The sequence below is a fragment of the Hungatella effluvii genome (assembly GCF_003201875.1).
Taxonomy (GTDB): domain Bacteria; phylum Bacillota; class Clostridia; order Lachnospirales; family Lachnospiraceae; genus Hungatella; species Hungatella effluvii.
In genome coordinates this window covers 57,672-115,342 of record NZ_QJKD01000015.1, presented here as the reverse complement: position 1 = coordinate 115,342, position 57,671 = coordinate 57,672, and the positions used below count along the sequence as shown (strand labels likewise).

47 protein-coding genes and 1 riboswitch (1 of these 48 only partly in view) are annotated in these 57,671 nt (G+C 47.6%); of the genes, 35 read left to right on the top strand and 12 right to left on the bottom strand.

Translation table 11 applies throughout. The features are described from left to right. Positions 1–108: 108 nt before the first annotated feature. The 3 genes from DFR60_RS23595 to DFR60_RS23585 are packed head-to-tail and all read right to left on the bottom strand — an operon-like array spanning position 109 to position 3,534. Entirely contained in the window at positions 109–816 is a 708-nt protein-coding gene (locus tag DFR60_RS23595) for a hypothetical protein (protein WP_110325078.1), read from the bottom strand. Positions 817–826: 10 nt separating this feature from the next. Then, positions 827–1,825 (bottom strand): class I SAM-dependent methyltransferase, encoded by a 999-nt coding sequence (locus DFR60_RS23590; RefSeq protein WP_110325077.1) that lies wholly within the window; start codon positions 1,823–1,825, stop codon positions 827–829. After that, positions 1,822–3,534 (bottom strand): glycosyltransferase, encoded by a 1,713-nt coding sequence (locus DFR60_RS23585; protein WP_167437704.1) that lies wholly within the window; start codon positions 3,532–3,534, stop codon positions 1,822–1,824. Before DFR60_RS23585 ends, DFR60_RS23590 begins: the two co-directional genes overlap by 4 nt. A gap of 102 nt (positions 3,535–3,636) precedes the next feature. Between DFR60_RS23585 and DFR60_RS23580 the strand changes: the two genes are divergently transcribed. The 15 genes from DFR60_RS23580 (at position 3,637) to DFR60_RS23510 (ending at position 21,209) form a co-directional block, all read left to right on the top strand. After that, the gene (locus tag DFR60_RS23580) at positions 3,637–4,218 is read left to right on the top strand and encodes a tyrosine-type recombinase/integrase (protein ID WP_110325075.1); all 582 of its coding nucleotides are present in this window, start codon (positions 3,637–3,639) and stop codon (positions 4,216–4,218) included. Positions 4,219–4,386: 168 nt separating this feature from the next. Beyond that, entirely contained in the window at positions 4,387–5,865 is a 1,479-nt protein-coding gene (locus tag DFR60_RS23575) for a helix-turn-helix domain-containing protein (RefSeq protein WP_110325074.1), read from the top strand. A 113-nt stretch (positions 5,866–5,978) separates the two neighbouring features. After that, a riboswitch (cyclic di-GMP riboswitch) is annotated at positions 5,979–6,054 on the top strand. A gap of 72 nt (positions 6,055–6,126) precedes the next feature. Then, positions 6,127–6,741, top strand: a complete 615-nt coding sequence (locus tag DFR60_RS23570) for an FHA domain-containing protein (RefSeq protein WP_110325073.1) — start codon at positions 6,127–6,129, stop codon at positions 6,739–6,741. A 17-nt stretch (positions 6,742–6,758) separates the two neighbouring features. Next, positions 6,759–7,658 carry an FHA domain-containing protein gene (locus DFR60_RS23565; protein WP_110325072.1) on the top strand — a complete coding sequence of 300 codons (900 nt, stop codon included), beginning with the start codon at positions 6,759–6,761 and terminating at the stop codon, positions 7,656–7,658. 42 nt (positions 7,659–7,700) lie between these two features. Further along, positions 7,701–8,438: a PP2C family protein-serine/threonine phosphatase gene (locus DFR60_RS23560; RefSeq protein WP_110325071.1), complete on the top strand. Its 738-nt coding sequence runs from the start codon at positions 7,701–7,703 to the stop codon at positions 8,436–8,438. Positions 8,439–8,440: 2 nt separating this feature from the next. Further along, entirely contained in the window at positions 8,441–9,034 is a 594-nt protein-coding gene (locus tag DFR60_RS23555; protein ID WP_110325070.1) for an FHA domain-containing protein, read from the top strand. Between the two features lie 5 nt (positions 9,035–9,039). Next, positions 9,040–10,797 carry an FHA domain-containing protein gene (locus tag DFR60_RS23550; protein WP_243005166.1) on the top strand — a complete coding sequence of 586 codons (1,758 nt, stop codon included), beginning with the start codon at positions 9,040–9,042 and terminating at the stop codon, positions 10,795–10,797. An 18-nt stretch (positions 10,798–10,815) separates the two neighbouring features. Beyond that, positions 10,816–12,159 (top strand): FHA domain-containing serine/threonine-protein kinase, encoded by a 1,344-nt coding sequence (locus tag DFR60_RS23545; protein WP_110325068.1) that lies wholly within the window; start codon positions 10,816–10,818, stop codon positions 12,157–12,159. Next, positions 12,146–12,949 (top strand): PP2C family protein-serine/threonine phosphatase, encoded by an 804-nt coding sequence (locus tag DFR60_RS23540; protein ID WP_110325067.1) that lies wholly within the window; start codon positions 12,146–12,148, stop codon positions 12,947–12,949. The genes DFR60_RS23545 and DFR60_RS23540 overlap by 14 nt, the downstream gene beginning before the upstream one ends. 51 nt (positions 12,950–13,000) lie before the next feature. Then, positions 13,001–15,010: a protein kinase domain-containing protein gene (locus tag DFR60_RS23535; protein ID WP_110325066.1), complete on the top strand. Its 2,010-nt coding sequence runs from the start codon at positions 13,001–13,003 to the stop codon at positions 15,008–15,010. Between the two features lie 12 nt (positions 15,011–15,022). After that, positions 15,023–17,242, top strand: coding sequence for a PASTA domain-containing protein (locus DFR60_RS23530; RefSeq protein WP_110325065.1), 2,220 nt, complete (start codon positions 15,023–15,025; stop codon positions 17,240–17,242). Positions 17,243–17,283: 41 nt separating this feature from the next. Beyond that, a complete protein-coding gene (locus DFR60_RS23525) occupies positions 17,284–17,928 on the top strand; it encodes an FHA domain-containing protein (protein ID WP_110325064.1) in 645 nt (214 codons plus the stop codon). Between the two features lie 40 nt (positions 17,929–17,968). Beyond that, entirely contained in the window at positions 17,969–20,185 is a 2,217-nt protein-coding gene (locus tag DFR60_RS23520) for a Stk1 family PASTA domain-containing Ser/Thr kinase (protein ID WP_167437701.1), read from the top strand. Positions 20,186–20,196: 11 nt separating this feature from the next. Then, on the top strand, positions 20,197–20,937 hold the full coding sequence (locus DFR60_RS23515; RefSeq protein ID WP_110325062.1) for a hypothetical protein: 741 nt from the start codon (positions 20,197–20,199) through the stop codon (positions 20,935–20,937). A gap of 20 nt (positions 20,938–20,957) precedes the next feature. Further along, a complete protein-coding gene (locus DFR60_RS23510; protein WP_110325061.1) occupies positions 20,958–21,209 on the top strand; it encodes a helix-turn-helix domain-containing protein in 252 nt (83 codons plus the stop codon). Between the two features lie 147 nt (positions 21,210–21,356). Here the strand turns inward: DFR60_RS23510 and DFR60_RS23505 are convergent, their stop codons facing one another. Beyond that, the gene (locus tag DFR60_RS23505) at positions 21,357–21,881 is read right to left on the bottom strand and encodes a sigma-70 RNA polymerase sigma factor region 4 domain-containing protein (protein ID WP_110325060.1); all 525 of its coding nucleotides are present in this window, start codon (positions 21,879–21,881) and stop codon (positions 21,357–21,359) included. A 7-nt stretch (positions 21,882–21,888) separates the two neighbouring features. Then, entirely contained in the window at positions 21,889–22,053 is a 165-nt protein-coding gene (locus tag DFR60_RS30530; protein ID WP_167437700.1) for a hypothetical protein, read from the bottom strand. Between the two features lie 301 nt (positions 22,054–22,354). Between DFR60_RS30530 and DFR60_RS23500 the strand changes: the two genes are divergently transcribed. Beyond that, positions 22,355–24,085: a phage tail sheath family protein gene (locus DFR60_RS23500; protein WP_110325059.1), complete on the top strand. Its 1,731-nt coding sequence runs from the start codon at positions 22,355–22,357 to the stop codon at positions 24,083–24,085. A 1,142-nt stretch (positions 24,086–25,227) separates the two neighbouring features. On the opposite strand, the gene DFR60_RS23495 is transcribed toward DFR60_RS23500, so the two are convergent. Then, positions 25,228–25,497 carry a hypothetical protein gene (locus DFR60_RS23495; protein ID WP_110325058.1) on the bottom strand — a complete coding sequence of 90 codons (270 nt, stop codon included), beginning with the start codon at positions 25,495–25,497 and terminating at the stop codon, positions 25,228–25,230. A 190-nt stretch (positions 25,498–25,687) separates the two neighbouring features. Between DFR60_RS23495 and DFR60_RS30525 the strand changes: the two genes are divergently transcribed. After that, entirely contained in the window at positions 25,688–25,837 is a 150-nt protein-coding gene (locus DFR60_RS30525; protein WP_002601597.1) for a hypothetical protein, read from the top strand. Between the two features lie 51 nt (positions 25,838–25,888). Here the strand turns inward: DFR60_RS30525 and DFR60_RS23490 are convergent, their stop codons facing one another. Beyond that, the gene (locus tag DFR60_RS23490; protein WP_110325057.1) at positions 25,889–26,332 is read right to left on the bottom strand and encodes a hypothetical protein; all 444 of its coding nucleotides are present in this window, start codon (positions 26,330–26,332) and stop codon (positions 25,889–25,891) included. A gap of 303 nt (positions 26,333–26,635) precedes the next feature. Beyond that, complete coding sequence (locus tag DFR60_RS23485; protein WP_110325056.1) at positions 26,636–27,994, bottom strand: N-acetylmuramoyl-L-alanine amidase family protein; 1,359 nt, start codon at positions 27,992–27,994, stop codon at positions 26,636–26,638. A gap of 139 nt (positions 27,995–28,133) precedes the next feature. On the opposite strand from DFR60_RS23485, the gene DFR60_RS23480 reads away from it, so the two are divergent. The 12 genes from DFR60_RS23480 (at position 28,134) to clpX (ending at position 46,765) form a co-directional block, all read left to right on the top strand. Beyond that, a complete protein-coding gene (locus tag DFR60_RS23480) occupies positions 28,134–28,943 on the top strand; it encodes a tyrosine-type recombinase/integrase (protein WP_002601594.1) in 810 nt (269 codons plus the stop codon). A gap of 224 nt (positions 28,944–29,167) precedes the next feature. Next, positions 29,168–31,201 (top strand): thiamine pyrophosphate-binding protein, encoded by a 2,034-nt coding sequence (locus DFR60_RS23475; RefSeq protein WP_110325055.1) that lies wholly within the window; start codon positions 29,168–29,170, stop codon positions 31,199–31,201. Positions 31,202–31,256: 55 nt separating this feature from the next. Then, positions 31,257–32,225, top strand: coding sequence for an NAD-dependent epimerase/dehydratase family protein (locus tag DFR60_RS23470; protein ID WP_110325054.1), 969 nt, complete (start codon positions 31,257–31,259; stop codon positions 32,223–32,225). Positions 32,226–32,245: 20 nt separating this feature from the next. Beyond that, a complete protein-coding gene (locus tag DFR60_RS23465) occupies positions 32,246–33,496 on the top strand; it encodes a class I SAM-dependent methyltransferase (protein ID WP_110325053.1) in 1,251 nt (416 codons plus the stop codon). A 25-nt stretch (positions 33,497–33,521) separates the two neighbouring features. Then, on the top strand, positions 33,522–34,475 hold the full coding sequence (locus DFR60_RS23460; protein WP_110325052.1) for an NAD-dependent epimerase/dehydratase family protein: 954 nt from the start codon (positions 33,522–33,524) through the stop codon (positions 34,473–34,475). Then, positions 34,462–35,478 carry a glycosyltransferase family 2 protein gene (locus tag DFR60_RS23455; RefSeq protein WP_110325051.1) on the top strand — a complete coding sequence of 339 codons (1,017 nt, stop codon included), beginning with the start codon at positions 34,462–34,464 and terminating at the stop codon, positions 35,476–35,478. Before DFR60_RS23460 ends, DFR60_RS23455 begins: the two co-directional genes overlap by 14 nt. Then, positions 35,475–37,667 (top strand): glycosyltransferase family 2 protein, encoded by a 2,193-nt coding sequence (locus tag DFR60_RS23450; protein ID WP_110325050.1) that lies wholly within the window; start codon positions 35,475–35,477, stop codon positions 37,665–37,667. Before DFR60_RS23455 ends, DFR60_RS23450 begins: the two co-directional genes overlap by 4 nt. Before the next feature lies 1 nt (position 37,668). Beyond that, positions 37,669–38,658: a glycosyltransferase family 2 protein gene (locus DFR60_RS23445; RefSeq protein ID WP_110325049.1), complete on the top strand. Its 990-nt coding sequence runs from the start codon at positions 37,669–37,671 to the stop codon at positions 38,656–38,658. 210 nt (positions 38,659–38,868) lie between these two features. Beyond that, positions 38,869–40,287 carry an undecaprenyl-phosphate glucose phosphotransferase gene (locus DFR60_RS23440; protein WP_110325048.1) on the top strand — a complete coding sequence of 473 codons (1,419 nt, stop codon included), beginning with the start codon at positions 38,869–38,871 and terminating at the stop codon, positions 40,285–40,287. Positions 40,288–40,343: 56 nt separating this feature from the next. After that, on the top strand, positions 40,344–42,989 hold the full coding sequence (locus tag DFR60_RS23435) for an LCP family glycopolymer transferase (protein WP_167437699.1): 2,646 nt from the start codon (positions 40,344–40,346) through the stop codon (positions 42,987–42,989). A gap of 174 nt (positions 42,990–43,163) precedes the next feature. After that, entirely contained in the window at positions 43,164–45,023 is a 1,860-nt protein-coding gene (locus DFR60_RS23430; RefSeq protein ID WP_110325046.1) for a S1C family serine protease, read from the top strand. A gap of 377 nt (positions 45,024–45,400) precedes the next feature. Continuing rightward, complete coding sequence (clpX, locus tag DFR60_RS23425) at positions 45,401–46,765, top strand: ATP-dependent Clp protease ATP-binding subunit ClpX (RefSeq protein ID WP_243005165.1); 1,365 nt, start codon at positions 45,401–45,403, stop codon at positions 46,763–46,765. A 1-nt stretch (position 46,766) separates the two neighbouring features. Here the strand turns inward: clpX and DFR60_RS23420 are convergent, their stop codons facing one another. Next, the gene (locus DFR60_RS23420) at positions 46,767–48,524 is read right to left on the bottom strand and encodes a S8 family peptidase (protein ID WP_110325044.1); all 1,758 of its coding nucleotides are present in this window, start codon (positions 48,522–48,524) and stop codon (positions 46,767–46,769) included. Between the two features lie 116 nt (positions 48,525–48,640). On the opposite strand from DFR60_RS23420, the gene DFR60_RS23415 reads away from it, so the two are divergent. From DFR60_RS23415 to DFR60_RS23405, 3 genes are all read left to right on the top strand, one after another. Next, complete coding sequence (locus DFR60_RS23415; protein ID WP_002601580.1) at positions 48,641–49,108, top strand: signal peptidase II; 468 nt, start codon at positions 48,641–48,643, stop codon at positions 49,106–49,108. 90 nt (positions 49,109–49,198) lie between these two features. Then, the gene (locus tag DFR60_RS23410; protein WP_110325042.1) at positions 49,199–50,467 is read left to right on the top strand and encodes an HlyC/CorC family transporter; all 1,269 of its coding nucleotides are present in this window, start codon (positions 49,199–49,201) and stop codon (positions 50,465–50,467) included. Positions 50,468–50,479: 12 nt separating this feature from the next. Beyond that, entirely contained in the window at positions 50,480–50,821 is a 342-nt protein-coding gene (locus tag DFR60_RS23405) for a DsrE family protein (protein ID WP_110325041.1), read from the top strand. Between the two features lie 139 nt (positions 50,822–50,960). On the opposite strand, the gene DFR60_RS23400 is transcribed toward DFR60_RS23405, so the two are convergent. The 3 genes from DFR60_RS23400 to DFR60_RS23390 all read right to left on the bottom strand — a co-directional run bounded on the left by DFR60_RS23400 (position 50,961) and on the right by DFR60_RS23390 (position 54,747). Continuing rightward, a complete protein-coding gene (locus tag DFR60_RS23400) occupies positions 50,961–51,320 on the bottom strand; it encodes a TIGR04086 family membrane protein (protein WP_002601577.1) in 360 nt (119 codons plus the stop codon). Positions 51,321–51,388: 68 nt separating this feature from the next. After that, complete coding sequence (locus DFR60_RS23395; protein ID WP_110325040.1) at positions 51,389–52,972, bottom strand: response regulator transcription factor; 1,584 nt, start codon at positions 52,970–52,972, stop codon at positions 51,389–51,391. Between the two features lie 14 nt (positions 52,973–52,986). Beyond that, entirely contained in the window at positions 52,987–54,747 is a 1,761-nt protein-coding gene (locus tag DFR60_RS23390; RefSeq protein WP_243005164.1) for a cache domain-containing sensor histidine kinase, read from the bottom strand. A gap of 288 nt (positions 54,748–55,035) precedes the next feature. Here DFR60_RS23390 and DFR60_RS23385 point away from each other — a divergent pair, with 288 nt between their 5' ends. The 3 genes in view from DFR60_RS23385 to DFR60_RS23375 are tightly spaced (at most 18 nt apart) and all read left to right on the top strand, a layout consistent with a single transcriptional unit that may run on beyond the window. Next, positions 55,036–56,439 (top strand): ABC transporter substrate-binding protein, encoded by a 1,404-nt coding sequence (locus tag DFR60_RS23385; RefSeq protein WP_110325039.1) that lies wholly within the window; start codon positions 55,036–55,038, stop codon positions 56,437–56,439. An 18-nt stretch (positions 56,440–56,457) separates the two neighbouring features. Further along, on the top strand, positions 56,458–57,348 hold the full coding sequence (locus DFR60_RS23380; protein WP_243005163.1) for a carbohydrate ABC transporter permease: 891 nt from the start codon (positions 56,458–56,460) through the stop codon (positions 57,346–57,348). A 10-nt stretch (positions 57,349–57,358) separates the two neighbouring features. Next, positions 57,359–57,671 carry the 5' end (the start) of a carbohydrate ABC transporter permease gene (locus DFR60_RS23375; protein WP_110325038.1) on the top strand. The gene runs 521 nt beyond the window's last position, so only the first 313 of its 834 coding nucleotides appear in the window; it begins with the start codon at positions 57,359–57,361; its stop codon lies off the right edge, out of view.

Sequence of the window (57,671 nt, the reverse complement as noted above, 5' to 3'; positions counted from 1 at the left end):
CATAAAATAATTTTAAGAAGCATTATATTCTAAAAAATTATCCATTAAAAAAAGTGTTACTGCTTTTTAACATTAATGCACAGTAAAAACATAAATATATTTAAAATATCACTTCCTTGACAATTTTAACAACTTTAACAAAATAGTATAAGCAAGACTGAGCAGTAAAATATATTTGCCTATCATCATTATAAAAGGACGAGTATACTGATTACTTTGTATCTGATAAATATAGCCCTCTTTACCATCAGAAAACACCTGTGGTGAAGAAATTTTTTGATTTCCATCAATAAAATATGATGTCTTTAGGAATTCATTGTAATATGCAAATCGAATTTGTAATACCTTGCCCCTTGGAAGTGATAAAGTAAGTGGTGCATGAATTCTAGGTTCTGAAATAATATCATCCCATTCTGAAATATAACTCCACCCCTCAGGTAGCATGAATTCAGATAAATTAATACTTTTCCCATCAACAAAAATATCTGATATCCAAATACTATTGTATTCATTAAACTGTGAATCACGAGTGTCAATTAGTGTAAATGATGTTTTTTGATATGATAACCCTTTACCTTTAAAAATGGTCAAACCTATAAACAAAAAAACAATAATTAGTAATAGATACGATACTTTTGTTGATATTGTTCGTTTACTAATTATCCAATCAAGGAAATTAAATGCCACAAAAAAGTAGCAAATGACAAATACATATTGTAATTTAGTCGTCAGAGTATACTCATTGATACAACCGCTTAAATAGATACATACTAAAAAAATCAAGATTTCTTTAACTAATATTTTAAATAATTTCATAAAAGCCTTTCTAATACCCAAAATACTCGAATGTGTTGTTATTTGGGTTTTCGCCTACTTTCTCAAAGATATAAAAATCAGATTCAGTAGTAGTCTCTTCTTCACCTATTATATGTGGATACTTATTAGGAACAAACCCAATCAAGGAAAATCCAATTATATTATCCTGAATATATTTCATAAACTTTCGATGTCTATATTCTGGCCAACGCGTATATTCTTCGTGATTACTAGAGTATATAATTACATATTGGTCTGAACTTTCAAACAAATCCCTCATATATTCTTCAAAAAGGGAGTCTTCTAACAAGTGAAAAATAACATCTAGTGATAATGATAGTTGATATTTTCGTGTCATATAATTGTATTTAGGATATCGATCATAAAATTTTTTACTTTTATCTTCTTTAAATTTCTCTTTGTTTCTTTCTATAACTATCGGTGCAACATCTATTCCCGTATAATTCTTGTAATTAATAAGACTTAGTTGGTTTCCATCACCGCAGCCAAATTCTATAACTGATTCAACCGAATGAATATTTAACCAATGATTTATAAAATCAGCTTTAAATTGAGCCAATGCATTATACGAACCAGTGCCTGAATTTCCATTATTTTCATAGTGTTTTTCCCAAAACTCTGCAGAGTTAGTATAGCTACTATTAATTAATTTTATCGCTAATTGGTTATTTAATTGATCAATATTTTTTTTAATATTACAATTTTCTATTTGCAAATTTTCTATTTCAACAATTTTGCTCTCCAATTCACTTCTAATAAAATTCAATTCATTAAATAGCATTTTTCTTTTTTCTGCATAACTCTCCTCTTGATTACGCAAACTAGTAAGTACATCATTATATTGCTCAGTTTTTGTTTTCAATTGTATAGCCAACTTGCTGTTTATAATCTGTTCATTTTCCAATTCGCAAGATACTTTATCTAGCTCTGTGAGTAAGGTACTAAATGGCCAGATTTTACTTAGAATAGCCTTAGATTTTGTATTCACTTTTTATAACTCCTTAAAAAATCTACTAACTTACGCAGTGGTTTAGTCAATTTCCAACATGTTGAATTTTCATATGCCCAAATCTGTGCTTGTAATGAATTAATATATTCATCCTTATTTACATTGGTAAAATTATGAGGCAGCAATGTAAAATAGTCTTTTAAAACCTCATACTTATAAGAAGTAACTCCGGCCTTCGCGTCCCACCAAGATGCATCATAGTGGTGTTGAGCAATATTTTTTCCGTCATACATATTTAAAGTCAAAATATTAGGCGCATAAATTTTCACTTGATTTCCCAATAGTTGCGTTTTTCCATTTAGTTCATACTTATATTTTTTTGTTAACAATTTGGTTAGACGAACAACAATAGTATTTGAAGTATTATATGTACCATCTGCATTTACCAAATGATCATTTTTATATGTCTCCAACCAATCTTTTAATAGCGGATATTTTGCAACAGAACCAAAAGTTGCTGCATTAATGGCTCCCCTGGTTTCAAAGGCAAAAAAGATTTCATTTAATCGAAGTGGCGCGATATCATTTGTAAGTTCTACGTCTGTGTCCATATAAATTCCACCCTCTTCATAAACCTTTTTAATCCTAAAATAATCAGCTACAAATGCCCATTTTTTATGTTCGTATGCTTCCTTTACATATGCACATTCATTTATATTACAATTATTTTCATTCCATTCGATAATCTCATAGTCAGGTGCATATTTTTTCCAAGAAGCCATACACTTTTTTATTAATTCACTTTTTTCACCACCACCAAACCAAAAATAGTGTATTTTTTTAGGAATTAATCTTTTTACACACACATCCTCGATAACTCTATTTTTTATATCATTTTTAACATAATTGTTATTATAAAATAGCTCTTTATTTTCTCGGGCGTATTGAATATATTCGTCTGCATATTCAGGTTTAAAGTTAATGAAGGAACAAACACTTTTATAAATTGAATACACTATTTCGTTTCTATATTCTTCTTTACAATTGTTTAGTGCTCTGTCCCAAGCATTAATAATATCCAAAGAATGAGGATTTCTTACACTATGCGTTATAGAATTATCTTGTTGTCTATAATAATAAAGTGCTATGGGTAGATAACCTATTTTATTTGCATAAGAAAATAGAATAGGAGTAGTTGCAACATCTTCATACCATATTTCTGCAAATTTTGTAATATAGAACATTTCTGCTCGAAAAAGTTTATTGCACGCAGTCGCAGGATTCATGCAATGTCTCATAAAATCGCAATGTGTAGGGGTACTTTCCTCCCCCCTATATCCACGCGAAACCCACCCAGTTTTCCAGCCGTCGTAGATACTTGTAAAATCACACACAACACAATCCAAATTTTCTTTATTAGCCATTTCGTACATGGTTGCATACATTTTGGGATCAATCCAGTCATCAGAATCTACAAAACCTATATATTCACCGCTGGCATATTGAAGTCCTAAATTCCGAGCGCTTCCCAATCCACCATTTTCTTTTTCATAAAACTTGATTAGTTGTGGATATTCATCTACGTATTTTTTTATAATAGAAGCCGAACCATCTGTAGACCCATCATCTACTATAATAACTTCGTAGCTATCAATGGTCTGTACTATGAGAGACGATAAACAAACAGCGATATATTTTTCTACATTATACACTGGAACGATAATTGAAACCTTACATATTTTTTCCATAGTTTCCTTTCTCCGAATATCTAATTTCCTTTTTTTATGCATATCAAAACACAACAAAATATACTATAATGTTGTATTGTCGCCTGCTATAAGGAGGTTTTTATGGGGGTCACGGAACCTATTAGAAATTTAGAGGATATTGAAAAAATTAAACAATTTTATTATTTAAAAGGGAGATGGAGAGATTATGCGTTATTTGTTGTAGGGCTTAATACAGCTTTAAGAATAAGTGATTTATTACTTTTAAGATGGGAGCAGGTTTATAATTTTGAATTCGGACATTACCATAAATATTTATATATACAGGAGAAAAAAACTCATAAAAATAATCAAATTGTACTGAATGAAAACGTTATAAAAGCGTTTCAGGTATTATGGAGCAATACAGAACAACAGGTCATGCCATATAATTTTATATTTAAAAGTCAAAAAGGAGAAAATCGACCAATACATCGCAGCAGGGCATTTATTATCATAAAAGAAGCTGTTGCAAAATTGGATATTGAAGGAAATATATCCTGCCATTCTCTGAGGAAGACATTTGGCTACCAGGCATGGAAAAAAGGGGTTCCACCAGCAATTATAATGGAAATTTATAATCATTCGTCTTTGAAAATTACAAAGAGATATTTGGCAATAAACCAAGATGATAAAGATCAGGTATTTACTGGTTTACTAATTTAATATGATAAAGAGCAGGCGATTTTAAAGTAAAAGAATTATGCAAAATAAATCTTGTCCCTCACAAGCCGCCAAATTTTTCGATATAAATAGTATAATTAGTACAAAATGGGATTTTATGGCCATTTTATGCCATAAAAGAAAAAGCGGCATGGGAGGAAGAAAAAGTTTATGTTGATGTTACCACCATTTTCTGAACTGTTGAAGCAATATATCCAGGCCAGCGGTGTTACCGTGTATCAGCTGGCTAAAATTTCAGGGGTTAATCGGACTTCAATACAGAAGGCGATTAAGGGGGAACGGCTGCCGCAGATAGAATCAGTGAAGGTTTTGGCATCCAAACTTAATTTAACGGCGGCAGAGTGTGAGATGCTTATGGAAGCGTATGAAATGGAGTGCTGTGGAAGAAATCTGTATATTCAGAGGAAGTATGTGAAATATCTGATTGAATCCATGGCACTTTTTTATGAAAGGGCCAAAATGGCGGTATGCGTTAGACAGTCGGTGGAAGTGCAGTTGATCAGACCAAAGCGGAAGGTTTTTACTGGGGAATATACGATAGGCTGTCTGCTGGAAACTTTTTTAAAGCGGGAGGCTTACGGCAGGGAACATAGAGGGATCTGTCTGTCAATAACATTTGCGCATGGATTTTATGACCGGTTTATGAGCCTGATTGGGGAAATGGATTTTAGGGAACTGGAGATTCGGCAGATCATTGATTTTGTGAAAACTCCGGTCAGTATGGAACGGGATAATCAGAATCTCAGAGTTCTGACAAAGATCGTTCCGTATCTTCTAATTCGGGGAGAGGGCTATCGTGTTTATCAGCGTTACGTAAATATATTAGAGGATGATGGCTGTAGAATTGGATTTCCCAATTCTATTTTATTTTCTGATTACGTTTTTTTGCTTTCGGCAGATTTTAAGACGGTTTATTTGGAAGAGGATATGGAGGTTGTAAAGTTTTACAGGGACAGCTTTGAACATCAGGCAGAGCAGGCTGTGAATCTTTTTAAGCATTCGGTGGATGTGATTGCTATGGGAGAGCATTTTATGAGGTGTGATGAGGCTGGAAACTCGCTTTTTTGGATTGAAGAACAGCCATGCTTTATTCCCATGTGCAGAGAGAAACTGGTTAGAAAGGTGCTGATGGAAGGGCTTCCTTATAGAGAACAGGCGGTGGAATTAGTCGATAAGCGGTCACGTCAGTTCTATGATATTAAGAATAAGATCGGTCTTTTTACTGAAGAGGGACTTGCGGAATTTGCCTCAACCGGGGTTTTGAAGGATATACCAGTTGGATATGCCAGGCCGTTTACGAGTGAAGAACGTTTATGTTTACTTGAAAATCTTTATGAGGAGGTGGCCGGAGGAGAAGGAGAGGTTCTGCGCATGATTAATACGAGGCTGTTTCCGATATCCAGGCATATTTCTGTGTCGGTACATAGTATGAAGGAGTTATCGCTCTATTTATTTGATGAAGACGAAGCGCGGTATCACTGTATTGAAATCGAAGAATATACATTGGTTCATGCATTTTATGATTTTATTAAATACGCAGCACAATCGAAATATGTCTGCTCTAAAACGGACACCCTGTCTGCAATCCAGTTCTATATCGAGAAATTAAAAATAGAAGTGCAAAAATAATGTCGAATCGTGCAAGATCATGGAGAACATTATCGAGCACATATTGTTTTTAGTGCATATTCTACTATAATTATTATACAATACTTAAAACAATTGTAAATTATTCTAAAATTCATGTAATATGGCAAATTCGGCGAAAGCCGTTGACGCAAAACTAAAGGGCCTGTAAAATGGCAGCCAGTTACAAACGAGAGCTAGAATGGGCTGACCGGAAGGTTGGCCCTTTAATTTTATAAAAATACAGGATAAGGAGACAAGAGTATGAATCTGCAGAAATGTAAAAACGGCCACTTCTACGATGGGGATATGTATTCCTCCTGCCCCCATTGTGCCGGCCAGGGCGCAGAACCCAACAAAACAGTCGCGTTGGTGATGACGGAGGATGATTCGGAGGGGGCTACGATTGCGATTGGAGCAGATGGAAAGCCGGTTAATGAAAGCCCGGGCGGTCATATGATCGTGGAGGACGATAATCAGACCATGGGTATCTTTATGGATCAAAGAGTGGAAAACGAGAGCAAAGAGCCTGTTGTAGGCTGGCTCGTGTGTACCGGCGGAAGATTTTTTGGCCAGGACTTCAAAATCAAGAGTGGGAGAAACTTTATCGGCCGGGGAAGAAACATGGATATCTGCCTGGAAGGGGAGTTATCGGTTTCGAGAGAACGCCATGCCGCCGTAATCTATGAGCCAAGGCAGAATATTTTCCTGGTTCAGCCCGGGGAGTCAAAGGAATTGTTCTATTTAGACGATGAGGTGGTGCTCTCAGCTAAGGAAATAAGAAAGAACAGTGTTCTGCAGGTGGGGGATGTAACGCTGATGTTTGTTCCCTGCTGTGACGATGTATTTCAGTGGGAAGGCAGTAAAAATAATAAATAACAGGGAGGATATGAAACATGGATATTTTTAATAATGCAAATGATTTATACAGCTTATACCGGGATTTTATGGCAATTATGAATGGGTTGGGGGTATTTTATATTATTATCCTGATTGCGGGAATTCTGATACCGTATTTTGCCAGAGGATACATGCTTATGTGCGTAGGACGTAAAAAGGGTCTTCAATCTGACTGGATGCCGCTTGTTCCGATCGCGCGCCAGTTATACCAGATGCAGATTGGCGAATGCCCGTGGTGGTATATTTTCTTCTTTGGCACGTCTACCGTGACTGTGGCCAGCAGCGGGCTGGTATGCCTGCTCCTGCAGATACTTACGAAAAAGCCCGTGATCTGGTTTGTCCTGCTGGTTATGTACGTAATTGCAAATTATGTGTTTACCTTTTTATATTACCGTAAGTTCTACTATTTCTATGGATTTAATCCAAATACGGCATGGGTCGAGGTGGTTCCGTCATTAGGCTTCGTGGGCACGGTTCTGCTGGTTCTGATTGCTTTTTCGGATGCGATTCATTATCGGGGGTTTGAAGGACCTCAGGAAGATAAAACACCGGTTATTCCGCCAGTCCGTTCAAATGTAAAAAAAGCTGTTATAACCGGAGTAACCGGAAAATACCAGGGAGCAGTCTTTGATGTGACGGACGGCAAGGAGATTACCTTTGGCAGAACCGCTTCGAATTGTAATATTATCTTTGACCAGTATGACACAGATGTCAGCAGAAGACACTGTTCCGTGCGTTTTGATGTGGGCAACGGGAATTATATTGTGACCGACTATTCCAGTAACGGAACGTATTTAGAAGACGGTACACGTCTGGAAAAGGGACAGGGAAAGATGGTTCCAAGGGGAAGTTCGATTTATCTTGGAAATAAGAAAAATATGTTCCGCCTCGATTAATCACTGATACTGTTACCGGAGCAGGCGGCAGAAGGAGAGACTATGATAACATACAGTTTACTTTGCAAAGAAGGCGGCCGTCAAAATAATGAAGACTGTACCGGGATGTTCGAAGGAAGGGAAGCTTTGTATTTTGCGCTTGCGGACGGGCTGGGCGGTCATGGAAAAGGCGAGGTGGCCTCCAGGATTGCCGTAGAGACTTCCATGGAAATTTTGTCGGAAGAACCGGCGTATTCGGAGGACAGCCTTCGCAAGGCTTTTGATATAAGCCAGCAAAACATCATTGAATACCAGAAGGCTGACCGGATGGCCAGTGATATGAAAACTACGCTGGTTCTGCTTCAGGTGGGAGAGGAACTGATTCAGTGGGGCCACATTGGTGATTCCAGACTGTATTATTTTCAGGAAAAATGCCTGATGGAACGCACTTACGACCACAGTGTGCCTCAAATGCTTGTGGCTGCCGGAAAGCTGAAAGAAAAAAAAATACGAAACCATCCAGACCGCAACCGTCTGCTCCGTGTTATGGGCATAGAATGGGAACAGAACCGTTATGAACTTCACGATCCCATTGAAAGGAACGGAAATCAGCAGTTTCTGCTGTGCAGCGACGGATTCTGGGAATTGATTGAAGAAAAAAAGATGACTTCCTGTCTGAAAAAGGCAGGTTCCCCCCAGCAGTGGATTGATATGATGGAAGAAGTCATTTTGAAAAACGGCAGAAAGAAAGAAATGGATAATTATTCGGCGGTGGCAGTCTGGGCTGGGCAGGAGGGCTGAAAGTGGCGGTAATCAGATGCGGCAGAGGCCATTATTATGATGATGAAAAGTTTTCCAGGTGTCCGCACTGCGGAATATTTAATAATGCCGCAGATCAGGCAGAAGCTGCCATGGAAACTCCGGTGAAAAAAAAGAGACTCCTTTTCGGGGCGGTTTCCGGACGTAAAAGGGAAAAGGTACAGGGGTCTGAAGAGGAACGGGTTTCTGAAGACGGTGTGACGCAGGCATATGACGAAGTGAATATAGAGAGCGAGGCGTATGATGATGCAAAAACCATCGGGCGCTTTTCACCGGAGAAGGGCAATGACTATGTGACCGGCTGGCTCGTCTGTGTGGCAGGCGAAAAAAAAGGAGCCGATTACCGTCTGCACCATGGTTTTAACTGGATTGATGGAAAGAAACACTGGGCGGTTGTTTACGATGACAGGGAAAATGAATTTACAGCCATTCCCGGTAAAGGAACTCTTACCTATTTAAACGGGAAACATTTGGAGACTCCGGTAAAAATTATAACAGGAGATCAAATACAGACAGGGGAATGCATCTATGAATTCGTTGCTTTCTGCCGGAAAGGAAGAGTATGGGAGGAAGAGTGAAAAAAATGACGGCCTGGAAGGCTGCGATGAGAGCAGTTCCCGGAATACTTCTGGCAGCGTTTTTAACGGCGGCTTTGCCGGCCCGGATGGTTCTGGCGGCGGAAGGAACCATGGTAGAGGAGAGCACGCAGCGTATTGAACAGGTCTATACAAATTTGCCGGAGATTATGGTTTATGGCTATGGTCTGGATACTGTAACGGGCCAAAACACAGCGGCTTATCTGGGGACGGAGGAGCTGACATGGCAGGGGGCCTGTTCCTTCAGGGACAGCGGGGAGGGAATCTATCTCTATGTTCTGCTGGATATCTCCGGATCGATGCCAAAATCGTATTTTAAAGAGATTAAAAACGGAATTTTAAATCTTCAGGAGCGGCTTGGAGAAAATGACCGCCTGGTGTTGTGTACTTTTGGAGAAGAAGTCAGACTTCTGGCGGATGGCAGCCAAAAGACTGAGGAAATGCGTGCAATACTTGATACGGTGGAAAACCATGACCAGAAGACACTGCTTTTCGAAGCTGTAGACCGGGTTGGCGCAATTGCGGCTAAAACCGGGCCGGAAGAATGCAGGCGCCGGGTTCTGGTGGTAATTTCAGATGGCGAGGATATTGCGGTTGGCAAAAAGATGGCGCAGGAGGCGCAGGAAACATTAAAAGAGTATGGCCTTCCCCTTTACGGCATGTGCATCCGCGATACAGGCAGGGACAATATCAACAGTTTCGGCGAATTCTCCAGGATGTCGGGAGGCGGCATTATTACTTTTGGAGCGAAGGAGGGCAGCACCGTTCTGACTGATTTATACGACAGACTTTATGACTGTACGGAGCTGCAGTTTAGCAGCGTGTCAAACCGTGTTTCGAATGAGTTCGAAATGTTTGCCCTGAAAACAAATGACGGGCGGGATACGATTACGAGACAGGTACTGGATTCCAGATGGATCCCGGACAGGATTCCCCCGGTAATTACAAATGCCGCGCAAACAGGTGAACGTCAGATCAGTATAAGCTTCAGCGAGCCTGTAAACGGACTGGGGGAAATATCTAATTATCTGATTATGCAGGGAGATACTCCCCGGACTGCGGTGGGAGCGGCCTTAGAGGACGGAAACAATCAGAATGTGGTCCTTACCATGGAATCGGACCTGACACCGGGCACATATACGGTTTCCTGTAAAAGTATGACAGACCAGTCCATGGAGAAGAATCCTTTAACCGGTACGGCTTCGCTATATATAGCAGAGACGGAAAACGCTGCTGATAAGAATACGGTTTCAGATGCGGTATCACGCAGCATATTCAGCAGGGTTATAGCAGAGGGCGACGGCGATACTGCCGGAGTCTGGTTCCTGATTTTTATGGCGTTAGTGGTCCTGATTATTGTGGTTGCCGTTAAGCTGAAACAGACGGGGAAGCAGGAAGAGAACCGAAAAGAAGAAGTTAAAAAAGAGGAACCTGAAAGAGTAAATTTAAAAAGATTTTTCGATCTGGTGATTCGCATGGATGGGGAACTTCCCAAAAAGGCCCGGTGGGAGATAGACAGGAGTCTGATCATTGGAAGAGCGGATACGTGTGACGTTATTTTTGACGATCCAAAGATGTCGAGGCAGCACTGTGTGCTGGAATGGAATGGCGCAGCATTATACGTCAATGATTTAAATTCCAGGAATGGAACCTTTGCAGATGGAAAACGCATCAATGTCAAGACGGAGCTTAAACCGGGAAACACCGTAAGAGCCGGTTCTGTGGAAATAACCATCAGGTGGTAAAGAAAGAGGGGGAAACCGATGCCTTCAATAATCGGTAATTTATGTCCCAACTGTTTTTCTCGGGAGTATTATAACGGGGAATGTACGGTCTGCGGCTATCAGGAAAAATTTTCTATTCGAAGCCAGAGGGCGCTGCCGGAAGGGACACTGCTGGATAAGCGCTTTGTGGTAGGAAAGGTTCTTGGGGAAGGCGGATTCGGCATTACGTATAAAGCATATGACACGGCCGCAGATAAGATTTGCGCTATTAAGGAATACTTTCCGTCGGGAGTGGCATTTCGGGGAGAGAATCATATCCAGAGCATTGTAGAGTCCGAAGAAAAACGGGATTTCTACCAGGCCAAGCTGGAACGTTTTCTGGAAGAGGCCCAGATTTTAAATCAGTTGGGGAACATCCCTTCTGTTGTAAATATAACAAAGTGCTTTAAAGAGAATGATACGGCGTATTTTACCATGGAATTTCTGGACGGGGCGAATTTAAAACAAATCGTGAAAGCGTCGAAAAACCGTCTTCCTGCGTCGGAAATTACGAATGTGATCCTTCAGGCGGCGCTGGCTATGGACATTATCCATAAAAAAGCGCATATCCTCCATCGCGACCTGAGTCCGGAAAACATCTATATTACAAAAGACCGTCAGGTGAAGATAATTGATTTTGGCAGTGCAAAGCAGTACAGCTCGGGAGGGGAGCAGGAGTATTCAATTGTACTGAAGCTTAAATTCGCGCCTCCGGAACAGTTTTCCGATAAGATGAAACAGGGGACGTATACAGACGTTTATGCCTTGGCCAGCACCTATTATTATGCATTGACCGGGATTACGCTTCCCACCGCCATGGACCGTTTAGGCGGCGCAAATTACGTTCCGCTGAAGCAGATGAACATTTCCATCAATGAGCGGATTTCAGATACGGTAGACAGGGCGCTTAAGTTAAACTGCAGGGAACGGATTCAGACTATGCAGGAGCTGGCAGAAGGTATTATGAGTCCGGGTAAGAGGATTATACCTGTCCCACCGCCGGTTTCCGTTAAATCCATGCCGTATATTGAGGTGGAACGCGGTACGGAAAAAGGAAAGAGATGGTTTCTCCCGGTAAATACGGAGCTGAAGCTTGGACGGGGCAGGGCGGAATGCAACATTCTGATACAGGGGCATCCGGAGATCAGCAAGATTCACTGTATCATCCTTTATGAAGCCTCCAAAGGGAATTTCTATATCCGTGATATGTCGCGTAATGGGACTTTCATTAACGGGGTAAGACTGGTGAAAGGAAAAACTTATCAGCTTAAAAATGAAAGCCGGGTTTGTCTGGCGACTGCGGCGTGTGTGATAAGGGTTGGAGTAAAGCATGAATCAGGTTGAAAATTTGGTTGATATAAGAAAAGAAAATAATCCATACATGGAGATTGCGGGATTCAGTATTATCGGAACGAGGCAGTATCAGCAGGATTATGCAGGTATGTATTCTGACCGTAATGAAGTGTTCGGTATTATCTGTGATGGGATGGGCGGCTTGAGCGGCGGGGAAAAGGCGAGCAGGGCCGCTGCGGATTTATTTATTCGGGATTACTTAAGGCGAAAACCGGATTCGGAGCTGAACGGTTTTCTGATGAAAGAAGCTGTGGTTATGGATCGTGCAGTGGCAGACTTGCGAAATGAAAGAGGCAGGCCGCTGAAGGCGGGAACTACGGTGGTTGCGGCAGTTGTGCGGGAAAAACGGTTTTACTGGCTTTCTGTGGGCGACAGTAGGATCTATTTGATCCGCGGCAGACAGATTATGCCTCTGACCAGGGATCATAATTATCGATTGACGCTGAACGAACAGTTAAAAAACGGGACAATATCAAAGGAAGAGTTTGAGAGGGAGGCACGAAGCCGTCAGGCGGAGGCCCTGATCAGCTACCTTGGAATGGACGGTCTTGAACTGGCGGATGCCAGAGGACCTCTAAAATTGGAGAACGGTGATATTCTCTTACTGTGCAGCGATGGAGTCTATAAGAGCCTGGACGACAGCCAGATTCATGCCATGGTAAGAGATAATGATATTTCGATGGAGCTTGCGTCGAGGCGGCTTCTGGATACGGCTTTTTCCATGAGCCGGGGCGGACAGGACAACACGACCGCCGTATTAATCGCCTGCCGCGGAGAGTGATATGCCGGAGAAAAGAATTCCGAAAGACAAAAGGATAGGAGGACATTTGAGATGGTTCGTTGCCTGAATTGTATGGAGATGTATGATGAGAAGTTCGGGGTCTGCCCCCGCTGCGGATTTATTCCCGGTACGCCTCCTAAAGAGGCATACCATCTCCATCCGGGAATGCTTCTGGAAGACCGGTACATGATAGGGACGGTGCTGGGCTTCGGAGGATTTGGAATTACATATCGTGCCTGGGACCGGATTTTGGAGAAGATGGTGGCAATTAAGGAGTATTATCCCAATGGTATTGTCAACAGAATTCCGGGTAAAAGCGAAGTCATCATTTACAGCGGAGAACGGGCTGATGAGTTCAGGAAAGGAAAGGAACGATTCCTTGCAGAGGCGAGGAATATGGCCAGATTCAGCACACATCCAAATATAGTAAATGTGTATGCCTTTTTTGAAGCGAATCAAACGGCATACATCGTGATGGAATACTTAGACGGCATTTCGTTTAAACAGTACATTAAAGACCAGGGCGGCCGCGTTGAAGTGAAGGTGGCGGTGGAAGTGGCTCTTTCCGTTCTGGACGCGCTGAAGGAAATCCACAGGGCGAAAATCATTCACCGCGATATCAGTCCCGATAATATCTTTATCTGTGAGGGAGGAGTTATTAAGGTAATCGACTTTGGTGCGGCCCGTTTTTCTGCCGGTGATGAGGAAAAAACAATGTCCATTATCTTAAAACCGGGCTACGCTCCACCGGAGCAGTACAGGAGCAAGAGCCGTCAGGGGCCGTGGACGGATATCTATGCGGTAGGAGCCGTCCTCTATCGCGCAATCACCGGAGTGATGCCGGAGGAGAGCGTTAACCGTATGGTGGAAGATACGATGAAGTCCCCCAGGGAATTGGCGCCGGAAATTCCTGAGAATATTGATAAATGCATTATGAGGGCTATGGCCCTTAACCAGGAGCTGCGGTTCCAGAATGTGAATCAGTTTGAGGAGGCGCTTCAGAGTAAGACCGTGGTTCGGGATGTCCAATCTGAATTAAAAAAGAGGAAAGCAGTACGGGGCATGGGTGTAGCGGCGGCCTGTGGGGTTATTGCTGTTGCTTCCGTAGCCTGCTTCCGGATGTATCAGTCCAGAATACAGGAAGCAAACTTAAAAGAAGCGGAAATTGTGGTCTGGATTCCCGTAGACACGGGAACGGACACGGATACCGGGAAAAAGGAGAAGCAGCGGAAAGAGGCTGAAGACAGCTTTCAGGATGCGCTGAAGGATTTTGAGACGGCATATCCACAGATACGGGTCGATGTTGAGCTTATCGATGCAGGAGAATATGAGACGAGAATCAGAGAGGCATATGACAGTAAAAATATGCCGGATCTGTTTGACAGTACTGTTCTCGGAGAACCATACGAGGCATCCTTTGCCTCGTTAAAAGAAGTGTATGAACTGTTGGAAGAAAATGAGATCCTCGATGAATATTACTCTTTAAGAGAGTATTCAGAACAGGACCCGGAGCTGAAAAAGATGCCGTTAAGCTTGCAGATGCCGGTGATTTATGCGAATACCAGGCTGTATGAAGGCAGTCCTGATTCTGATGAATTCGTATTTACAGGCAGGGAAAGCTATTCCTGCAATCCCAGGGACCAGGCGGTCTTTTCCAGGCTGTTTGATATGGAAATTAAGGATACCCTGGGGTATGAAGCGTTTTGTGACAGGGGAACGGCTATATATTTAGGAGATACAGGAGATTACCGGATGGTTCAAAGGGACATGGCGGGGATTTACAGAGTCATACCGGTAGACAAGGAAGCAGAGTGGTATTTTTCAAATCAGTTCAGTGTGTGGGAGGATTCTTCCAGGAATGAAAAGGCCGCCGCAATCAGGGCCGTCTATTACCTGCTGTCTGAAAATGCCCAGAGCGCCTATAATGTGCGTGGACTCCGCGGGCTGCCGGTGAATAAGAATATGCAGGAACAGTATTTTGAGGTGAACACAGAACTGCAGGAGTTGAAAAACTGCCGGCCAAAGGAGGCGTCAGAGAGTGGTTTGCAGCAGGATCAGTAAGAGAGGTAGAGTATGAAACGTTGCCTGAATTGTATGGAAGAATATGCGGAAAATCTGACGCAGTGTCCTGTATGCGGATACAGCGGGGATATGGATACCGGGCCGGAGCCTGCGCTGGAACCTGGGAGCATTCTGCAGGGGCGCTATATTGTGGGAGTATGCCGTGAGGTCCGGAAATCAGACATCATTTATATCGGTTGGGATGAACTGTTCCAAAGGAAGGTACAGATACTTGAATTCTATCCGGCTTATTGCTGTCCAGTGAGGGGCGACAGGGAAGCGGTCAGTGTTTTCAGTTCAAAAGGAGAACTGTTTGAAAAGGGAAAACGCCAGTTTCTGACTTACGGAAAGAAGCTTCTGTGGCTGTACCGGGAAGAAGATATCGCCGCAGTATACAGTTGCTTTGAGGAGAATGATACGGCATACCTGATTACACAGTACTGCGATCTACCGACAGTGGAAGAATATTTGTACCGAAATACTTCCAATGGAGCTGCCGTATCTGTACATACCGCGCTTACGCTGCTTTCAGAAGCTATAACAGCAGTGGAAAAGGTTCATGGTATAGGCGTATATCACGGACAGATCAGTGCGGAGAGTTTTTGGATTACGGAGGATAAGCGGCTGGTTCTGAAGGATTTCGGCTCCTGGCTGTATGTTTGCGGAGAACCGGGCGGGCTGGATTATCAAAATGGCGGGCCATGGACAGACGTTTACGGACTGGTTTCCATGTTCTGCCAGATGGTTACAGGAACCGCTGTCACTCCGGCCGTCCGGGTGGAGAGTGTAATAGCAGATTCGGGAATAGGAAAAAGGCCGAATCTGTCAAGAGCGGTTATGAATGCCCTGGAGGAAAGTCCATCCCGGCGGACTGGGAGTGTTGAAGAACTGAGACTTCAAATATACGGAAAAAAAAAGGCCAGGAACAGGCGGAATAAGCAGAACAAGTCATTTTTAGAGAAGATTTCATGGAAGCTCTATGCCTGCGGCGGCCTCCTTCTTATCGTCCTTATAGCGGCAACGGCAGTGTTTTACAAGCTGGGGGATGGCCGTAAAATTGGTATTGTGGAAAGTAGGGAAGATGGAAGCATCGTGATTGAGAACTTGATTAACCAAAAGTACGAAAAAGTCTTAAAATCCCATGATATTGCTGATCAGAGGATTAAGGTAGAAGTAATGGGGGTTCCCGAGTCAGAGAATGTAGAGGGAATTATTGTGGAACAGGTGCCAGGGGCAGGAGAGAAAGGCGATAATGTCAGCACCATTAAGGTTATTGTGGATTCCGATAAGATTCCTGTGACTGTCCCTGAAATCACGGGTATTCAGGTCGGGGAAGCGAGGAGGTTGCTGTTTGAGGCCGGGCTGAGAACCAGGGTGTCTGAAAAACAGTATGAGGCTGTCCCTGGAAGTATTGTGGAATGGTCTTCGGAAGATGGTGAGGCCGTCCATCTTGGGTCGGAAATCCTGCTGACGGCGGCAGTTGGAGAGACACTTCCGGACAAAGAGGAGTTGGTGAAGGTTCCGGAGCTGACTGGCCAAAATTATGAGGAGGCGGAAAAAATTTTAAAAGACAGCGGCCTCTATATGATAAAAGGCCAGGAGGTATATAGTGACGATTACGCTGAAAATGTGGTGACAACTCAAAGCCTTCAGGCAGGGAGTAATGTTATTAAGGGAAAGACAAATGTAGTCGTTACGGTAAGTAAAGGAAGGGAACCTGTTGCGATCCCTGAACTGGTAAAGAAGACGGCAGAGGAAGCAGAAAAGGAACTGAAGGCGGCAGGGCTTGCGCTCGAACGCCGCAATGAGTATGATGACGCCGTAAAAAAAGGAGTTGTGATCAGACAGGAGCCAGAAGCTGGAGAAGGTAGAAAGGGCGATAAGGTCATTATAACCGTCAGCTTGGGAAATCGGCCGCAGGAAACGAAGGAGACGAAGGAAAATGGCGATAAACCAACGAAGGCCCCGGTGAAGAGGCAGGATAAAAACTCCCAGAGTGAGAAGACGCCTGCCAGGACAGAGACAGTTCCTGATAACCGGGATCAGAAAGTACCGGATCAGACAGAGACAGTCCGGGAGTCTCCGTCTCAGAGCGAGCCCGCTCCGAGCCAGGGGGGAGCGGCACAGGAACCGCCCGGAAAAGATAAGGTAAGCCAGGAAGCGCCAACGTTAGGGCCGCCGACGCCAGGAGGACCGGCGGCTGCAAATCCGCCAATGAATCCGGAAAGCTGACGTTTGCCATATACCATATATTCAGACAGGAGGAAGTTAATATGAATTTAAAAAAATGCAGCAGAGGCCATTTCTATGATGCGGACAAGTACTCAGCCTGTCCCCACTGTGCGGAATCATCGGGAGGCGGTGATAATGTTACGATTGCCATGACTCCGGGTGACGATCCGGTTACCGTGGCTAATTACGGCCAGAATCAGGAACCGATAACTGCGCCTTTGGGGAGTATTTCGATCGACGATGCAATCACTATGGGAGAAAATGATATTTCCCAGGTCGATGATGATGACAATAAAACCATAAGCTTTTATAAAAAATCCGTGGGAGTGGAACCGGTAGTAGGCTGGCTTGTCTGCACAGAAGGGAAATTCTTTGGTCAGAGCTTTAACCTGAAATCCGGCCGTAATTTTATTGGGCGGGCTTTGTCCATGGATATAGTACTGGAGGGGGACAAGGGAGTCTCACGTGAATGCCATGCGATTATCACATATGAGCCGCGTGGGAGAATCTTCTTTGCCCAGCCGGGGGAATCCCGGGAACTCTTTTACTTAAATGATAAGGTAGTCCTGGAAAATATAGTGCTAAAGGCTTATGACAATCTGTCTGTCGGCAATACCACGCTTATGTTTATTCCTTGCTGTGGACCGGAATTTACATGGGCGGCGAAGCAGCAGGACAGCGAATAAGCGGGAAGGGAGAAGTGAAATATCGGAAAGGAGACCAGCTATGAACAGACGCTGTATGGGCTGTATGGAGGAATATGACGCCCGGTATGATATTTGTCCCTGGTGCGGTTATCAGGAGGGGATAGCGCCTCAACAGGCTTATCACATTACTCCGGGTTCAATGCTCGCGGGGCGTTATACCATAGGCCGTGTGCTGGGATTCGGTGGTTTTGGCATAACGTATATCGGTTTTGATGAGATGCTCCAGAAAAAAGTCGCGGTTAAAGAATACATGCCCAGCGAATTTTCGACCAGAATGCCCAACCAGCAGATGGTGACTGTATATTCGGGGGACCGGGAAGAACAGTTTAAGGAAGGTCTGGTTAAGATATTGGAAGAGGCCAGACGTCTGGCCAAGTTTGCTTCGGAGCCGGGAATTGTTCATATCTATGACTGTTTTGAGGCGAATAATACCGCGTATATTGTTATGGAGTATCTGGACGGGGAATCTCTTAAGGAAAAAACATCCAGAGATGGAAAAATGACGGTGGAGGAGGCCGAACCAATTATTCTGTCGGTTTTATCAGCGCTTAAAAAGGTTCACGAAGCCGGAATTATCCATCGGGACATTGCTCCCGACAACATTTATCTCTTAAAAAATGGTGAAGTAAAACTGCTGGACTTCGGGGCGGCCAGATACGCCACCACGAAGCACAGCAAGAGTCTGTCCGTTATCATAAAACCGGGCTATGCGCCGGAAGAACAGTACCGGAGCCGGGGAGATCAGGGGCCGTGGACCGATATTTATGCCCTTGCAGCTACTTTTTACAAGCTGATTACCGGGATCACTCCGGAGGACGCGATGGAGCGGAGCGTCAGGGATGAATTAAAGAGGCCGTCAAAGCTGGGAGTTAAAATTAACAGGAACACGGAAACGGCCATCATGAATGCTTTAAATATTAAGATTCAGGACAGAACGCAGTCTGCATCTGATTTTGAAGCAGAGCTTCTGGCCGCGGAGGTGAAAGAACGGCAGGCGACGAAGGATAAGGTGGATGTCGGAAGTCTGCCGACATGGGTAAAGGCGGCTTCAGCTGCCGCGGCGTTAACCCTGACAGTGGGATTCGCACTTCTGGCCGGAGGCGTCATCCATTTTTCGATCCCCGGGCTGACGAAAGCGGTGACTGCGGAGGGGATGACGACTGTTCCCAATGTTATTAATCTGGAAGTTGACGCGGCCGGGGAATCGGTAAAAGCCTCCCGGCTTGGTATGCAGATTCTGGGGTATAACGATTCTGAAGAAATCGAAAAAGGGAAGATTCTGACACAGAATCTGCCGGGAGGGCAGGAAGTGGAGGAGGATTCAATTGTTGAAGTGGAGGTCAGCGCGGGAGGCGCCATGACCAGAATTCCGGACCTCATTGGCATGTCGCGGGAAGAAGCGGAGAAGGCTATACAGGCTGCCAGCCTTTCGGCAGAATATAAGGAAATGGAGTATCAGGCGGCGCCCGATACCATAGCCATGCAAAGCCTCCCTGCCAATGAACAGGTAAAGGTCGGAAGCAGGATTGTCCTGACGGTTTCCCTGGGTAAAGGCGGAGGAAGCAGGGAGGTTACGGTTTCCGTTAAAAATGTGGCGGGGATGGACTACGACGCGGCCTCCGATTTTCTGTACCAGGATTACTTATACCTGATTAAGACGGACAGTGAATACAGCGATACGGTTGAGGAAGGCAAAATTATCAGCCAGGAACCGGCTCCGGGAACGATGGTCAGCCAGCAGTCCAATATTCGTGTGTGCGTCAGTCTGGGTAAGGAGAAGGTAGAGGTTCCCAACGCTACCTATCTTACCCTGGAGGAAGCAAAGTCGAATCTGGAAGCCGCTTTACTTGAAGTGTCAGTGACAGAGGAATACAGCGATGTTGTGCCAAAGGGAAATACTATAAGCCAGAGTATCGAGAGAGGCGAACTGGTGGAAAAGGGAACAGAAGTGAAGGTTGCGATAAGCCTGGGGCCGAAGCCAGTGGAGACGAAGCCGCAGGAGACAAAGGCGGATAACAGGCCCCGTGAAACAACGGGTGCAGCCAGGGCGCCGCAGCAGGATCAGCCATCTGCCACACAGGCGGCCGCAGAGCCGACCACAGAAGCTCCGACTCAGCCGCCAGTCACAGAGGCCCCGGCGCCCCCTACGACAGAGGCTCCTCCCACGCAGGCTCCTCAGGATAATGGCGGTATGGACTTAAATAAAGCGTATGATATTTTTAAGCGTAATCAATAAGGAAAAGGGGTATGAACATGAAAAAACGGATTCTGATGGCAGGGCTGATCCTTGCAATGACTATAAGCGCTTCCATGACATCGTTTGCAGGATGGAAAAGTGATGATAACGGTTGGTGGTATGAATATGACGACGGCAGATATCCGGCCAACAGTATGAGCTTTATAGACGGAAATTACTATATTTTTGATAGCAACGGATATATGCTGACCGGCTGGCAGGTGTACAACTGGTACTGGTATTATCTGGATCCTTCAGGAAAAATGTGCACTGGCTGGCAGTATGTAGGGGACAACTGGTACTATCTAGATGAGGATGGGCGGATGCATACTTATTGGCTCTATCTCGGAAATAAGACGTATTATCTGAATGAAGACGGAACCCTGCGTCTGGGTGATTTTGAAGACAACGGTATCTGGTATACAGCGGATGCCGTAACCGGAGAAATCAAAAAGGGAGGGAAAAATTCCGGCTCCAGAAATATGCGTTATAACGACGATGGAAGCGTTGAGGTTTATAATGAGGAAACAAAGCAGTGGGAATATATGCCAAGTGTCGATGAACTTGCAGATATGCAGATGGATACGCTAAGGTATGATTACCTGCATTATAAATACCGCTCAGAAGCGGCGTTTGAAAAAGCCGCATGGGAACAGCTTACCGGCCTGATTTCAGATGAAGAAATCAGAGAGTTTATTGATGATGTAGAAGACGAATATGATTCAAGGCAGTATGAGTCCTATTTTTATTAAATCCCGGAGAGGTCATAGTAATGCATAAGATGAAATCGGAATCGGGGTTATCAAATGTAGCTGGTAAAAGCATTAAAGAATACAGGCTGAGCAATAATATGTCTCTGAGAGACATGGCGGAACTGCTGCAGAAGATGGGGCTCGATTGGGATAAGAATGCGGTAAACCGGGCAGAACAGGGACGCAGAACAATTATCGATGTGGAGGTAGTGAAGCTGGCAGAAGTCATGGGAATGTCCTGTGATGAACTCCTGGATGTTAGAAATATGTAGATGCTGATAAAAGCCGTGGAGACAGAAGAGAAGAATTTTGTCTCCACGGCTTTTTTGAATAAACTGGAATGAAAATTTTCCGGATTTTTTAAAAGTGGCAGCAAACAGGTCTGTTAAAAAATGTATGCAGGAATCTGTCTTACAGTATTAATCCAATAATAAGAATTTCTGTTCGAAGAATACCCTTAATTTCTTTATAACTTTTTTATGGCGATACTGCAGCGTAGTAAACGGAACTCCTGTACTCTGTGCTATGCTGCGCAGCGATTCATCCTGGCAGTAAATGTGTGCCAGAAGTTCTTTGTCTTCATTATTCAGTGTGTTTAATGCCTGTTTTAACGCGTTTATCAGGAGGTCGCGTTCAGCCTGATGTTCTACAGGATTTCGGTCTTTTTCTGCAAATAATTCACTTCCGTTTAAGCCTTTTCCAGCCAGAGCATCGTAGGAGAAGACGCCATTCCGAATATCCCCTTCCCTGAAATAACGATCCTTTCGCTCCCCATGCTGCCAAATCTTATAGATTTCCTCGCTGACAGGAATATTTTGCTGTTCGATTTTAATGTAATAGTTTATAATGATCCCCTTCTTTCCTGGTTGTGCAAATAAAACAGGAGAAAACGGGTCCGGCGCTGTGGCCTTTTCGTTTTCTCCTGCTATTTGGTAATGAATCATTCCTTTGCTAGGTAGTTTTTACTGTAGTTGTTTTCTGAGTATCCGGTTCGATTATATGGATGTGCTGTACTTTTTTACAGCGCGGGCACTTGATCTCAATGGTTCCGGCGGTCGGCGGTTTAATGTCAAACAGGCGATGATGGCATACCGGACAATAGATTATATGATTCATAAGTCTCCCTCTTTTGGAATCGAACATATGTTTTGACTCTAAAGTATCAAATTTTTTAGATTATGTCAATACCAGAATAAAAAAAACTAAACCAGAATATAAACTAATTTGAAAGGCGGATGAAAACATTCATGATCTATAGGAACAATACCACATTTCAAAAAATACATTGTTTATTACAATGGAAAAATTTATAATAGAATTACACTTATAAAAAATTGATTAATATGTAGAAGAAATAAATACCTGATAACCAGGCGGGAAAAGCAAAAACAGTAAAATATTAAGAAGGGAGAAGACTATGGCGGAGTATTTATCACCTGGAGTATACGTGGAGGAATTTGATTCAGGGGTGGTACCTGTGGAAGGGGCCAGCACCAGTATCGCCGGTTTTATTGGGGTGGCGGAGAAAGGACCGGTCGGAGGCGTACCGCGGATGGCGACTAATTTTTCGGATTTTAAGCAGGTTTATGGAACTTACCTTTCCGAAAGGGAATGTGGTAATTATCGTTTTCTGGCTTATGCAGTAGAGCATTTTTTTATCAATGGAGGGTCCCGCTGTTTTGTGGCCAGGGTCGCGCCGGCGGACGCATCCTGTGCGAAGGGAGCTGTGCCAAATACAGGAGAATACGTCCTGAAGTTTACAGCCAGTAATCCGGGGGCGTGGGGGAATGGGCTGAATATAGTTATATCTCCTTCGAGCAAGGCAAGGACTCAGGTCTTTGACGTGCTGGAGGCGGCAGAGGGCAGGCGGTACTCGGTTAAAAATAGTGTCGGATTTTTTGATGGTGATATTGTAGCGTTTTCAGATGGAAATACTACGGTTTATAATCGGGTGGTGGAGAGTAAAGACAATGTTATTTCTTTTGAACATGAATTTGAAGTGGATGTAACGGATAAGAATCTATTGCCGGATAAAATTATATCCACCTGTGAGTTCAGGCTGGAGGTCAGGTCCGGCGATTTCACAGAGATCTACGAGAATCTTTCATTTAATCGTAACATTCCACAGTATGTGGAAACGCAGGTTTCAAAATCAGATCTGATTTGTGTGGAATATGTTGGCAAAGGGAAGGAAGAACTCCGGCCGCCATTTAAGTGCCTTGCGTCTTCCGCTCAGGATACCGTGACTGTTAAGCTTTCAGGCGGCACGAATGGTAATATTCTGGACATGGAGGCTTCCGATTTTATTGGAAATGACAATGGTGCCGGAAATCGAACCGGAATCCAGGCATTTCTGGACAATGATATGGTTTCCGTTATCGCCGTTCCTGGTGTCACAGATCCAAAGGTCCAGCTTTCTATGATTGCTCATTGTGAACGAAAGAACAGATTTGCGGTTCTCGATATTCCACGGGAGGCAAAGGAGGTACAGGACATCATCAGGCACAGGGAAAATTTTGATACATCCTATGCGGCTTTCTATCATCCATGGCTGACGGTGTTTGACTCTCTCGATAAGAAAAATATAGTAATTCCTCCTTCCGGATCTGTGATGGGAATCTATGCCCGCAGTGACAATGCCCGCGGCGTCCATAAAGCGCCCGCCAATGAAGTGGTTCGGGCCTGTGTGGGACTGGATGTGCAGTTTGACAAAGGCGAACAGGACGTTTTGAATCTCAGGGGGGTAAATTTGATCCGGATGTTCCCCGGTCAGGGGATCCGGGTATGGGGAGCAAGAACTGCAAGCAGCGATGGAGCATGGAAATATGTCAATGTGCGCAGACTTTTTATATTTATAGAGGAATCCATAAAGAAAAATACAGAGTGGGTAGTATTTGAAGAAAATAACGAAGTGCTATGGAGGCGGGTACGAAGAATAATAGAAGTGTTTCTGATGGAGGTATGGAGAAGCGGCGGCCTGGCCGGACCATCTCCGGAAGAGGCATTTTATGTAAATATTGGGCGTGACACCATGACACAGGAAGAGATTGATAATGGACACCTGATTTGTATCAGTGGCGTGGCTCCAGTGAAGCCAGCTGAGTTTATAATATTCAGGATCACTCAGAATACCGCATCTGCACAGTGAAAATTTTAAGAAGAAGGTACGATAGCGGATGGTGATTCGGGATTAAAACTCAGTCATGTATGCGTGCCAGGCAGAAAATGGTTTTACAGCTGCAGAAGAGTCGAAAAGAATTTTTGCAGAAGCAGATCGTGAGGAACTGACGGACACTCATATGTATGCTATATGCGGACAAAATTGAACGAAAAATACAAACAATTATACGCTGTATGAAGTAAAGAAATGTGAGTAAAAGATAATGAGAATAATCGACAGTTCAGGCGTCTTGCTGATTAACAGATTCGTCGTATCTGATGGATAATCATTGTTACTATAACAGACGGCAACTGGCTTATAAAATGTATATGAGTATTTTTTAGATGATGTTGTAGAAGGAATGCATATTGAGGACTGGAGACTGGGACGGTAATAGAATGCAGCAATGTTTTTTTGTATTCTATTACCGGACAAACCGTATAAAACGGATATTTTGAGTCGTATTACAGATCTGGAAGGAAAAATCAAACGACTTTTTAAGCTTCTATAAACGGCATTCTTCTATAACAAGGAAATAATCGCTATTCAATAAAAATATGCAGAGAGAGACAGTGGAACAGGTGTGACGGTAGAATGAAGAGTTATATTGAAAAGGTAATGTATCCTGTTGAAACGAAATATAGAGATATTATTTGACGACAGGGTTAGAGTCAGTTACGGAACAGAGGGGGGCGGCCGAGTTACAAAGCCTCCCTCTATGATTCACAGGAGTGTCCTCTGTTGGAGGACAAATGACTGGATAGATATAGCTTTAAATGTGGAACTGTAAATTAAGAACAGTTTTAAAAGATGTATAGTAAAGTATGAAAGCGGCACTCAAAAGCATTAAGTAATTAAAGAAATTAATTTAGAAATATAAGAATTATAAAAGAAATAGCAATTAGAAATGCATCAAAAACAATATCAGGAATTCTATTAGAAAATGCATCGGAAACGATATTAATAAGTCGATCCGGAAATCAATCAGGAAATCAATCGGAGAATCATCAGAAAATCAATCAGAAAATATATCAGAAAGTATACTCACAAACCATATCAGAAAATCTACCAGAAACAATATCACCACTTACATCAGCCAACCCACCAAAAACCACATCACGCCTCCCTCTCTACCGCTCCTCCCCCTCAATCACAATCTTATCGAAATACCCACATGCCCCCAACACCCAAAGCGCCTCTTTGATAACCCGCTCATCTCCGGCGGCACGGAGTATGATTCGTTTGTTCTCAAAACGGTTTTCCAAAATGTTTTTTAGGGCTCCCGGGCGGTAGGAGGCTCTGGGGACCATACCGTAGCAGGCCTGCTGCACATTTTTTGCCGGTGGGTTTGGATCGATGAGAATAATTTTGTCGAAATCGTAAATGACATCGTTTTTCATATATCTGGTACTTCCTTTCGGAGAAGATGGATACATATGGTACTGCTGATTTTTTTTGACTTAACCGTGTGTTTATTGACTTTTTGTGAGGCCGCCGTTTTGTCGAATATTGCGATATGTTTTGCTTTTCAAACGGCCGGAAACGTCTTATAGTGGTTACAAGAAAAGCAAAAAAAGGAGGGTTTTCCACATGACTGATACTGAAAAGATGAGGTTCATGGAAATGGAGAATATGAGGTTAATGGAAGAAAATGTTAAGCTTCGCAGGGTGATATCGAAATTAAATCAGACGCTTAACAGACTGATCGAACATTACATAAGTTCTGACAGGATTGCATGACCGAGGGTGAGGGGGAGTGCCCCGCACTCCCAATAAAACTCTCTGTTATTGCTATTCCGGATTTTCGGAGTTATCGGTGCCGCCGGAAGCTTTTTTCCCAGATGGTGGAATAGGAGATTTGCCGGCCGGTTCGATTCCTTTGTTTTTACGCACCAGATCCCAGATTGTCTGATGCATCCATTCAACGGTCTCGTTCAGCTTTTTATTTTCGGCTTCCAGTTCGACGATGCGATCGCTCATGCGGGCGATGACCTCTCTGTTATTATAGGCCTTGTGCGGCGCCATCAGGCGTTTGACGTAAGGAGAAGAAGCAGAAATAATCTGTTTCGACAGTAAATCGTCCCGCTCTTCACAGCTTAAATCCATAAAGTCCTGAAAACTGATGGACAAAGGTACCATGTCCACGGAGCATTTGGGACATACCGCATTTTTAGGAAGCTGGTAATATCCATAATACCCGCATTTCGAACAATAGTACACGGAAAGCTCTCTCATAGCGTCCTCCTTTTTTGCTTTTCCTGCCAAAATGGCAGGACTCTTCTATATATATAACGTATAATGAATGAAATTGTAACGCGAAATATCGCCTTTTTGTAGAAATTTCCAAAATTTTATGTTTTTTTAACACTATTGCTCTAAATAAGGAGCAAAAAATGCAATCTGGTTTTTTGGGTTTTAAACGTAAGAACTGTATATTCTCATCCCTGATGCAGTAAAAAAACAGACTGCCCCAAGGGGCAGCCTGCCGGTTTGAACGGATGAAACTTTTGCTGCTTTTTATTTATTACTTTCTATGCATTACTGGATAATGCCGTTTACGTCGACAACCCAGGTCTTGCCGTTAGAATCTTTATAATCTTTGAAGCCATTTCCAAGTTCCGGCTTTGTAGCGGATTTGGAGGAAGAGGACGCCTTCTGGATGGAACCGCTTGTGTTCACCAGATACTGGTTTCCGTCGTAATTCATCGGAGCCAGTCTTAAATCAGAGTCTGCGTCTTTTCTTAAACCATACTCGTACAGTGTGTTGTCACGGATACCATGGAAGCCCTGGCCCTTTCTGGAGCCGTCGGTATAGAAGAACCATGTCTGATTCTCATCTAAATCTTCATTGTAAATAACCTGCTTGCCGGTTCTCATAACGCCGTCCTCTGCGAAGTAGAAGTTGGCAATTTCTCCATCTTCCAGATTGACAACCTTTAAACCAGTCTGCATTTCACCCTTTGTATTAAACGCATATTTCTTAGACTCTACAGTGAATAACTGAAGTCCGTTATCTGCATGGTACGGCTTACCGTTTTTGAAGTAGAAGTTATAAAGTTCACCTTCTGCGCTGATGCCCTCCACGCCCTCGATGGTTCTCCATCCGGTTACGCGTTTTCCATTTTCCGGCTCATAGTACTGATATCCGGCCACGGTGGTTGCTGTATTTTCTGCAGCATCGGAAGGAGTTGCATTTTCTGCATTCTCTTCTGCAGGAAGCTTAAACCAACCTGTCTGCATTACGCCGTCTACGAAGGTATAGTAGTCGCCGCTGATCTTTTTATCGACCTGATTTTCTACCATTTTTCCGTTTGTGTCAAAATAGTACCAGGAATGGGTCATCTCAGGATCGTCGCTTTCATTTTCCAGCTGAATCCAGCCGGTCTTCATCACGCCGTCGTTTGCCTCACCCAGGTAGTATGTCGCGTTATCTATTTCTACCTTTCCTGTCATCATCTGTCCGTCTTCGTTGAAGTAATACCAGCTTTCGCCGACCTTCTGCCATTTGGAAACCGCGGCCTTGCCGTTCTTTCCGTAATAGTACCAGTGGTACTCGGCTGCGTCAGGGGAGTCCCATGCGTCTTCATTTTCAATGGAGATCCACTGGTCCATAACCCGTTTGCCGGTTTCATCAACGTAATATTCATCAATCTGTGCATTTGTGGCGATTTCGCCTTCTTCATTTAAGTAATACCAGTCTTCGCCGCGCTTCTTCCAGGTGTCTGTTAAGAAGTAATCGTCTTCTTCATAATATTTGAAGGAACCGTTTTCCTCTACCCAGCCGATTGTCTTCGCATATGCGATGGAAGAACCTGCGGTGAAGCCCATCTCTGGAGCTGCTACGGTCATTACTGCCGCAGCGGATAATACAGCCATCATTTTTAAATTCTTTTTCATAAAAAATTTCTCTCCTTTTTTCTCACTTTGATTTGTCGTGGCCGAAAATCCATAGTTGCATTACTCTGCGATTATAACGTACGCTAGGTGGGTAGCGAAAGTGTGGGTTGATGGCAGATATGGAAGGAGATAACAGAACATGGAGATGGATGTAGAATTTGAGGGGTTCCTCCGTAGAAGCAATCTGGCCGATAATACGATAAAAGCCTATGTATACGCGGTGAAACAGTATTGCGGCCGGTATGACAGAGTGACGAAAAGTAATCTCCAAAAATACAAACTGTTCCTGCTTGAAAACTACAAACCGAAAACCGTGAACCTGCGGATAAGGGCAGTAAACTGTTATCTGGAAGCAATCGGCAAGGAAAAACTGGCATTATCTTCTGTCAAGGTACAACAGAAGACGTATCTGGAAAATGTAATCAGCGACGCAGATTATATGTATTTTAAGGAGTGCTTAAGAAGGGACGGGGAATGGTTCTGGTATTTTGTCATCCGTTTCATGGCCGCCACAGGAGCCAGGGTGAGCGAACTGGTTCAGATTAAGGCGGAGCATGTGCAGACGGGCTACTTAGATCTCTATTCCAAGGGCGGAAAAATTCGGCGTATTTACATACCGAGCGCCCTGCGGGAAGAGGCTATGCAGTGGATTAAATACCGTGGAATCGAGAGCGGTTTTCTTTTTTTAAACCGTTCGGGAGACCGTATCACTACGAGGGGAATTGCCGGGCAGCTGAAGAAATTTGCCGCCCGGTACGGGATCCCCGTGGAGGTGGTCTATCCCCATTCCTTTCGCCACCGGTTCGCGAAGAATTTCCTGGAAAAATTCTCAGACATCGCGCTTCTGGCCGACTTAATGGGGCATGAAAGCATCGAGACAACGAGGATTTACTTGAGAAGAACGAGTTCCGAACAACAGCAGATTGTAGACCAGGTAGTAGACTGGTGAGAAAAGGGGGTAAAAAGTAAGAAAAACTTCAATATGCATTTTATAAGGGGTGTGGTATACTATGAGTACTTAGCGAGGTATTTTCGAGCTTAGTACGAATGCACACCTGGACACTTAACGAGGTACTTCACGAGTTTAGTGACCATGGTGTACTATGAGTACTTAGCGAGGTATTATCGTACTTAGACAGACATTTATTATTTTTTATGTAAGGAGAATCCATCATGCGAATGAAAGTATCCAATTACATCTCCCAAAAACTTGTGGATTTTGGTATCACACAGGTATTTACCGTGACCGGAGGCGGAGCGATGCACTTAAATGATGCACTGGGGCATCAGGAGGGACTTACCTGCCTTTATAATCATCACGAGCAGGCATGCGCCATCGCGGCAGAGTGTTATGCGCGGGTTCAGGGACGCATAGCGGCTGTCTGTGTTACGACAGGCCCGGGGGGCACCAATGCCATCACCGGGGTTGTAGGGGGATGGCTGGACTCCATACCCATGCTGGTATTATCCGGACAGGTTCGATATGACACGACGGCAAGGTGGTCGGGAGTGGGAATCAGAGCCATGGGAGACCAGGAGTTTGACATCACGAAGGCGATCGACTGTATGACAAAGTACAGCGAGATGGTCATCGACCCCATGAGAATTCGCTACTGCCTGGAGAAGGCCATCTATCTGGCCTATTCCGGCCGCCCGGGTCCGGCGTGGCTTGACATTCCGCTGAACGTTCAGGGCGCTTATATTGAGACAGAGGAACTGATCGGTTTCTCACCGGAAGATTATGAAGCGGGAGGCGATGGCTGGGCCGTGCCTTCCGATTGTCACGGTGATTCGTGCGGTGAACGTGTGAGTGATTGTCCAAAGATAGAGGCCGACAATGCGGGGCAGGGCGAGAAGCGTCAGGTGCTTCCGCCATCCGTAACGCGGGAAACGGCCAGAGAAATTATTGAAAAGATTAAAAACTCCCAACGGCCTGTTATCAACGCAGGAAATGGAATCCGAATCGGACATGCCTTCGATGTCTTTTCCAGAGTTGTGGAAAAGCTTGGCGTTCCTGTCGTGACCGGCTGGGACAGCGAGGACTGTATGCCGGATGACCACCCGCTCTACACGGGCCGCGGCGGCGGCATGGGAGACCGCGCGGGCAATTTTGCCATACAGAACAGTGACCTGGTTTTATCTCTCGGAAGCCGCTTAAGCATCCGCCAGGTGGGATATAATTACAGTACATGGGCGAGAGCTGCCTATACCATTGTCAACGACATTGATCCGGAAGAACTGAAGAAGCCATCCGTTCACATCGATATGGCGGTCCATGCGGATGTGAAGGATTTGCTGGAACAGTTGGAGCTGGTTCTGGATGAAGAGTACGGAGCCGGACAGCCTGTGTTTACCGGCGGCACCGGGCTTAAGGACAGAACATGGACGGAGACCTGCCGCATGTGGAAGGAGAAATATCCGGTTGTCCTTCCGAAGCATTTTGACCACGGGGAAGACGAGGACGCCAATGTCTATGCGTTCATGAAGGAAATGAGCAGCCGTCTGAATGAAGAACAGGTGATCGTTGTAGGCAACGGTTCCGCCTGCGTTGTCGGCGGGCATGCGTGTATCATAAAGAAGGGGCAGCGGTTTATCTCGAATTCAGCCATCGCCTCCATGGGATACGATTTGCCGGCGGCCATCGGGGCCTGCATGGCCGTGCTGGAAGGCGGTATGCAGGAACGGGCTGCGCAGGAAGGCCACATGCAGCAACCCGTATCGCAGCTCACCAGCAGCGATATTATCCTGGTCACCGGCGACGGCAGCATTCAGATGAATCTTCAGGAGCTTCAGACGATCATTCATCACCGGATGCCGATCAAGATCTTTTTGATCAACAATGGCGGCTACCATTCGATCCGGCAGACGCAGAAAAATTTCTTCGGTGAGCCGTTGGTGGGAATCGGTGTGGACAGCCACGACTTAAGCTTCCCGGATATGGAGAAGCTGGCGGGCGCCTACGGATATCCTTACTGCAGGGCATGCCATAACGGAGAACTGGTTCCGGCCATTGAGACAGCCCTCCGGACGGACGGTCCTGTGATCTGTGAGATCTTCGTGAGCCGCGATCAGAATTTTGAACCGAAATCAGCCGCGAAACGCCTTCCCGACGGAACCATGGTGTCTCCGCCGCTGGAAGATTTGTCTCCATTCCTTCCGGATGAGGAGATGGATGAGAATATGATGATTCCGCGGATCAGGGAATGATGAAACAGTGATAAATGAGCAGCGAAAGTGTGAAGAATAAGGAGACGTTTAAACGTTGAATATAGTAGTGACGGGCGCGACGAGTTTTATCGGCGCGCCCATGGTTGACAAACTGATCGGAATGGGACATGATGTCTATGCAGTCGTGCGTCCTGCGTCAAAGAATATTGCAAGGCTCGATACGGGAAGGGAACGCCTCCATGTGATTGAGATGAATTTAGAGGAGGCCGACCGCCTGGACGGCGCGATTTTGATGCCGTGCGAGGCATTTTTTCATTTTGGCTGGGACGGCGCAGGCAGTGAAAACCGGATGAACCGGGACGTGCAGCAGAAGAACGCGGCTGACTCCTTAAAAGCGCTGGAAGGCGCGAGAAAGCTGGGCTGCCGGACCTTTCTGTTCAGCGGCTCCCAGGCGGAGTACGGAATCCACCGGGAAGCGATGATGGAAGACACTCCGCTAAATCCTGTATCGGAATATGGGAAAGCGAAGGTGGATTTTGGCAGGCAGGCCATGGAAGCGGTCAGCCGCTGGAGACAGGAAGGCCATGATTGTCACGGTGACTCGTGCGCAGATCGTGCGAGTGATCATTTCCGGTACATTCATGCCAGAATCTTCAGCATCTACGGACCGGGAGATCATCCGTGGTCCCTGGTGGAAAGCTGTCTTAAGACATTTCCGGCAGGGGGATACCTTTCTCTTGGCGAATGCACGCAGATGTGGAATTTTCTGTATCTGGATGACTTGCTGGAAGCGCTCATAGCCCTCTGGTTAAGCGGCGCGGAAGGAATCTTTAACGTCGCCGGAGAGAGTGGGGAGACGAGGCCTTTGAGAGAGTATGTCCGTCTGATGTACGAGGAGTGCGGCTGTCATGGAAGCTACAGCTACGGCATGCGGCCTCAGAATGCGGAAGGGCCGGCCAACCTGATTCCAGATGTGAAAAAGCTGATGGAAGCGACAGACTGGAGGCAGGAAATACCCTTTCAGGAGGGAATTCGTCGCCTGATCCAAAGAAAAAATATTTGACAAGCAGGAGTTTTTATGGTATGAGAGATAAGATTTGTATTGCATGCGGGAAAGCACTTCCGAAACGGCCGCTGATTGTTCTGGATGGCATGCCGGCCTCCGCACAGGATATCCCTGATGTGGAAGGAAGAAATGAGGACAAAGGGATTTCCCTGCATCTGCACCAGTGCGATTTCTGCGGTCTGGTGCAGTTTGACTGTGAGCCTGTCGGCTATTATAAGGACGTCATCCGCTCCGGCGGATTTTCCACCACCATGGTGAATCTGCGCAGAAGACAGTACGGAGCTCTGATTGAGACGTATCATTTAGAAGGAAAGAAATTTATTGAGGCCGGATGCGGTCAGGGAGAATTCTTGTCCGTACTCACGGAGTTTCCGGTGGAGGCTTATGGCATTGAGCATAAGGCAGACCTGGTGGAGCTGGCGAAGAGCCGGGGATTAAAGGTCTGGAGACAGTTTACGGAAGATGAGAATACGGTTCTGGAGAATAAGGAAGACGGCTGTCACGGGCCTTACGATGTATTTCTGTCCTTTAATTTTCTGGAGCATCAGGCCCATCCGGTCCGGATGCTGAAATGTCTTTATAACAATCTGACGGAAGGCGGTCTGGGACTTCTGACTGTTCCGAGTCTGGAATATATTTTGAAATACGACGGATATTATGAGCTGATTCGTGATCATCTCGCCTATTACACCTTCGACACCCTGCGTTTTGTGCTTGCGGAGGCGGGCTTCGAAGTGCTGGAAGAGGAGATGGTGAACCGGGATACGCTGTCGGTGGTTGTGAGAAAACGGCCGGTGGTGGATGACGTCAGGCCGGAAGTTAGGATGCCTGGAAAGACTGGGGACGCGGATCACGTTGGGGAAGATTCAGAAAGCTGCGGTATTTCTTCTGCCATTGCAGGCTTTGTGGAGAGCCGCCAGGAGTTGAATCTGGAAGTGGACCGCATTTTAAATCAGTTTGATGAGACAGGCCGGACGCTCGCTGTCTGGGGAGCCAGCCATCAGGGATTTACTCTGGCGGCGACTACCGGGCTTAAGGACCGTGTGAAATACATGATCGATTCGGCGCCATTTAAACAGGGGCGCTTTGCTCCGGCATCTCACATTCCCATCGTAGCTCCGGATCATTTTGAAGAAGAGCCTGTGGATGGCATTCTGATCGTAGCTCCGGGATATACGGAGGAGATTGCGGGAATCATAAGAGAAAGATTTGGAAGCAATGTGGAAATTATGACCCTGCGGAGCAGACATATTGAGAAACTGTTATGAATAACCAAAGGAGCGTATTACGTTTATGGAGAATATCGTCATCACCGGAGCTACCGGATTCTTAGGGAGCCATCTGGCCCAGTGGTTTCTGGAGCAGGGAGACAGGGTCTATGCCCTGGTGCGGCCGGGATCGGCTAAATTACAGTATTTACCGGAGCACAGGAATTTGATTCCCGTGTACGGAACCATGGAAGAGGCGGCGGACTGCGTGGAAGAAATCGGCCATGCGGATGCGTGGTTTCATTTCGCCTGGGGCGGGGTGAACCGGGAAGAGATCGACTCGCCGGAGGTTCAGGCGGGGAATATAAGAGGCTCTCTGGCTTGTGTGGAAGCGGCGCACCGACTGGGATGCCGCGTATTCATGGATGCGGGCTCCCGGGTGGAATACGGAGTGATCGAAGATGGCCGAGGTGTGATGACGGAAGAGATGGAATGCAGTCCTGTCAATGAATACGGGAAGGCCAAGCTGGAATTTTTCCGGCAGGCAGTGCCGGTCTGTGAAAAGTATGGCATGAATTTCTGCCATCTGCGATTCTTCAGCGTTTATGGGTACGGGGACCATCCGTGGTCCATCATATCCACGCTTGTGAGGGAACTGCCGCGTGGAGGCCGGGTGAGTTTAAGCGCCTGCCGCCACGAATGGAATTTTATGTACATCGATGATGCCGTGGAGGCGGTGGGCCGCCTGTATGAGCAGGTGAAGGACAAGCCCTGCAAAAATGGCGTGGCAGTTAATATTGCCAGCCGTGACACAAGGGTACTCAAATCTTTTGTGGAAGAGGTTTTTGAACTTGCCGGAAAGCGTGGAACGCTGGAGTTCGGCACCTTTGTTCAGGCAAAGGAAGGCGCGCTGTCCATACGTCCGGATGTCAGCCGCATGGAGGCCATGACGGGCGGATTTAAAGAGCGCTATACGTTTGGCCGCGGCATTACGGAAATGATAAAGAGAGAAATGGAGCACCAGGATGAAGAAAATTAGCGTATTGATTCCATGTTATAATGAGGAGGAGAATGTCGTACCGATCAGCGAGGCTGTCATTAAGACGCTTCAGAAGGACCTTCCGGAGTACGATTACGAACTTGTTTTCATCGACAATGACTCGCAGGATCATACAAGGAGCTTAATCAGACAGCTGTGTGATGAGAATCCGAAGATTAAGGCGATCTTCAATGCACGGAATTTCGGGCAGTTTAACTCCCCGTATTACGGGATGCTTCAGATCACGGGAGACTGCGTGATCGAGATGGTAGCGGATTTCCAGGACCCGGTGGAGCTGATTCCGCAGTACGTTCATGAGTGGGAAAAGGGATATAAAATTGTCATAGGAATCAAGACCAGCAGCAAGGAAAACCGGCTGATGTACTGGCTGCGGGGCTGTTACTATAAGATGATGAAGAAGCTGTCTGACGTGGAGCAGATCGAGCAGTTTACCGGTTCCGGTCTGTATGACAGGGATTTTATCGAAGTGCTCCGGAATCTGGACGATCCGACCCCGTTCCTCAGAGGTATCGTCGCGGAGCTGGGTTTCAAGATCAAACAGATTCCCTATGAGCAGCCTAAACGGCGGGCGGGTGAGACGAAAAATCATTTTTACCAGCTTTACGATGCGGCAATGCTCAGCATTACTTCCTATACGAAGGCGGGACTTCGTCTGGCGACTATTTTCGGAAGCATCTGTTCTCTCATCAGCATGGTGGTGGCTGTGGTCTATCTGGTCATGAAGCTGATGTACTGGGACCGTTTTCCGGCAGGTATGGCGCCGGTGCTCATAGGCATGTGTTTCCTCGGGTCCGTGCAGATATTCTTTATCGGCCTTATGGGAGAATACATTCTGTCCATCAATGCGAGGGTGATGAAGCGGCCGCTTGTCATTGAGGAAGAGAGACTCAATTTTGCGGCGGGAAAAGAGGAAGACGGCCTGGAAAACTGCGAGGACGCGGATCTTTTCGCGGCTTCCTTAGAGGATGGAGATAACGTATGAAATACAAGATCGATGTGGCGCGTATCCGCGAAAATTCAATCGTATTAAATGGCTGGGTGATCGGAAGCAGCCCGGAGGCGAAGGCTGAATTCCTGGTCCAGGATGAGAATCAGAAGAACGTGGAGTTTAAATACGTTCCGGTGCGCCGCGATGACGTCAGCCAGAACTATTTTAAGACCGTGTATGAGAAGGACTTCGGATTTGATATCCGCATTCCTTATGTGAGAGATGATAATGAGGACCGTTTCCTGGTGATCCGGTGCGACGGGAAGACCTCCAGGGTGAAGCTGAATACGGAGATCATCGAGAAACACAACAGCTCCGCGCATAAGAAGCACGCGAAGCTAAAGAGTATGATGAATAAGGAGACGCTCCATTCGGCCATCGAGTTCTGGAAGGAAAACGGCTTAAAAGCGTTTCTCTTGAAATCGAGCCACAAGCTTCAGGGAATTGACAGTGATTACGATTATCCGGAATGGTACCAGCTGACGAAGACGACCGACGAAGAGCTGGAGGCGCAGAAATCGGTGGAATTCGATTATATGCCGAAGCTGTCCGTGGTGATTCCTGCTTACAAGACGCCGGAGCGGTATCTGGCGGCCATGCTGGATTCCTTAAGGGCACAGACCTATAAGCACTGGGAGGTCTGCGTTGCGGACGGAAGCCCCAGAGGCGAGAGCGCGGAGCGCGTACTTAAGCGGTATGCCATGAAGGACGAGAGAATCCGCTACGTGGTTCTGGGTGAAAATAAGGGAATCGCGGGAAATACCAACGCTGCCATCGATATGGCGAAGGGCGATTTCATCGTTCTGGCCGATCACGACGACACGCTGGCGCCGGATGCGCTGTTTGAGTGTGTGAAGGCGATCAACCGTGATCCGGAGATCGACGTGGTCTATACGGATGAGGATAAGCTGGATATTGACGGCGGGGAATTGTTTGAGCCGCATTTCAAGCCTGATTTTAATCCGGATCTGCTGACGAGTGTGAACTATATCTGCCATTTATTCGTGGTAAACCGGGAATTATTAGATGAGGTCGGGGGCTTTTTAGAAGAGTTTGACGGAGCCCAGGATTACGACTTCATTTTCCGCTGCACGGAGAAGGCCAGAAAGATTTACCATGTACCGAAGGCGCTGTATCACTGGCGCTGCCATCAGAATTCCACCTCCAGCAATCCGGAGAGCAAGCTCTACGCCTTCGAGGCGGGGGCGCGGGCCATTCAGGCTCATTATGAACGCATGGGAATCCGGGCGCTGTCTGTGGAAAAGGGCGTGGACTACGGAATCTACCATACGAAATTCGAGATAACCGGGAATCCTCTGGTCTCAGTCATCATTCCGAACAAGGATCATACCGCGGATCTCGATGTCTGCATGCGTTCCCTGATTGAGAAGGGCACCTATAAAAATCTGGAATTCATCATCGTTGAGAACAACAGCGTGGAACCGGAGACCTTCCAATATTATGAGCGGATTCAGAAAGAGTTTGATTTCATACATGTGGTAAAATGGGAGCGGGAATTCAACTATTCCGCAATCAATAATTTCGGTGTGACGGCGGCCTCGGGAGAGTATCTCCTGTTCTTAAACAATGATACGGAGCTGATTAATCCCGAGAGCATTGAGGAGCTGCTGGGCTTCTGCCAGAGAGATGACGTGGGAATCGTGGGTGCCAGACTCCTCTATTCCGACGATACGATTCAGCATGCAGGAGTGGTCGTGGGATTCGGCGGCATTGCCGGTCATACCTTTATCGGCCTTCACCGGGCGGAGAGCAGCTATTTCAACAGGGCTATGTGTGCCCAGGATTACAGCGCGGTGACAGCGGCCTGCATGATGAGCAGGAAATCGCTGTTTGAAAAGGCTGGCGGCTTCACGGAGGAGTTAGCCGTCGCGTTTAATGATATCGATTACTGTATGAAGATCCGGTCCCTGGGCAAGCTTGTGGTATATGCGCCGTATGCGCTTTTCTACCACTATGAGTCCAAATCGCGGGGGCTGGAGGATACGCCGGAGAAGGTGGAACGGTTTAACCGGGAGATTAAGCTGTTTGCGGACAGGTGGCCGGATATTTTAAAGGACGGAGATCCATATTACAATCCCAACCTGACGCTTCGCAAATCCAACTTTGCCTTACGCGACCTGCGCAAGGAGAAAATAGGGGAGCCTTATCGGCTGGAGGTATGAGATGGCAGGTAAAGTAACAGTCGTTATTCCAAACTATAATGGCCTTAAATTTATGGAACCGTGTTTTGCAGCCCTGGAGGCTCAAAGTGAGAAAAACTTTGATGTGCTGGTGGTGGATAATGGTTCGACGGATGGAAGCGTGGAATGGCTGAAGGAGAGTGGAATTCCTTCGGTATTTCTTCCTGAGAATATTGGATTTCCGGGCGCGGTCAATATTGGAATTAAAAAAGCAGAGACGCCCTACGTCATCCTGTTAAATAACGATACGGAGCCGAAGCCGGATTATATCCGGGAAATGATCCGGATGATCGAGCGGTCTCCGAAGATATTTTCTGTGAGCAGCCGGATCATCCAGCTGCATCATAAGGAACTGATGGACGATGCGGGGGACATGTACAGCCTGCTCGGCTGGGCGTTCCAGAGGGGCGTCGGACAGCCGGTTGCCGGATATAAAAAGCCCTGCCGGGTGTTTGCGGCCTGCGCGGCGGCGGCGATCTACCGGAGGGAAGTCTTCGAGGAGATTGGATACTTTGACGAATCGCATTTTGCCTATCTGGAGGATGTTGATGTCGGCTACCGGGCGCGGATCTACGGATATGACAATGTTTACTGCCCTGCCGCAGAGCTTTACCACGTGGGAAGCGGAACCAGCGGTTCCAAGTACAATTCCTTTAAGGTAAAACTGGCGGCGAGAAACAATCTCTATTTGAATTATAAGAACATGCCGCTTCTTCAGCTGCTGTTTAATCTGCCGTTCCTTTTGCTTGGGACCGGTATTAAATACCTGTTTTTCAAAAAAATGGGCTTTGCTGCCGATTACGCGGAAGGCTTTTCCGAGGGAATTAAGACCCTGGGAAAATGTAAAAAAGTGCCGTTCCGGGCAGAACATATCGGGAATTATCTGCAGATTGAATGGGAACTTTTTACCGGCACACTTCTCTATGTGTGGGAATTTCTCAAGAGAAGATTAAAAAAACTTACGGCGATTTAAGAATTATTTAATGGCATCATGGTACATTATCATGTATAATATACGAGAAATTATCGTAACGAATCAGCCGTGCGGCAGTTGGAACAGGAAGGTGTGTTGCAAGCTTGCTTGTATAAGCGCCTTTCTGTTCTGACTGACGCACGGCGGAATCATTGTGTATTATCATGGACAAGTTAGGTTTTCGTCGTACGACAGGAAGGTTATGCTGCTATGATAAAGGACAATCAGAAAAAACTGAACGGGTTTCATGTAGTGCTGGATGGGCTGGTTATTATCGCATCCTATGCTCTGGCGTGGTTTATCCTGCTTATGGGAAACCGGTTATTCAGCCCTGAAAAGAAGCTGCTGGCACCGCAGTATTATTTTGCTGCGCTCATCATAATTGTACCGGGATATCTGCTGCTTTACGGCATATTCCACCTCTATGCGCCGAAACGGGTGCAGCAGAGGCGATATGAGTTTGCCAATATCTGTAAGGCCAATCTTATCGGTTTTCTGCTTGTTACCATGGTCTTGTTTCTTCTTAACAAGAATCCATACTTTTGGAACTTCTCGAAGAGAATGGTATTTTATTTCTTCGCGATTAACATCATACTGGAAACGCTGGAGCGGAATCTGATCCGTTACGTACTTCATTCCATGCGTTCCAAGGGTTATAATCAGAAGCATATTCTGCTCATTGGTTACAGCCGCGCCGCAGAAGGTTTTATTGACCGGGTGCAGCAGAATCAGGAGTGGGGCTATCAGGTCAAGGGCATCCTGGATGACCATAAGGAATGGGGAACCGAGTATAAGTCGATCCATGTGATCGGCACGGTGAGCGATTTGGATGAGATCCTGGCGCTCAATTCTCTCGATGAGATTGCCATCACGCTGAGCATTGATGAGTATGCAAACCTGGAAAAAATCGTGGCTTCCTGTGAAAAATCAGGCGTCCATACCAAATTTATTCCCGATTATAATAATATCATACCGACCCGTCCCTATACGGAGGATTTACAGGGGCTGCCGGTTATCAACATCAGGCACGTGCCGCTGACCGATCCGGTCAATGCCATCATGAAGCGGATTGTTGATATCTTCGGCGCCATTGCAGCGCTTGTGCTGTTTTCACCGGTGATGCTGGTGACGGCCGTGCTTATCAAGCTGACTTCCCCGGGACCGCTGATCTACAGCCAGGAACGGGTGGGACTTCATAACAGACCATTTAAGATGTACAAGTTCCGGTCCATGGTGGTTCAGGCGCCTTCTGAGGAGAAGAGCAAATGGACGACGCCCCACGATTCGCGTGTGACACCAGTCGGCCGGTTTATCAGAAAGACCAGTATTGACGAGATGCCTCAGTTTTTCAACGTTCTGATGGGCGATATGAGCCTGGTAGGACCGAGACCTGAGCGTCCGCTGTTTGTAGAGAAGTTTAAAGAGGAGATACCGCGGTATATGATTAAGCATCAGGTCCGTCCGGGAATTACCGGCTGGGCGCAGGTCAACGGCTACCGTGGAGATACCTCCATCACGAAACGAATCGAGCACGATTTATATTACATCGAGAACTGGACCCTTGGATTTGATTTTAAGATTTTGTTTCTTACTGTGTTCAAAGGGTTTATCAATAAAAATGCGTACTGAGTAATGTCTGCAATGTAATGCCAGTACAGCAGGCACCAGAGGATGAGGTTATTTACATGAGCAAGGAATACGATGATGAGTTAGACCGCGCTTCCGGCCCGAATGGGCGGAGCAGGGCCAGAAACAGTGAACACGGAACTTCGGAAGATGCTTACTATCTGGATGATGACTTAAGTACCGCAGGATATAACGATGCGGATAGTGACACATATGGAAGACAGCAGACGGGAAGACCCATGGGCCGCCCGTCTGAAAGTGCGGGAAACGGCCGGCCTTCCGCAGGTACCGGCAGAGCATCGGGAAATGGCGGACCGCAGGGCGGGAACACCAGAGTGCCGGGCAACAGCGGAATGCAGGGCGGCAGCGCCAGATCAGCAGGAAATGCCGGCGCGCAGGGAGGAAACTCCAGAGCCGCAGGAAATGCCGGCGCGCAGGGAGGAAACTCCAGAACCGCAGGAAACGGCGGAATGCAGGGAGGAAGCTCCAGAACCGCAGGAAACGGCGGAATGCAGGGAGGAAACTCCAGAGCCGCAGGAAATAGTGGAATGCAGGGAGGAAACTCCAGAACCGCAGGAAATAGTGGAATGCAGGGAGGAAACTCCAGAGCCGCAGGAAACGGCGGAACGCAGGACGGAAATGTCAGGCAATCCGGAAATGGCGTACCCCAGGGCGGAACTGCCAGGAATGCAGGAAACGGTGCGCCGCAGGGCAGTTTAGGAAACGGATCGAGGAATGCAGGAAACGGACAGACCCAGGGCGGCATGAGACAGGCCGGAGCGGCGGGTAATGGAAACGGCAGAGCCCGACAGGAAGGCGGAAGACCGGACGGAGGAAATCCGGTTCAGGGCGGAATGCCGAGAACAACTGGAAGACCTTCCGGGAATGGACAGCCTCAGGGCGGCGCCGGGAGATCCTCAGGAACCTCTGGCTATGAGCCGAGGCGTCAGACACTTCAGGGAACCTCACTTCAGATCGGTGACGGCGGAAGCGGTTCAGGCGGAATGGGAGGAAGGAAGCCTCAGGACGCAGCGAACCGGGCAGCAGCAAGCCGTTCGGCGGCACAGGCTGCGAAGAAGAAAAAAGTCAGAAGAATCATTGTTATGGCGGTTGCGGAAGTGCTGACACTGATTTGTATTGGGTTTTATGGTTATGCACTGCGATTAAACAGTTCCTTGATTCATTCCAACGATTTTGACAAGAGCAAGGTAAAGAATACAGAACTGCCTGTCGCTAAGACGGAACATATGCAGGGATATATGACAATCGCCGTGTTCGGTGTGGACAGCAGAGACGGAAACGTACATAAGGGAACGAATACCGACGTGATCATGCTCTGCAACATCAACCGCGATACGGGAGAGATTAAGCTGGTATCCGTATTCCGCGATACGTATTTAAACATCAGCAGCAGCGGAACTTATAATAAAATCAATTCCGCCTATGCGAACGGCGGCGCTGAGCAGGCGCTGGCGGCGCTGAACCGGAATCTGGATTTAAATATTGAGGACTATGTGACCTTTAACTGGAAATCTGTGGCGGATGGCATCAATATGCTGGGGGGTATCGATGGTATCGATATCAGTAAGGCAGAATTCCGCTACATCAATTCCTTTATTACAGAGACTGTGCAAAAGACAGGCGTGCCATCGACTCAGCTTAAGTCGGCGGGTGTCCAGCATCTGGATGGAATCCAGGCGGTTGCTTATGGCCGCCTCCGTCTGATGGATACGGACTATGCGAGAACAGAGCGTCAGCGTCTGGTTATTCAGAAGGCGTTTGAAAAAGCAAAACAGGCCGATCTCGGCCTTTTGAACCGAATTCTTCTGATGGAAGTGGAACAGGTCGAGACATCGCTGTCATTCAGCGATTTAACTAGCCTGATTCTCGATATCGGCAAATACCATATCGGTGAAACCGGCGGCTTCCCATTTGCCCGGGATTCCATGATTATGGGGAAGAAGGGAGACTGTGTTATTCCCCAGACGCTGGAGTCGAATGTAACGGAACTCCATAAATTCCTGTATGGAGAAGAGGGATATCAGACGACTGATTTGGTAAAGAAGATCAGTGCGAAGATCTCGGCTGATTCCGGTATGTATAAAAAGGGAGTCAGTGTAGATCATGTTCCCACGGATCAGGGATACGTTCCCAAAGAGACGAAGGAGACGGATGAGTCAAAGAAAACGACGAAGGAATCCGATGAGATTGACGAGCGGGAGTCCACATCAGAGGGCACATCGATCGAGGAGACGGATGAGAACGGAGATCCTATAAAGCCGACGAAACCGGGAGAGACGACGGCGGATGGCACGAAGCCAACGAAACCGGGAGAGACCACGGCGGACGGTACAAAGCCGACGAAACCAGGGGAAACTACGGCAGACGGCACGAAACCGACCAGTTCGACGAAGCCGGGAGAAACCACGGCGGATGGCACAAAGCCAACCAATCCGACGAAACCGGGAGAGACGACATCGGCGGTTAAACCTTCCTCACCGGGAGATGAGACCACGGAATCTTCGGATTCCAGCACGGGACCTGGCGTAAAGCCTACGACGGCGCCTCATGAGTCTACCAGCGCACCGGAGACGACATCTCCGGGACCGGGCGGTTCAGTGGGGCCGGGAGGCGGAGGAACCGTACAGCCGGGCGGTTCAGGGAACGATGATGTAATCACGGTACCACCGCCAAATGCGGCATAAAGCAATACTTAAGACGTTTAAAAAGACATCTTTCAGGACTTTAAAAGCCCGGAAGATGTCTTTTTTTGCGGTTTTCACATATTCAATATAATTTTATCACAAAATAGTCACATTTCATTGATAGACTTCAAATATCAAAAGAAAACAAAGGTAACAGGAAAGGGGATAGTTTTTATGTATAACGAAAATGAAAACAACGATCTGGGCCGTACGACTCCTGAAGAACATAAAGAAGAACCTATTACAACGAACTTTACAATGAGAGATCCGGACCCGGAAGAAGCAGCACGCGAAAGCGGCTATGAGAGTAAAGAGACTCAGCCGGAGTACACAAGACAGGAGAGCCGTTCCGTATATGGACAGCAGCCGTATACGGAAAACCAGAGCCAGGGAATGAGTCAGAACCAGGGTGTGAACCAGAGCCAGGGAATGAATCAGAACCAGGGCGTGAACCAGAGTCAGGGAATGAACCAGAATCAGGGAATGAACCAGAATCAGGGAATGAACCAGAGTCAGGGGATGAACCAGACTCAGAATCAGCAGACATACAGACCTGCGCAGCCGATGGGACAGAACCCATACCAGAGCGGCCAGAATGCATATCAGGGCAGCCAGAGCGGACAGAACGCATATCAGAGCAGCCAGAATGGTCAAAGCCAAAACGCATACCGTTCCTCCTATGGTTATCAGCAGACGTCACAGAATCAGCAGTCCTATGGCGGGCAGCAGGGAATTCCGCATTATCAGGAACACCAGTATCAGAGGATGGCGCAGGGACCCGTTCCGGAAGGACCGAAGCCGCCGAAGAGGAAATCAGGATTTGCAAAGAGAGCGGCAGCGGTTGTGGGCGCAGCACTGGTATTCGGGGTGGTAGCCGGAAGTACCATGGTTGGAATCAACTGGGCGGCTGGCAGCTACAATCAGAGAAATCAGGTGGAAATCAGCCAGGCTGAGACGCTGCCGTCATCAGATGGTTCAGCGGCCGCATCTTCGGACAGTACATCAGGCCAGGTAAGCGGAACGGCTGCCAATATGGACGTATCCGCGATTGTTGATAAGGCAATGCCGTCAGTAGTTGCCATTACGAGCAAGGTAATCTATGAGAGCCAGACATTCTTCGGTCCGATGCAGAGAGAGGGCGTAGGCAGCGGTTCCGGTATTATTGTAGGAAAGAATGATGATGAACTTCTGATTGTTACAAATAATCACGTGGTACAGGGCGCCGAGGAGCTGAAGGTAACCTTCATCGACCAGACTCCTGTGGATGCCGCGATCAAAGGAACAGACGCAGACAGCGATTTAGCTGTGATTGCAGTGGCACTTAAGGACATTCCGTCCGATACACTGAGCCAGATCGCCATTGCCAGCCTCGGCAACTCCGATAACATCAAGGTAGGCCAGGGCGTTGTGGCAATCGGTAATGCACTCGGTTACGGTCAGTCCGTAACAGTCGGATATATCAGCGCACTTGACCGTACTGTACAGACAGAAGACGGTGTGAGCAGGGATCTTCTTCAGACAGATGCAGCCATCAACCCGGGTAACAGCGGCGGCGCACTTTTAAATATGCAGGGCGAAGTCGTTGGCATCAACTCAGCCAAGTATTCTTCTACAGAAGTAGAAGGCATGGGATATGCGATTCCGATCTCCAAGGCTCAGAATATTATTGATACTCTGATGACGAGGAAGACCAGAACTCAGGTGGCAGATACGGAGCAGGGATATTTAGGTGTTCAGATCAAGAACATTGATGCGGCAACCAGCCAGCAGCTTGGCATGCCACAGGGCGTTTTCATCTATAAGATCGTGGAAGGCGGCGCAGCTTCCAAGTCTGACCTCCGCGAAAAAGATATTATAACAAAATTTGACGGACAGAGCATCAAGACATACGATGATTTAACCAACATGCTGAAATACTATGAGGGTGGAACAACCGTTACCGTAACGGTACAGTCTCTGGAAAATGGTCAGTATGTGGAGAGAAATGTAGATATTACACTGGATAAGAAACCGGTAGAGAATTCCGTGAACTGATAAGGAAGAGACCGGACGATTCAGAGCAGTGACAGCGCGCAGGCGCGCGGAGAAGGCTGAAAGAGTCTTCCCCGCGCGTTTTTTTGCAGCACTTTATCATGTAACGGGAAAGAATGGAAGGAAGTTGTTAAAAAAGTCTAAAATGCGGCGGCGCTCTTGTAGGATGAAAGTAAATGATTTATAATAAACAGGTGCGCCGGCAGTGAAATACGGCGTACAGAACGATAACGAAAACGCATAGCGGCGACATATAACAATCACATATAACTTAACATATAAAAGGAGATTAAATTTTGGAAGATAAAGAATATCTGGAAGAGACAAAGGACAGAGACGAGGGCGGCAAGGCTGTTTCGGAGGAGGCGGGAAAGACGCCTGTGAAGGACGATGACGAGTATGAGAAGATCTGCTACGTCTGCCGCAGACCGGAGAGTAAGACCGGACCCATGGTTACCATGGGCGGGATGAATCTCTGCCATGACTGTATGCAGAAGGCATTTGACTCGGTGACACAGGGGGGATTTGACCTGTCGAAGATTCAGAATATGCCTTACATGAATTTAAACTTAAGTGAGTTTGGCAATCTGAATAATCAGGATGTGGAAATTCCGAAGAAGCAGAAGATCAAAAAGAGGACTCCCGAGGCGAAGAAGCCGGAGTTTGATTTAAAGGATATACCGGCGCCCCATGTGATCAAACAGAGACTGGATGAGTACGTGATCGGACAGGAGCAGGCCAAGAAGGTGATTTCTGTTGCAGTTTACAACCACTATAAACGTGTTTTCCTGGTAGATTCCGACAAGAGGGATGAGGAAGGAAACGTACAGATCGAGAAATCCAATATTCTGATGATCGGACCGACAGGAAGCGGAAAGACGTATCTTGTAAAGACTCTGGCGAAGCTTCTGGATGTGCCGCTGGCGATCGCGGACGCCACCTCATTAACGGAGGCCGGCTACATAGGCGACGATATCGAGAGCGTGGTCTCCAAGCTTCTGGCCGCGGCCGACAACGATGTGGACCGGGCGCAGCGCGGCATCATCTTTATCGATGAGATTGATAAGATCGCGAAGAAGAAAAATACCAACAGCCGGGACGTGAGCGGCGAATCGGTGCAGCAGGAGCTCTTAAAGCTTCTCGAGGGCAGTAATGTGGAGGTGCCGGTCGGCTCCAACCAGAAGAACGCCCTCACACCCATGACCACTGTCAGCACGGATAATATCTTATTCATCTGCGGCGGAGCATTCCCGGATCTGGAGGACATTATTAAGGAGCGTTTGACGAATAAGTCTTCCATCGGATTTGCAGCAGAGCTTAAGGATAAGTTTGATAAGGATCCTAATATTTTAGGCCGTGTGATGAACGAGGATTTGAGAAAATTCGGCATGATTCCGGAGTTCCTGGGCCGTCTGCCGATTACGGTTACCCTGCAGTCGCTGACGAAGGAGCTGTTGGTGAGAATCTTAAAGGAACCGAGAAATGCGATATTAAAGCAGTATGAGAAGCTGCTGGAACTGGATGAAGTAAAGCTTGTATTTGAAGATGACGCACTGGAATGGATCGCAGAGCAGGCCATGAAAAAAGAAACCGGAGCCAGGGCCCTTCGTTCCATTATCGAGGATTTCATGCTGGATATCATGTATGAAATCCCGAAGGACCCCGAGATTGGTTCCGTCGTCATTACGAGAGCATATCTCGATAAAAACGGAGGTCCTCTCATCCGAATGAGAGGCTACCATTAATTTACTCTCTGATACGTAAAAAGGTCTGATAGAGATCCAGCGTACCGTATCCCCACTCTCGGTTGGGGTAGGTATAGGCTGGATTTCTGTTTGCCCCCCGGATTAAATAGGCGCGTACACTGGCATCGCTCATGGCGGGATTGTTGCCCCGGACGATGCCCCAGGTGAAGAGGTCGGCCACCGCTCCGGCCACATGGGCCGCGGCCACGGAGGAACCGGTGCGCCGTGTCATGGGGAAGGTGTCACCGGCTCCTCCCGGCGACAGTCCGGGACCGTAGACGTTGACACCAGGGGCGGCCAGGTCCGGCTTAATTAAACCGCCTCGGGAATATCCTCTGCTGGAGTGGATGTAGATGCTGTTATTTATGTGGTTATAGGTGCTGACCGTGATGGGAACCGCCGCATTGGCCGGCTCCGTGATCGTGGTGTCAGGGTCGGAACGCAAAAAAAAGGTGTCCTCGTCGATGAAACCCTGGATGGGGAGCCACATATGAAAAATCCCGGTGATAAATAAGGAATTGTAGACACGGACGTGCCAGATTCCTGCGGTCGGCGCATCGAAGCGCATCAGGATAAACTGGCTGCCGGACCCGACGTCAGAGGTTCGGTAATTAACCGTAATGACAGTCTGTTCAAGCGTGAATGGGACGGTGATCTCCTCCCCGAGGCCGATCGGAAGCCGCGGGATTGCCTCGCCTGTAGGGGAGACAAAGCCAACCGTATAGAGCTCCGGCTCCGTTGCCCACAGCTCGATGAAAAAGCCGCGTTCTCCGCTGGCCACCCGAATTTCCACATCATCGTATTCCTGGCTGCTTAGCAGCCGCCCCATATAATGGTGGCGGAGTCCGGATTCGTTGCCGGCTGGAAGAACAGCGGAGACCCCCACGATACGTCCAATGTTGTTTAAGACCAGCCCGAGAGGCGAAGTACCGTCGTGACTCCCGTAATTCGTGCCGAGGCCGATATAAATGACGAGGGGAAGGCTCTGCCGAAGGGCTAACAGCTCCAGATATTTGATTCCCATCATGATATCATTTTCCTGATAGGCTATGGCATCTTCGGGAAGTAAGTAGAAATCGCGGAGGTACTGTTTGGCCGGTTTCAGTTTTACGACACCGATGGAACAGTTTGGGGCAGCGCCTGTAAAATCCTCGTTAGCGGTTGCGCCCCCTGCCGCTATACCTGCCATAAAGGTGCCGTGTCCTGACGTATCCGTAGAAGAAACAATGGAGAGCGGATCAGTAGAACGAAGCGCTTCATCGATTTGGGGTTTTAGGAATTCCTGTCCATAGGAGAAGCTCATGGCCGGCAGAGTGGCCGGGATTCCAAAGGGAGAATCCATAGTCCCCGTGGGTGTGGGAAGCGTTTGGTCCCAGATACCGAGAATTCTGGAGGTGCCATCTGGAAGCCGGAACAATGGATTACGGTAGTCGATTCCGGTATCGATGAAACCGATCATGGTGCCTTCGCCGCGCAGATTCAGTGTCGGCTGCTCAAAATTCTGGATGATGCCGGAGGCTTCCATGCTTGTAGTATCGAGCAGGGTATAGAGCGTAGGAATGGCAAAATACGTATATTTTTTTGTGGTGATGGGAAGGAGCGGTTCCAGCGGACTATATACAATTGCAAATTCCTGATCGACATAATCAATACAGCTCGCCTGCTGCTGGAGCCGAATATCTTCCGGAGAACTGTTGTTGTGACGGATTATAAAGTCCCCGTACTCTTCGGAGGCGGGATTAAAATCACAGACTGGCATGAAAAAACTCCCACATTCTTTTTAGTAATGTATGCAGGCTCAGGGGCGGGAATTACTGGACTATGGATAAAAAACATAGTAAAATGGAGATAATAAAGACGGAAGGAGTGTGCGTCATGGTATTTATCGGTATCATCGTGCTGCTGGCGGCAGTGGATCTCTGTATAAAGAAGGCGATTGAAGAGCAGGAGGAATCCTCCTTTCCAAAGGAACTGAACGGAACGGGAGGCAAAATTATGCTGCACAAGAACCACAATCCCGGGTTTTCCTTTGGATTTTTAAAAGAGAGACCGGAATATGTGAAGATGGTTCCTCTCGCCGTGGCTTCGTTCATCGGCGGCGGTCTCGCATGGATGCTGCCTAAGAAGGGAAACCTCGCGGATAAGATTGCCTTATCAGTGACGCTTGGCGGCGCTGTCAGCAACTTATACGACCGCCTGGTGAGAGACTATGTGGTGGACTATTTCAGTATTCAGTGTGGCAGATTAAAACGGGTTGTATTCAACTTAGGTGATATGTTTATCTTCTTTGGAGCGGGAATGATGCTGGTTCTGGAGATGATAAGAGCCTGGAAAGAACGCTAAATTAAGGGAGAAAGCGGCCGCCTTATTGACACGGCCGCTTTTCTATTGTAGAATCAACAGTAAAATATAAAACAATAGGAGTTGATTTTTTTGGATTCAAGTGACTATATACAGTTGCTTATTTTGATTCTGTTAATTGGATTGTCTGCATTTTTCTCTTCCGCGGAGACTGCGCTTACCACGGTGAATAAGATTCGGATCAGAAACCTGGCGGAGGCGGGCGACAAGAGCGCCGTTACGCTGACGAAGGTTCTCGAGGACCAGGGTAAGATGCTGAGCGCGATTCTTGTCGGCAACAACGTTGTGAACCTGACGGCTTCCTCCATGTCCACGACACTGGCCATGAATATCTGGAGCAATAAGGCGGTTGGTATTGCAACCGGCGTTCTGACGCTGGTTATTCTGGTATTCGGTGAGATTTCCCCGAAGACGATTTCCACCCTGTATTCTGAGAAGATTTCATTAAAATATGCGAAGATCATCTATATGTTCATGACAGTCATGACACCGGTGATTTATGCGGTGAATGTGCTGTCCTCCGGATTTCTGCGCCTTGTCCATGTGGACCCCAACCGGAAACAGGAGGCCATCACTGAGGATGAACTGCGTACCATCGTGGAAGTGAGTCACGAAGAGGGCGTGATCGAATCGGAAGAGAAGAAGATTATTAATAATGTGTTTGATTTCGGCGATTCCGTGGCAAAGGACATCATGGTCCCGAGAATTGATATGGCCATGGTGGAGGTCGGCGCCACCTACGATGAGCTGATCGATATTTTCCGTGAGGAAAAATATACGCGTATGCCCGTATACGAAGAGACGACGGACAACGTAATCGGTATCATCAACATGAAGGATGTACTCCTTATCGATCGGAATGAAGAATTTCATGTCCGTGACCTGCTCCGTGAGCCGCTCTATACATATGAGTATAAGAACACGGCGGAGCTGATGGTGGAGATGCGCCAGACCAGCAACAACATGATCATCGTCCTGGACGAGTATGGCGCTACGGCCGGTATGATCACGCTGGAGGACTTACTGGAAGAGATTGTCGGTGAGATCCGGGATGAGTACGACGAGGATGAAGAACAGGAGCTGGTGGAAGTCGGCCCTGGAGAATATGTGGTGGAAGGCTCCATGAAGCTGGACGATTTAAACGATCAGCTGGATCTGGAACTGGAATCCGAGGACTATGATTCGATCGGCGGCCTGATTATCGGGCAGCTGGACCGCCTTCCGGAAGAAGGCGAGAGCGTCGTCTGTGACGGAATCCGCCTGGTTGTGGACAGGCTGGATAAGAACCGGATCGACCGGGTGCACATGTATCTTCCAAAGGAGCAGAACGTTGACGCGTAGGGAGGCGGCAGTATGAAGGTGATTTATCATATCGATGAGATGGACCGGTGGCCCCTGGTGCTTGGGAATGTCAAGAACATGACCGCTTACTATCATGAGCAGAAGGAGAGCTACACCATCGAAGTGCTGGCCAACTCGGCTGCGGTGAACGGGTATGCAGCGGCGTCACCGGAGCATGAAGACGCCATGAAGGCCCTGGCAGGAGAAGGCGTGGTATTCACCGCCTGCAGCAATGCCCTGAAGGGGAACGCCATGACGAAGGATGATATCTTTGATTTTATTACCGTGGTTCCGGCCGGCGTGGTGGAACTGGCGGCGAGGCAGGCCGAAGGGTATGCCTATATCAGGCCATAACAAAGAAAAAAGAGAGTGCCGGAGACGCGGCCCGTGGAGCAGATTAAGCTCCATAAGCCGATGTCTCCGGCACTCTTTTTTAGTATCACAGGAAAGTTTTGCTCATGCGCTGCCCCGTATCTCTCCAAAACGGGGATAATCAGCTGATCATCCCGCCGATGGTCCCGCTGGCCGCGCAGATGGCCATGGTGGTGAGAATCTGGTTCATCGTTCCGTTCAGCCCCTTGTTTAACAGGAAGGAGACGGCTAAAAGCACCAGGAAATAGACGAGTCCCAGGGTCAGCCCCCAGAAAAAGCGGCGTTGCCGTATGCTCTTTCCCATGATGAGTCCGCCGACTAAACAGGTGATGATGTAGACCGCGTTGACACCGATGCGGATCTGTCCCTCCTTTAAGCGGAATTTATAGAGGGCAAAGGCCAGAACAACCAGGAGAATTCCGGTCAGTATGTACGAGATGAGCAGGGTTTTTAATGTAGCCTGCAGCTTTGATTTTTCCATTTGTTTCTCCCCCAATCTTGTCTTCTGGTTCAGTATATTCTGGGGGAGAGGGGGTTATTCATAGAAAATTATCGGTCAGCCTGCGAAGGCGATATTCCGAAATACCGTTTAAAGCATTTGGAAAAGTAAAAGGCGTCCTGGTAACCCGTCTTTTCTGCCACGGCTGCGATGGAGAGGCGGCCGCCTGCAAGTAAGTCCCAGGCGTGTTCCATGCGGCATTTCGTAATGTACTGCATGACGGAGTACTTCCGGATCCGCTTGAAATTGCGGCTTAGATAGGCGGGACTGATTAGCAGGGCCGATGCGATATACTGGAGTCCCATGTCCGCATTGCTGTATTCGCGTTCGATCAGTTCCGCCGCCTGGACCACGATTCGCTGAATCATGGGGATATCGTCCAGTTCCTGGCTGCCGGGCAGGGAGAGAAAGAGATTTGTAAACTTCTCCTCGATTTCTCCCAGGCTGCATCCATGGTAGATGATTCCCGCTGCGGTGTAGGCGGAGCCGCAGTCTTCCTGGAAGAGCCCGATTTCGTTGTGGACTGCGTACTCGATGGCCGCAGAGAGCAGGGCGGAGAGGGCGGATTCCAGCGCAGGCAGGGAGAACTGCTCCTGTCCGATGATCTGAAAGGCGGAGCGGAGACTGCTTACAATGAATTCGTGATCCTTCTTTAAAAGGCCGCAGGAGATTCCGCGTATGGCGGTGTTCAGCTGTTCCAGGGCCTGTTTTTCCGGGAGGCGGGTGTGAAAGGAGCCGCCATCCGATTCATAGACGGTCCGGAAGGTGAAGAACTGAAGCGCAGTCTGGTAGGCGGAATGGATCGAGGGTGCCAGGCCGTCATTACCATATCCGTAGCCGCACACGATGTCTCTGGAAAAATTCTCCCGGGCAGCGGAGGATAAGCGTTCCAGAAAATGATCCGGTCCGGCGGGCAGCTGCGCCTGCGGAAGGATAAGGACCTGATGGCTGTATGCATCCGTCACCTGTATGCATCCGGATTTGCCGGACAGAAGGCAGCCGGAGAGGTTGCCCAGTGCTGTCTGAAAGGCGGCGCGCTCCTGGCAGGAGAGGCTGTGAATAACCTTGGGCCGGCCGTCTGAGACGATAACGGTGCAGGGGACGTCTTGAAGCACTCCGAATTCTCTTAACTGGGCGCTCTCGGAAACGGATGTATGGCCGGAGAAAATGTTCTGGAAAAATGTGCTCTTTTCCGCGTGTTCCGCGATGAGCCTCGCCTCCTGCCAGGCCAGCCGCTCCTGCTTTAAGTGGTTGTTCTTATCGAGAGTCTCCCTGATTTCCGTGATGGACCGGATCAGCTCGTCCGTGTCGATCGGCTTTAACAGGTAATTGGTCACATTGCAGGCGATGGCCTGTCTGGCATATTCGAAGGTGGCGAAGCCTGACAGGATGATGAATTTAATCTGGCTGTTCTGTTCCTTCATCATGCGGAGAAGCTCCAGCCCGTTGGCGCCCGGCATGGATATGTCCAGGATAACCAGATCGACAGGTGTCGCCTCCAGAAAACGAAGGGCCTGATCGACATTGGCAGCCTCGCCGGCACATTCGAAGCCGTACTCCTTCCAAGGAATACAGAGCCTGATCCGCTGCCTGACAAAGTACTCGTCATCGACGATTAAGAATTGATAGGTCATATGATAAATCCTTTCTAAAGGGGAGGTTCCGGCTGCTGTGAGATCCGTATCGTGATGACGGTCCCCTCTGAAATCCGGGAAGTAACCAGGATGTCTGCCACGGCGAAGTACAGCTTCAGCCGTTTCTTGATACTCTGAATTCCGAAGGAACTCCGTTCCTCCGAAAATATCTGGCTGTTCAGCCGGCCGACGGTCTCCTCGTCCATTCCGCTTCCATTGTCCGCGATCCGCAGGCAGATGAGGGAGTCCTCCTGATACCCGGTGATCGTAATCAGACCCGCCCGGTCCGAGGTGAACAGCTGCAGACCGTGAATGATGGAATTTTCCACCAGGGGCTGGAGTGTGAGCTTCGGAATGCTGCAGGAGAGAACCTCCGGCTCCAGGCTGGTCTCAAAATAGAAACAGCCCGGATACCGTTTCTGCATGATCTTTAAGTAGCCGCAGGTGATCTTTAATTCCTGCTCCAGCGTGATGATCTCCTTGCCTTTGCCCAGCGTGTCCCGGTAGAAGCTGGAGATAAGGCTGACAAGGCCGATGGCCTCGCTCTTATTGTTCATCTCGATCATGCCGCAGAGCGTTTCCAGCGTATTGTATAAGAAATGAGGCTGCATCTGAAGCTGGAGATAGGAGAGCTCATAGCGCCGCTTTCGTTCATTTTCACGGTGGACGCGGGACAGCAGGTCCTGGGTGTTTTTGGCCATCTGGTTGATCTGCCCGGCCAGCAGGCTGATTTCATCGGTACGCCCCTCCTGGGTGGAGATCCGCACGCCATAGTCGCCGTCCGACATGGAACGGACATTGGAGATGATCTGGTTGACCGGGAGCATGATCTTTCTGGTGGAGTACCGGAACAGAAAGAATGTAAAAATGCTGGAAATAATCCCGATGGCAAGGATAACGGACACGAGAGACCGGGAATCATGGTAGACCAGGGATTCCGGCGTGAGGGCGAACAGGTTTAGGTCCTTTTCCGGCTGGAAGGTGCATAAATACCTGGTGGAATCCAGTGTGATGGTGCTGCCTGTCGTTAAGAGAGCGCCGTCCGCAAAGACGTCCGTCACCATATTTCCCTGCATGCCGTCTTTGGTACCGGCGCAGATGAGTCCGTTTTTATCTGTGATCATGAAGATTTCATCCTCTGAGAAGAAGCCGTTGTAGATCTCGCGGATCTGGGACGGCGACACGGTCAGCGCAAAAAATCCCAGAGGTTCGCCGGTGAAGGCAAAGGATTTCTTTAAACAGGTAAAGGTTAAATTGCCTCCTGGATACGGGGCCGCTGGCTCGTGGATATACCAGAAAGATTTTTTTGAAGAATGGAAGAATTCCTCCCGGACCTCCTGGGGCACCTCGATTTTGACAGAGGGCTGCGCCCCGTAGTTGTCCTGATAAAAGAAGGAGCCATCCCAGCTGTAGTAGCTGATGGATTCCACCGCGCTCTGGGTGGAAAGAAATTCCACGAGATAGGAGGAAAAGGAGGCCGCCTCCATGTGTTCCTCATAGGGGGAATTGTCCTCTTTCTTTGCCGCCTCGTAGCGGGCGGCCTGGTTCAGGGTCAGAAGCAGCGATTCATTTTCAATTCGGTCGAGTATCTGTTCGAAGCGTTCTCCGGCAAAGTCCAGCTTCTGGATACAGCTGTCCAGCGACTTCTTTTTCAGGATGGAATTGCTGTACTGTCCGATGGAACACGCGATGCAGGTGATAACAACGATCAGAATGATGGTGTACATAAAGGTGAATTTTGACTCCAGCCTTGAAAAATATCCTTTTCCGGTCACGAAAACCTCCTTATCCGTGGTACACAATGTTAATAAGGAAATGATACTGCACGGGTTTTGCAAAGTCAACATGGACGCAGGAAAAGCAAAAAAGTCCAGATATGACAAAATATTACATGCAGGGCACGGAGTTTCGGCCAGCAGGTATGCAGGGGGGAACGCAGCGGAATGCCGTATGTGCAAAAATTTCCAGATAAAAACTCAAAAAGAACTATGGGAGCGGAGCGCCGCTTATGATAAGCTTTAGTAAGTAAAAAACAAACAAGTGAAGAAGAAGGGGGATTACTTATGAAGAAAAGAATGACAGCGCTGTTTCTGACAGCGGCCATGGCAGCGGCGGTGGCCGGATGCAGCCAGAAGACCACGGAAGTGAAGGACACATCGGCAGCGGCCGTCTCCAGCGAGGCAAAGCAGGAGGAGGGGACGAAAGCGTCTGCGGATGGCAAGGAGAGCCAGGCTGCGGGGGAGAAGGTGAAGATTTCCTATTTATCGCGTTTTACGAATCCGGAGCTGCCGCGTGCCAAGTATTACATGGAGAAGCTGGAGGAATTCCGGGCGGCTAACCCGGATATCGAGGTGGAGGATGTATCGATCGCCGACGCGGAATCGTATAAGAGCAGCTTAAAGGCGTCTGTCGCAGCAGGCAGCCCGCCAACACTTTTTATCTGTTCCGACGCGTTCCCGCATTACGACTGGGCGAAAAACGGTGTCATCAAGGATCTGACGCCCATGATCGAATCGGCTGACTGGACCGGACCTGCAGATGAAGGTGTCTTCGGATCCTTCTCCTTTGAACGGAAAGGGCTGGAAGGCATATACGGAGTGCCGAATTCCGTTATCGGTTCCCCTGTCTATGTCAATACGAAGCTGTTAAAAGAGCATGGAATCGAGACACCGAAGACATGGGAAGATGTGCTGGCGATGACGGAGAAATTAAAAGAAGCCGATCCATCGATCGTTCCGTTCTCCATGGCTGCAAAGACGAAAGCCGATTTAGGCCGTTTCTTCAGCGAACTGGCGGTCCGCATGAACGGCCTGGAATTCAGGGACAGATTTATCAACCATGAGGTGAAGTGGAGTGATCCCGAGATGATGGCCGTGTTAAATAAAATGAAGGAATTCATCGATGCAGGCGTATTCGGCAGGGATGCGATCTCCTATGAGGTAGAGAATAATATCACATCCTTCGGCGAAGGAAAGATCGCCATGCTTTTTACGGCCAGCTACTACTTCGACCGTTTCAACGGAATGGATTTTGCGGATCAGATTGACTGCGTCAATTTCCCGTATCTCGAGAGTGCGCCGGAGAATAAGGACATCTGGTTTGCTTCCACCAGCGAGGGCTTCTGTATTTCCGCGGAACCGGGTACGCCGGAGTATGACGCGGCCTGTAAGCTGATGAGCTTCATGCTCTCCAAGGAGACCTTTGATGGATATGCGGAAGTGGCCGGAGGAGGCGTCTATCCGGTGGATATCGATTACGACGCGTCGAAGTCTCCGAATCCCATGAAGACCTTTATGGAGGGGTATGCGACGAGAAGTGATACAACCGATATTATGGCAGCCTATTTGGACGATGCCAGCGTGATTAATATTACGAATACGGAGCTTCAGACCATGTTTGTGGAGCGGCCGGTGGAAGATATCGCAAAGACACTCGACACAGAGTACGCAAAACTGTTTCCGCAGTAAGAAAGGCGGGGGATCGATTTGTTAATAAAAGTCCGGGGCAAAAAGTACCGGCCGGAAGCATTTTTTATGATCGCTCCGGTTCTCCTGCTCTACACCTTCGTAATTATCTATCCGCTCGGCAACATGGTGTTCACATCGTTTTTCGAATGGAACGGGATTCCCACCGATCCGTACCGGTTTGTGGGAATCGGAAATTACGTGACATTTTTCCAGGACTATACGACTAAGACGGCGTTTATCAATCTGGGAATCTTGTGTGTGACAGGCCTGTTTGTGACAATTCCCGTCTCGCTGTTTCTGGCGACGGTAGTGAGCAAAAAGTTTTTTGGAATCAGATTTGTTAAAACGTGTTATTTTTTGCCGGTCGTGATCAACAGAATCGCCATCTGCCTGATGTTTACCTTTATCATGCTGCCGGGACAGGGTCCTGTCCCGGTGCTGTTAAAGGAGCTGGGGATCGCGGAGCATTTTAATCTGTTTAACGACATTCACACCGCCATGTGGGGAGTGGCGCTGGTGAACATGTGGAGCAACGTGGGATTTCAGATGATTATCTTTTCCTCGGGCATGGCGGCTATTTCAGAAGACGTGTATGAGGCGGCGGCCATGGATGGCGTTACTCCGTGGCAGCGCCTGATCTATATCACCCTTCCTCAGCTGAAGCCGACCTTTAAGATCGTGGTGGTATTTGTGCTGACAGGCGCGTTCAAGGTCTTTGATTTTATCATGGGACTTACGGGCGGCGGCCCGGGGTATGCCACGGATGTGCCTAATACGCTGTTGTATAAGAATGCATTTACCTACAGTAAATTCGGATATGCCAACGCCATCGCTGTGATTATGATTGTGCTCTGCCTCGTGATCACGGTCGTGACGAACCGCGTGTTTGCTGAACGGGCAGGAGAATAGGGGGAAAACCGTGAAAAAGAGAAAAATTACACCGGGCGGGCTCATCTATGCCTGCGCCGCGGGCATATGGCTGATTACCACGATTTTTCCGCTTTACTTTGCGATACTGTCCTCTTTTAAGGACGACCAGACCATATTTGCCGATTTCTTCGCGCTGCCGCAGCGGTTTGGGCTGGACAACTATATATCTGCGGAGAGGATGGTCCACATACTGCGGGCCACCGCCAACTCGCTTCTCCTGTCGGCCGGATCGATCTGCCTGATGCTGGGTGTATCCATAATGGGCGCCTATGTGACGGCCAGGAAGCGGATACCGGGAAGTG

What these genes read in the sequence shown, in the direction of transcription:
- DFR60_RS23465 (WP_110325053.1), top strand. Translation starts at nt 32,246, where the DNA reads ATGAGAGATAAGATTTGTATTGCATGCGGGAAAGCACTTCCGAAACGG.
- DFR60_RS23560 (WP_110325071.1), top strand. Translation starts at nt 7,701, where the DNA reads ATGATAACATACAGTTTACTTTGCAAAGAAGGCGGCCGTCAAAATAAT.
- DFR60_RS23440 (WP_110325048.1), top strand. Translation starts at nt 38,869, where the DNA reads ATGATAAAGGACAATCAGAAAAAACTGAACGGGTTTCATGTAGTGCTG.
- DFR60_RS23415 (WP_002601580.1), top strand. Translation starts at nt 48,641, where the DNA reads ATGGTATTTATCGGTATCATCGTGCTGCTGGCGGCAGTGGATCTCTGT.
- DFR60_RS23535 (WP_110325066.1), top strand. Translation starts at nt 13,001, where the DNA reads ATGGTTCGTTGCCTGAATTGTATGGAGATGTATGATGAGAAGTTCGGG.
- DFR60_RS23480 (WP_002601594.1), top strand. Translation starts at nt 28,134, where the DNA reads ATGGAGATGGATGTAGAATTTGAGGGGTTCCTCCGTAGAAGCAATCTG.
- DFR60_RS23570 (WP_110325073.1), top strand. Translation starts at nt 6,127, where the DNA reads ATGAATCTGCAGAAATGTAAAAACGGCCACTTCTACGATGGGGATATG.
- DFR60_RS23455 (WP_110325051.1), top strand. Translation starts at nt 34,462, where the DNA reads ATGAAGAAAATTAGCGTATTGATTCCATGTTATAATGAGGAGGAGAAT.
- DFR60_RS30530 (WP_167437700.1), bottom strand. Translation starts at nt 22,053, where the DNA reads ATGAATCATATAATCTATTGTCCGGTATGCCATCATCGCCTGTTTGAC.
- DFR60_RS23495 (WP_110325058.1), bottom strand. Translation starts at nt 25,497, where the DNA reads ATGAAAAACGATGTCATTTACGATTTCGACAAAATTATTCTCATCGAT.
- DFR60_RS23490 (WP_110325057.1), bottom strand. Translation starts at nt 26,332, where the DNA reads ATGAGAGAGCTTTCCGTGTACTATTGTTCGAAATGCGGGTATTATGGA.
- DFR60_RS30525 (WP_002601597.1), top strand. Translation starts at nt 25,688, where the DNA reads ATGACTGATACTGAAAAGATGAGGTTCATGGAAATGGAGAATATGAGG.
- DFR60_RS23430 (WP_110325046.1), top strand. Translation starts at nt 43,164, where the DNA reads ATGTATAACGAAAATGAAAACAACGATCTGGGCCGTACGACTCCTGAA.
- DFR60_RS23575 (WP_110325074.1), top strand. Translation starts at nt 4,387, where the DNA reads ATGTTGATGTTACCACCATTTTCTGAACTGTTGAAGCAATATATCCAG.
- DFR60_RS23475 (WP_110325055.1), top strand. Translation starts at nt 29,168, where the DNA reads ATGCGAATGAAAGTATCCAATTACATCTCCCAAAAACTTGTGGATTTT.
- DFR60_RS23445 (WP_110325049.1), top strand. Translation starts at nt 37,669, where the DNA reads ATGGCAGGTAAAGTAACAGTCGTTATTCCAAACTATAATGGCCTTAAA.
- DFR60_RS23565 (WP_110325072.1), top strand. Translation starts at nt 6,759, where the DNA reads ATGGATATTTTTAATAATGCAAATGATTTATACAGCTTATACCGGGAT.
- DFR60_RS23550 (WP_243005166.1), top strand. Translation starts at nt 9,040, where the DNA reads ATGACGGCCTGGAAGGCTGCGATGAGAGCAGTTCCCGGAATACTTCTG.
- DFR60_RS23585 (WP_167437704.1), bottom strand. Translation starts at nt 3,534, where the DNA reads ATGGAAAAAATATGTAAGGTTTCAATTATCGTTCCAGTGTATAATGTA.
- DFR60_RS23420 (WP_110325044.1), bottom strand. Translation starts at nt 48,524, where the DNA reads ATGCCAGTCTGTGATTTTAATCCCGCCTCCGAAGAGTACGGGGACTTT.
- DFR60_RS23485 (WP_110325056.1), bottom strand. Translation starts at nt 27,994, where the DNA reads ATGAAAAAGAATTTAAAAATGATGGCTGTATTATCCGCTGCGGCAGTA.
- DFR60_RS23500 (WP_110325059.1), top strand. Translation starts at nt 22,355, where the DNA reads ATGGCGGAGTATTTATCACCTGGAGTATACGTGGAGGAATTTGATTCA.
- DFR60_RS23450 (WP_110325050.1), top strand. Translation starts at nt 35,475, where the DNA reads ATGAAATACAAGATCGATGTGGCGCGTATCCGCGAAAATTCAATCGTA.
- DFR60_RS23595 (WP_110325078.1), bottom strand. Translation starts at nt 816, where the DNA reads ATGAAATTATTTAAAATATTAGTTAAAGAAATCTTGATTTTTTTAGTA.
- DFR60_RS23545 (WP_110325068.1), top strand. Translation starts at nt 10,816, where the DNA reads ATGCCTTCAATAATCGGTAATTTATGTCCCAACTGTTTTTCTCGGGAG.
- DFR60_RS23530 (WP_110325065.1), top strand. Translation starts at nt 15,023, where the DNA reads ATGAAACGTTGCCTGAATTGTATGGAAGAATATGCGGAAAATCTGACG.
- DFR60_RS23505 (WP_110325060.1), bottom strand. Translation starts at nt 21,881, where the DNA reads ATGATTCATTACCAAATAGCAGGAGAAAACGAAAAGGCCACAGCGCCG.
- DFR60_RS23435 (WP_167437699.1), top strand. Translation starts at nt 40,344, where the DNA reads ATGAGCAAGGAATACGATGATGAGTTAGACCGCGCTTCCGGCCCGAAT.
- DFR60_RS23405 (WP_110325041.1), top strand. Translation starts at nt 50,480, where the DNA reads ATGAAGGTGATTTATCATATCGATGAGATGGACCGGTGGCCCCTGGTG.
- DFR60_RS23395 (WP_110325040.1), bottom strand. Translation starts at nt 52,972, where the DNA reads ATGACCTATCAATTCTTAATCGTCGATGACGAGTACTTTGTCAGGCAG.
- DFR60_RS23525 (WP_110325064.1), top strand. Translation starts at nt 17,284, where the DNA reads ATGAATTTAAAAAAATGCAGCAGAGGCCATTTCTATGATGCGGACAAG.
- DFR60_RS23540 (WP_110325067.1), top strand. Translation starts at nt 12,146, where the DNA reads ATGAATCAGGTTGAAAATTTGGTTGATATAAGAAAAGAAAATAATCCA.
- DFR60_RS23510 (WP_110325061.1), top strand. Translation starts at nt 20,958, where the DNA reads ATGCATAAGATGAAATCGGAATCGGGGTTATCAAATGTAGCTGGTAAA.
- DFR60_RS23520 (WP_167437701.1), top strand. Translation starts at nt 17,969, where the DNA reads ATGAACAGACGCTGTATGGGCTGTATGGAGGAATATGACGCCCGGTAT.
- DFR60_RS23515 (WP_110325062.1), top strand. Translation starts at nt 20,197, where the DNA reads ATGAACATGAAAAAACGGATTCTGATGGCAGGGCTGATCCTTGCAATG.
- DFR60_RS23460 (WP_110325052.1), top strand. Translation starts at nt 33,522, where the DNA reads ATGGAGAATATCGTCATCACCGGAGCTACCGGATTCTTAGGGAGCCAT.
- DFR60_RS23385 (WP_110325039.1), top strand. Translation starts at nt 55,036, where the DNA reads ATGAAGAAAAGAATGACAGCGCTGTTTCTGACAGCGGCCATGGCAGCG.
- DFR60_RS23400 (WP_002601577.1), bottom strand. Translation starts at nt 51,320, where the DNA reads ATGGAAAAATCAAAGCTGCAGGCTACATTAAAAACCCTGCTCATCTCG.
- DFR60_RS23580 (WP_110325075.1), top strand. Translation starts at nt 3,637, where the DNA reads ATGGGGGTCACGGAACCTATTAGAAATTTAGAGGATATTGAAAAAATT.